Raw genomic sequence first — 47,351 nt, 5'->3', positions numbered from 1 at the left:
CCGGCAGCCTGATCGGTTCCGCAGCTGGCGGCGGCGCTGGCGGCGCGCTGGGCAACTACATGGGTAATAAAAGCGACGCTGACGATGATCGCCGCTCCCATCGTGGGGGCGATCGTCGCTACTACCGAGATGGCCATCCCGGCCGCGGTCATGCTTATGGGCATCGCAAGCATAAGAAACACTACCGTCATCATTGAGTCTTGATCACCCGTTGACGGGTAGATAAAAAATCGCAGCCCCCGGGCTGCGATTTTTTTTGCCTATCAAACCACCAAGCGCTCAAGTGCCGTACGCAGTCCAGCAGGAATCGCCACCGGCTGATTTGATGCACGGTCCACAAACACATGCACGAAGCGACCCGCTGCGCAGGCTTCAGCATCACCGGCCTTGAACACTGCCAACTCGTACTGGACCGAACTGTTGCCCAGCTTGCCGACCCGCATGCCTATCTCTATCCGATCCGGAAAGGCAATTGAGGCGAAGTAATCACAGGCTGAACTCACCACAAAGCCGACTACTTCGCCGTCATGGATATCAAGGCCCCCGACTTCGATCAGGTAGGTATTAACAGCGGTGTCGAAAAAACTGTAATAGGTGACGTTGTTGATATGGCCGTAGACATCATTGTCGTGCCAGCGCGTGGTGACCGGCTGATAATGCGGGTAATCGGACCGTTGGGGCATGGGGTTGGACATCAATATCTGTTCCTGGAGTGGTAAGGCAATCCAAGGCAGGCCGCGGGGTATCTTGCGCAAGCCTGCCGGCGAAGGCGGTGTTACATTTACATCACCTTGAAATCTGCGAATTGTTTGCCTGCAGAAGCCAACTCGCCAATCAGTCGCGCCGGTTTCCACTGATCACCCTGCCGGGTCTCGAGCGCCAACAACCGCTGGTGAATATCTGCCAGACCTTGCTGATCCGCCCACGCCATTGGCCCACCTTTCTGCGCCGGGAACCCATAACCATTGAGGTAAACCAGATCAATGTCGTGTGCCGAGTCAGCGATACCTTCCTGAAGAATTTTCGCACCTTCGTTGACCAATGCCAGCAAGCAGCGCTCCAGAATCTCCTCAGAGGCGATCTCGCGGCGCTGGAAGCCTGATTCCTCACTGACTTCGAGCACCAGCGCATCGACTTCCACATCGTGTTCAGCCTGACGGCTACCCGCCTCGTAATGGTAATAGCCATTGCCGCTCTTCTGCCCAAAACGACCCAGCTCGCACAGCCGGTTATCTACCTGGACTTCGGGAGCATCCTGACCCTTGCCGGATAATTCACGGGCGCGCCACTCCAGGTCTATCCCGACCACGTCGTACATGCGGAAAGGCCCCATCGCAAACCCGAATTCCTGCAGCGCAGCGTCGACCTGGTGTGGAAAGCCACCCTCGAGCAGCATCTTGCGTGCTTCAAGTACGTACGGGTGCAGCATGCGATTGCCAATGAAACCGTGACAGTTGCCGGATACCACGCTGACCTTGCCCATGCGCTGGCCCAACGCCAGAGCCGCCTCAAGTGCTGCTGGCGATGTCTGGGCGCCGCGGACGATTTCCAGCAGCTTCATGATGTGCGCGGGACTGAAGAAGTGCAGACCCAGCACTTGAGCGGGACGACGAGTAACAGCCGCAATCGCATCGATATCCAGTGCTGAAGTGTTGCTCGCCAGAATGGCCTCGGGTTCAAGCAAGTCATCCAGTTCGCGGAAGATTTTCTGTTTCAGCTCAAGGTTTTCGTAGACCGCTTCAATTACCAGATCGACATCGCGAATCGCTGCGTAATCCGCCGCCGCCGTCACTCGCGCAATCCGCGCCTGCGCTTCAGCCTGGTCGATCCGACCCTGGCGCACGTTATGGGAGTAGGTCTCGGTCACGCTGGCGATCGCCTGCTCCAGCATCTGCGGATTGTTGTCGACCCATTGCACCGCAACCCCGGCATTGGCCAGGCACATGACAATGCCACGGCCCATGGTGCCCGCGCCAATCACGGCGGCGCGCTGAATATCGAACGGTGTCTGGCTCATGTTTGTTCTCTTGTTGGCGATCCAAAGACAGCCCTCACCATAATCAGACGCCGTCCATTTTTGAAATTTATTCCTGTGATGCGAGACATTCAGCGGATGGATGCATTTTGTAAGCTTCGCTCCTACAGACCCGCTCTAGCTCGAAAGATGTTGCTCAGCCCACCTGCGTACATCGCCATACGGATAGGCCTCCAGCGCCGCGAAACCTGGAATAGAGCGCGCCTTGAGCTTGGTAAACAACGGTACGCTGACGCCGCACAGAAACCTGGTAACGCGCTCAGCCGAGGGAACATTCCCGGTGTGCTGCTCATGCCTCTGGATAAATTCGCTGGAGATCGCTTCGAATTTTTTATCCACAAGTGCTGGAAGCTCGGGGGGCGATGGAAGTTGCGCCACTTTTCCGTGACACACCGAACAATGGCCGCATTGCTGCGGCGCGTTTACATCGCCAAAGTAGTCGGCCAGGCGATAACCCAGGCAGCGATCGGTGGCAAAGAGTGCCAGCATGGCGTGAATACGCGCGACTTCAGTGTGCTCATGTCGGGAAAAATAGCGGTGCAGTTCGGCGCTCAGCTCCTGACTGTCGAAGTCCGCTTGCAAAAGATTGTAGACCTCGGTCATTTGCTTGCTTTCCAGCTCGACCCAACCCTTTTCCTGGAAGTAATCCAGCGCCTTGACCACTCGGTTTCGCTCGGCGGAGTGCTGCTCGTATAACGCGTCGAAATTCACTGTCGCCCAAGTCCGCGCACGCGCAGATGTCTGGATGATTGCCGCCACAAAATCCTTGCGTTCGCCCTCGAAGCGCGCGAGCAATTCTTCAGGCTCCTGCAAATATTTGAAGCGATACTCGGCGTAGTACGCGTAACGTGGCGAGATGACTCTGCGCAGCTCCAGTTGCACCAGCAACGTCTTGAGCGGTAACTGACGAATGTTGCTTTGATCCGCCAGCGGCCCCAGCAGGAATTCCCACTGACCGTGCGGCGCCGCTGCCTGCAGTTCTTCAAGGACGTGGCGGATGCCATCAAGTTCCGGCGTGTCCCCATAGACGAAGTTTTCCAGGACGTTGAGGCTGTCGCGGTTAGCCAGTACCAGGCAGTCCGAAGGCTGCCCGTCACGCCCGGCCCGGCCGATTTCCTGACTGTAGTTTTCGATGGATTTGGGCAAGTCGAAATGCACCACGTTCCTGATGTCGCTTTTGTCGATGCCCATCCCGAACGCAATTGTGGCAACGATGCAACTGGACTGGCCGCCCATGAAGCGTTTCTGGATTGCCTCCCGTTGCTCGTGGGGCAAGCCGGCGTGGTAGGCCTCAGCCTGAATGCCATTGCGTTCGAGATGCTCGGCAATGAGTTCTGCGGTTTTTTGCAGGGTGACGTAGACAATGCTCGGCTGGGCAGGGCGCTCACTCATCCACTCGACGAGGCGTTGGCGCTTGTCTTGCCCGCGTACCGGCTCGACCAAAAGGTTGAGGTTTGGCCGATAGAAACCCGTGGTCACCACGTCATCGGTTGCAATCGCGAATTTCGCCTGCATGTCGGCGATCACTTTCGGTGTGGCAGTGGCCGTCAGCAGAAGCGCCTGAGGGATATTGAACTGACGCTGATAGTCCGGAAGCTTGAGGTAATCAGGACGGAAATTATGCCCCCACTCCGAGATGCAGTGCGCCTCATCCACGACTAACAGTGAGATCTGAACTTGCTGTAGGAAATTACGGAAACGCTCGTTTTTCAGACGCTCGACAGAAATCATCAGAATCTTCAGCTCGCCGGACCTGGCGCGAGCCATCACATCACTCGCGTCATCACGATTTTGCGCGGAATCGATGCTGCCCGCGCTGATGCCATGACGTTGCAGAAACGCCAACTGGTCCTGCATCAATGCCAACAACGGCGAGACCACCAGCGTCAGGTGCGGCAGCAGCAAGGCCGATAGCTGATAACAAAGCGACTTGCCCGAGCCGGTGGGGAAAATCGCCGCCGCCGAGCGCCCTGCCAGCACAGCGCTGATCGCCGCTTCCTGGCCGGGCCGAAACTGTGGATAACCGAAAACCTGTTCCAGGGTGTTATGCATAAGCTGTCACTCCGTTGACCGCCGCGAAGCCCAAAGCCTAGCCGGTAATCGCAGCGCGTCGAGAAAAGGTCGGGGGTAAAAAAGATACCGGATGATACCGCGTCCACCAGAACAGACCTCGCCACAGGTAGAAACAAACGGGGCACTTTGCCTCCCTGCCGCCCGACCTTTTCCACCGGTAAGGTTCACTTTCTAAAATCTTTCTGCGCATGCTCAACACGGCAGGGAAACCTTTTCCACGCGCAGACCCAGGAAGGAACGACCATGCTACACCGCCCCTTTTTTCCACTCGCCTGCGTGCTTGCATTGCCTTTTGTAATAAGCGGCTGCGTGACGAACTCCACGCAGCCGTCCATCGACCCGACCCCGTTTGAAACGCCGGAATACCACGCCCAGAAAGGACTGGCAGTGATTAATGCCTCTTCCCTTTATGCCCGCGGTGGGACCGGTCAGAACGTGGCCGTAGCGCTTATCGATTCGGGTTTGAATAGCAACTTGCCGGAATTCCAGGGAAGACTCAGCGATCCTGGCTTCGACCATGTCGAAAACAAGCCGGGCACCGTTGATCGAGTTGGTCACGGCACCCAGATGGCCGGGATACTCGCGGCCAACAAAAATGACCGGGGCATGCATGGCGTTGCGTTCAACGCCCGGATGATCCCCTTCCGTTTCGGCGACGACAACGAGCCGTTTTTTTTTGACGCAGAGATTGCAAAATCCTGGCAGACCGGCTTTGACAAAGGTGCGCGCATCCTCAATAACTCATGGGCCAACGCCATTCCAGCTACGGAGATAAACGAGGCTCGCTATAACCAGGTCATGCCCGAATCCTTGGTGGCCGCCCGCAAACTGGTCAACGACGGTGCGGTGTTCGTATTCCCGACAGGTAACGAACTGAAACGTGAGCCCTTGGCCGAGCCCGGCTTGCCGCTCGCATTGCCCGAACTGGAAAAGGGCTGGATCGCTGTGGTCGCTCTGAAAAACGACGGTAGCGCAATCAATGCCAAATCCAACTATTGCGGTGTCGCGGCGGCTTGGTGCATCGCGGTTCCTGGTGGTGACGCCGGCGTGGAGCATGGACTGCTGACCACCAGCAAGGATGGCAAGTATGTGCAAACCGCAGGCACTTCGCCGGCTGCCGCCATGGTTAGCGGCGCGCTGGCAGCATTGCAAAGCCGTTATCCGGAACTCAGCACGCAGCAAGTACGCGAACGACTGCTGGCAACGGCAAACCGGTCAGGCATTTACGCCAACAGTGAGGCTTACGGTCGAGGGTTGATGGATCTCGACGCAGCCTCGCGGCCGGCTCCGGAATCCACGATTAACTGAGCTTCATTGAAAAGACAGCTTCAGCGGGTTTCACGCTCGCTGATCTAACTGGCGCTGAAGTCGATGAATCACCTTCAAGTGCCAACCTGACATTCTCGAAATGCCCTACTGACTCTGATGTGCACCCGCTTAGGCCCTGCGCGAAATGCCTGAGGACAATGTAGGAAATGTCACCTGTAAGGATGCTCACTAAAAAGTCCGCGGAAACACGTAGGACGGATACCCGAAGGTCGTTAAAACGCCTACACACCCTGTCCACTGCGGCGGTATTGCCGCAGCGCGTCGCGCGCCTCATAGTTTCCGGCGCAGCTGAAACAGCGTGTCGGCCTGCCCGACTTCTTACAGGACTGACTTAGATGCATGACCGTTATCGCCCACTCAAAAGCAGCTACAGCGACACTCCCGTCCTGGTGATTGACACCGAGGCCGACCCACACGAAATTCTCGACGCCGCCCGGCAACGCATTCGCGCCGCCAGCGATCTGCTCGAAACGCTTTATTGCCTGTGCTTCAAACAAGCCGATTCAAGCGACATCCCCAACATAGTCAGCGCGCTTTACTTGCTCACTCAGGATGGCCGCGACCTGCTGGAAATCGCCCACCAGCGCCTGCCGAAAATCACTGCGTGCAGCACGATCACGGTTGCACAATGAGAGTGAGCCGGCACAAAAAACCGCCCCGTAGGGCGGCTTTTTTTTTACATCTAACCAGTCTTACAACTTCGGCCCGGCAGCCTTGATCGCGTCGCTCACTTCGAACTTCTTGAAGTTCTCGACGAACAGACCGGCGAGTGCTTTCGCAGCTTCGTCATAAGCTGCTTTGTCAGCCCAGGTGTTACGTGGGTTCAACAAACCTGTCTCAACGCCCGGCACCGCCAAAGGCACGTCCAGGTTGATGGTGTCGAGGTGCTCGGTTTCTGCGCCGATCAATGCGCCGCTCTGGATCGCTGCGATCACGCCGCGAGTCGTCGGAATGTTGAAGCGTTTGCCGACGCCGTAGCCACCACCGGTCCAGCCAGTGTTAACCAGGTAAACCTTGGAGCCAAAGCCACGGATGCGCTTGATCAGCAGCTCGGCGTATTCGCCCGCCGGACGCGGGAAGAACGGAGCACCGAAGCAGGTGGAGAAAGTCGACTTGATGCCGCTGCCGGAACCCATTTCGGTCGAGCCCACCAGAGCGGTATAACCGGACAGGAAGTGGTAGGCCGCTTGTTCTTCACTGAGGATCGACACAGGCGGCAATACGCCGGTCAGGTCGCAGGTCAGGAAGATCACCGCGTTTGGCTCTCCACCGAGGTTCTTCTCGGAACGCTTGGCAACGTGCTCCAGCGGGTAAGCAGCGCGGCTGTTCTGCGTCAGGCTGACATCAGCATAGTCGGCGTGCTTGGCGTCATCGATGACGACGTTTTCAAGGACTGCGCCGTGCTTGATGGCTTTCCAGATGACCGGCTCGTTCTTCTCGGAGAGGTCGATGCATTTGGCATAGCAACCGCCTTCGATGTTGAACACAACGCCTTCGCCCCAGCCGTGCTCGTCGTCACCGATCAGGTAACGGCTTTCATCGGCGGACAGAGTGGTTTTACCGGTGCCGGACAGGCCGAAGAACAGGGTTACATCGCCAGCTTCGCCGATGTTGGCAGCGCAGTGCATTGGCAGCACGTCAGCGGCCGGCAGCAGGAAGTTCTGCACCGAGAACATGGCTTTCTTCATTTCACCGGCGTAACGCATGCCGGCAATCAGCACTTTCTTCTGTGCGAAGTTGAGAATCACACAACCATCGGAGTTGGTGCCATCACGCTCCGGTACACATTCGAAGTTGGCAACGTTGAGCACTTGCCACTCTTCACGCCCAGCCGGATTGTACTGGCCCGGATTGATGAACAGGCAACGACCGAAGAGGTTCTGCCAGGCAGTCTGCGTAGTCATCTTGACGGCCAGGTAGTGTTCTTCCGAAGCGCCTACATGCACGTGGGAAACGAAATGCTCTTGCGCGTTGTTGAAAGCCTCGACGCGAGCCCACAAGGCATCGAACTTGTCGGCCGGGAACTTGCGATTGATCGGGCCCCAGGCAATGGCTGCCTGAGTGCTCGGCTCTTCAACGATGAAACGATCGACTGGCGAGCGCCCGGTACGGTGACCGGTACGAACAACCAGCGCGCCGGTATCGGCAAGCTCGCCTTCACCGCGATTCAGAGCTTCTTTTACCAGATCATCAACACTCAGATCGGTGTACACGGCGTTATTGGCTTGCGTCATGAGATTCCCCGTCGGCCAGTGGCCGAGTGTGCTCCAAACGTTTTGTAGTAGAAAGCTGCGCACTACTACCGCGACAAAAAGTGGGCCGGATTATGCCAGAAAAGCCCAAAAAGAGTAGGGCCCTCCCGTCGTAACGGCGTTATTCCGGCGCTTACCAGTGAATTTACCTACGCTGAACCGTTTTAGTGACGGGTATCTGACGGCGTGTCGACACCGGCACCCGCGAACAATTGAGCGATATCCGCAGCGTCGAACAGGTAGCGCTGATTGCAGAACTGGCAGTCGATCTCGATGTTGCCACCGTGTTCAACGACCAGGTTCTGCGCATCTTCCAGTCCCAGACTGACCAGAGCATTGGCCGAACGTTCGCGCGAGCAGCTGCAGCGGAAGCGCAGTTTCTGTACGTCAAACAAGCGAACCTGCTCTTCGTGGTAAAGACGATGCAGCACGGTTTCGTTGTCCAGGCTGAGCAATTCATCGGCAGTCAGGGTGCCGCCTAATGCCGTGATGTGCTGCCAGCTTGCGGCGCGATCTTCTTCATCCTTCAAGCGATCAGCCGGCAGTTGCTGCAATAGCAGGCCACGCGAGCGACGACCGTCGGCATACAGCCAGAAACGCGTGCCTACTTGCTGCGACATGACGAAATAATTGGTGAAGCACTCGGATAGCGTTTCGCCGTCCAGATCCACGATGCCCTGATAACGCTGGCCTTGAGTGGGATCGATGGTGAGCGCCAGAACGCCATTGGGCATCAGGTCGGCCAGAGTTGCATCGGCGGCGATTTGATCTGCCTCATAGCGCGCGAGGCCACGAATTTCGCGCTCACTGCTGCACTCGATCATCAACAATGGAATCGGGCCGTCTGAACGAGCCTGCAAAATAAGCAACCCGTCGAACTTCAACGTACCGACCAGCAAGGATGCTGCGGCCATGAGTTCGCCCAGCAATTGCGCGACCGGCTCGGGGTACGGGTGCTTGGCGAGGACTTCGGCGTAACTGCGCTCCAACGAAACCAGCTCGCCGCGGGTGTCGCTGTCATCGAAGATGAAGCGTTGGGTGTAGTCGGAATCCGTTAGATCGGTCATAGGTCTGGGTATCTGAAGTAATGACAAGATGATTTCAAACAGTAGAAATTGCGCCAATTTGGCACCATCGGGTGCGCACTGTTCAGCCATGGGAGGCATTTTATGAACAATCCCGGTTTGTTCCAAGCAAGGTGGAACGTGCACCGGTGGCGCAATGCAATGCCGTGGCATTGGCAATGCGGGCAGTCTGTTTATGGTTCACGGGCCAGATGTTGTGTGTGATTTTCGACGAGTGGCTGTTCAACCAAGCCTTGTTGCCACGCGCCATTACCCGATATGGCTGCACATGCTGGCAATTACAAGTCCGCGTCCCCTTGAGATTCGCAGCCTTTGGAGCCATTTACACCGTGCGCATCCTATGTAGGAGCTGCCGCAGGCTGCGATCTTTTGCTGCCTGTCTTATATCCATGAGTATCGGCAAGCCTCACTCGTCGCTGCTGTTCCCACGAAATTTAAACAGATCTCTACGTTGCTTCTTGCTCGGTTTGCCGTCCGTGCTCACTCCCAGCGATCCAGCCTTGCGCATGGCGGCGGCAGCTTCGCGCTTGGCGACACTGGCTTCGGTCTCGGCATACAGCGTCTGAGCCTCCGGCGCGCCACGGCGCACGATAGACAAGGCCTGGACGACCACCGTACGTTCCTCGAAACCCATCCGGATCTGAAACTCATCGCCGACCCTCGGCTCCTTGCCCGGTTTGCAGCGATCACCCCGGCAATGCACCTTGCCACTTTCAATAGCTGCCTTGGCCAAGGCACGTGTTTTGTAAAAACGCGCCGCCCATAACCACTTGTCGAGACGGACCTTGTCGTCCTCTTCCTGTTTTTGTGTCACTGGAATTCCTCTTTTAGCCCATAGTCGGAACTGTACTACCGTTTCTGTCGGGCGCAACAATCGCGCCCTCAAGATAGAATGTGATCAAGGCCGACTCACCGGCATGGAGTGATCAAATGACTGTATTTCCGTCTTCATTGACCTCGCCTAAAGCAGGTTGCCAGGGCTGCCAGCAAAGCGAACCACTGGGCTTTGATTTTGCTTTCGCTTATCAACCGATCGTGGACATTCGCGACCGTTCAATATTTGCCAATGAAGCACTAGTGCGCGGGACTGCCGGAGAAGGTGCATTCTCAGTGCTCGATCAGGTCACGGACGAAAACCGCTACCGCTTCGACCAGCTCTGCCGAATCCGCGCCATTGAAGGCGCGGCGACGTTAAATATGCAGACACACTTGTCGATCAACTTCATGCCCAGTGCCGTGTACCGTCCAGAACTGTGTATTCGCAGCACGCTGGAAGCGGCGAAAAAATACGATTTCCCGGTTGAACGACTGATTTTCGAAACCCTCGAAAGTGATCACGTAGATAACTATCGCCATTTGACTAATATTCTGCGTGAATACCGCGAATTCGGCTTCAAGACCGCCATCGATGACTTCGGGGCGGGCTATTCGGGGCTCAATCTGCTGGCAGATTTCCAACCGGACCTGATCAAGATCGACATGGCGCTCATACGCGATATCGACCGCGATCGTGTTCGTCAGGCCATCGTCCGGGGGATTGTCACAATGTGTGCGGAACTGAACGTTACAGTGATCGCCGAAGGTATCGAAAGCGCTGGTGAACGGGATTTCCTGGCGGACTGTGGAATTTTTCTGATGCAAGGTTACTGGTTTGCCAAACCTGCATTCAAAGCGCTGGCCCAGGTACAACCTGAAGCCTGGGCGCGTTAACCGCCGGTTCTATCCTATTGAAGACATTTGACCATTTGACCGTTGTCGGTCTGCGCGAGTGGGTGGCGCTTCCTGATCTGGGAGTCGCGGGCCTGCGAGCCAAGATCGACACGGGTGCCAGTACGTCCAGTTTGCACGCCACCGACATTGAACCGTTCGAGCGCGACGGTGAGCGGTGGGTTCGTTTTACGGCACACCTGGGCACCGTTGTGCAGCTGCGTCATCGCCGCTGCGAAGCACCGCTGGTGACGCGCAAAACCATTAAAAGCTCCAACGGCCATGCGCAGATGCGTTACGTGGTCAGCACCACCCTGGCCCTCGGTGATCGGGTCTGGCGGGTCGAGTTCACCCTTGCCTGCCGCAAATCCATGCGATATCGCCTGCTACTAGGCTCCAAAGCCCTGATCGACGGCCAGTTGGTGGTCAATCCGGGTATCAAATACGTACAAGACAAGCCGGTGTTCCCGGTATCTACCCTCTCCACAGGTGTTGCATGAAGATCGCTGTGCTGTCGCGGAATCCGCGTCTGTATTCCACCCGTCGTCTGGTCGAAGCCGGTACCGAGCGTGGACATGAAATGGTGGTGATCGACACCTTGCGCGCCTATATGAACATCGCCAGCCACAAGCCGCAGATCCACTATCGCGGCAAACCGCTGGAAGGTTTCGACGCGGTGATCCCGCGGATCGGTGCGTCGGTGACGTTTTACGGCTGCGCGGTGCTGCGCCAGTTTGAAATGATGGGGGTGTTTCCACTGAACGAATCGGTGGCCATCGCCCGCTCCCGGGACAAACTGCGCTCGCTGCAATTGCTCTCGCGTCGCGGAATCGGTTTACCGGTGACAGGTTTTGCGCACTCCCCTGACGACATTCCGGATTTGATTGCCATGGTCAACGGCGCGCCGTTGGTAATCAAAGTACTCGAAGGGACGCAGGGGATTGGTGTAGTGCTATGTGAAACTGCGACTGCGGCGGAGTCAGTGATCGAGGCGTTCATGGGCCTCAAGCAAAACATCATGGTTCAGGAATACATCAAGGAGGCGGGTGGCGCTGACATTCGCTGTTTTGTGGTCGGCGACAAGGTCATCGCTGCGATGAAACGTCAGGCCAAGCCTGGGGAGTTTCGCTCCAATCTGCATCGCGGCGGGAGTGCTAGCCTGATCAAAATCACCCCCGAAGAACGCATGACTGCATTACGCGCGGCGAAGGTGATGGGGTTGGCCGTGGCGGGTGTGGATATCTTGCGCTCCAATCACGGACCGTTGGTGATGGAAGTGAATTCTTCACCGGGACTGGAGGGGATCGAGACCACCACCGGCAAGAATGTGGCGGGGATCATTATCGAGCATCTCGAGAAGAATGGCGGGCCGAACATGACCCGGACCAAGGGCAAGGGATAAAGGCAGCTAAAAGCGGCAAGCTTCAAGCGACAAGTTAAAAGCAGTCCGGAGCGTTCATCGGATTGGCTTTTCTCTGAAGCTTGAAGCTCGCAGCTGCTTCTATACCGCATCCCGTGGCAACATCAACCCAAGCGGCAAGCGCACCCGCGCTTCCAGACCACCGCCGGCGCGGTTGCGCAGTTCAACGTTGCCACCGTGCATCGAAGCAATTCGCTTCACGATCGCCAGGCCCAGCCCGGTCCCCTTGCCACCACGGGCACGATCGCCCCGGGTAAAGGGGTTGAAAATCGCCTCAAGTTCCGATGGATCAATCCCCGCCCCGCGGTCCATGACGCTCAACACCACGTACGGCGCGTTAACATCGCCGGACACATACGCCGCCACTTCAACCCCGGTACCGGCATGATTCAAGGCATTGCCGATCAAGTTGTTGAGCAGCCGCTTCATCGACACCCGGCGCAGCGGAAATGGCTGAATCGGCTCCAGGCGTAACTGCACTTTTTGTTCATTCTGGTTATACGGCGCAGCCACTTCGCGCACCAGCTCGGTCAGATCGACCTCTTCCACGGACTCATCGCGCCCATCGCGAATAAACGCCAGAAACTGATCGAGAATCGCGTCCATGTCTTCGATGTCGCGAACCATGTCGTCCGACAGGTCACTGTGGTCACCCATAAGCTCCAGTGACAGGCGCAACCGCGTGAGCGGCGTGCGCAGATCGTGAGACACCCCGGCCAGCATAAGCTCGCGCTCCCGGCCAGCCTGCTCGACGTCTTCGGCCATCTGGTTGAAAGCGCGATAAACCTCGGTCATTTCGCTGGGCGTATCGCTGATTGGCAGTCGCACGCTACGGCCCTGGCCAAGCTGTCTGGCCGCGTAAACCAGCCGCTTCAAAGGCTGATTGAGCTGACTGACGAAGATCCAGGCCGATGCGGTAGAGAGCAAGCCGATGGCGAGAAACCAGCCAAGCACGTTCCATATTTTCTGGCCACGCAGAGGATGCGGATACAGCGGCACCTTCAGCCAGCCATCGCCCAGGCTTGGAGCCCGCACCCACAGCGCCGGCGGCGAATGCATGCGCAAGCGCACTTCGGTGTCGGCGCCCAACTCAGCCTGCATCTGTCGCTGGTAAATTTCACTGTAGGGCCAATGTTGTTCGCCCGCCGGCACACCTGTGCCAACCACCCTGATCAGGGTCGCAGCTTCGGCAATCTTGTCGCGATTGTTTTCATCCGCGGCCCAATAGGCGCGCAGCGTCAGTGCGACGCCGTGGCTGTACTGGCGGTCCACCAGCACATCTTCGTTCATCAACAGATAAACCAGGGTCAACGCCTTGGAGAACAAGACGACGATAAGCACCAGCCACAAGGTGCGGGAGAAAAAACTCTGGGGGAACCAAACGGGGGTTTTCATGAATAATCGCTACACACTTGCAGGAGCGAGCGATGCTCGCACATTGCGGATCGCGAGTCTGCGGACATGGAAGCCCGCAAGCCCGCTCCTACAAATCGCCGATCACTTGCTGGGGGCGCCATCCGGGACGAACACGTAACCCACGCCCCAGACAGTCTGGATGTAGCGCGGTTTGGATGGATCAGGTTCGATCATCCGACGCAGGCGGGAAATCTGCACGTCGATGGAGCGCTCCAGGGCGTCCCACTCGCGACCACGGGCCAGGTTCATCAGTTTGTCGCGAGTCAACGGCTGACGCGCGTTCATCACCAATGCCTTGAGCACGGCGAACTCGCCGGTGGTGAGCATGTGCACTTCATCGCCGCGCTTGAGTTCGCGGGTTGCCAGCGACAGCTCGTAATCACCGAAGGTCACGCTTTCATCTTCGCTGCCCGGCGCGCCCGGCACCGGTGCCGACTGACGACGCAGGACCGCCTTGACGCGCGCCATCAGCTCGTCCGGGTTGAACGGCTTGGCCAGGTAATCGTCGGCGCCCAGTTCCAGGCCCTTGATACGGCTCAGCTCATCACCCTTGGCGGTGAGCATGATGATCGGAATCTGGTTGTTCGCACCGCGCAGGCGGCGGCAGGCGGTCAGACCGTCTTCACCGGGCAGCATCAGGTCGAGGACGACCAGGTTGAACACTTCACGCGCGAGCAGGCGGTCCATTTGTTCCGTGTTCGGGACGGCGCGGGCGCGATAGCCCTTGCTGACGAAAAAGCGTTCCAGCAGGCTGCTGAGCCCTGGATCGTCGTCAACGATGAGAATTTTTTCGCCTTCAGCAGTGTTTGCAGTGCTGCTCATTAGATGCTCCTTTGATCTCGGCGCGCATTATGGCGTAGCTGCCGTTATACGCACCGTGTGCATTGTTAGCAGATTTTTCCTCAATCGCCAGGAAACTCGGCATTGTGCCTACAGCCCGTGATGCCCCCGAAGGAACATAACGCTGGTTATAATGCGCGGCCTTTTGTGTCAGGCAACGTCTGATTTCTGCTGCGACCGCCGCTTCTTATTTTTACGGCGCCGGCAGTAAATGTTCGATTTCACGGGTCAACGGGATGCCTGTTGATCCAGGTAGCGGCGCCGGCCAGGCCGCTCAACCAGACTCGCCGGGCCGTTATCCCTGTGCCCGCGAGCCTGCTTTCACAATTTGTCAGGTGGTTTTATGGACAGCATCAACAGCCGCATCGCCGAGGAACTCGGCGTACGCCCACAACAGGTCGAAGCGGCCGTCGCGCTACTCGATGAAGGCTCTACCGTTCCCTTCATCGCCCGTTACCGGAAGGAAGTGACCGGCAGTCTCGATGACATCCAGTTGCGACATCTGGAAGAGCGCCTGCGCTACCTGCGAGAACTCGACGAACGGCGCATCAGCATCCTTGCCAGCATTCAAGAGCAAGGCAAGCTGACCCCGCAACTCGAACGCGATATCAAACTCGCCGACACCAAGACCCGCCTCGAAGACTTGTACCTGCCGTACAAACAGAAGCGCCGCACCAAGGGCCAGATCGCCCTGGAAGCCGGCCTCGGTGACTTGGCCGACGGCCTGTTCAACGACCCGACCTTGTCTCCGGAAAGCGAAGCCGCGCGCTTCATCAATGCTGAAAAAGGCGTCGCCGATGTGAAGGCCGCCCTCGAAGGCGCCAAGTACATCCTGATGGAACGCTTCGCCGAAGACGCCGGCCTGCTGGACAAACTGCGCAGCTACCTCAAGCAGGAAGCCACCCTCAGTGCCCGTGTAATCGCCGGCAAGGAAGAGGAAGGCGCCAAATTCCGCGACTATTTCGAACACGACGAGCCGCTGAAAAGCATGCCGTCGCACCGCGCGCTGGCGATTTTCCGTGGCCGTAACGAAGGCATTCTCAGCTCTGCGCTGAAAGTCGGCGACGAACTGCCGGGCACCATGCACCCGTGCGAAGGCATGATCGGCCAGCAATTCGGCATCCAGAACCAGAACCGCGCCGCCGACAAATGGCTGGGCGAAGTGGTGCGCTGGACCTGGAAGGTGAAGCTCTATACGCATTTGGAAACCGATCTGCTGGGCGAACTGCGCGATGGTGCGGAAACCGAAGCAATCAACGTATTCGCGCACAACCTGCACGACTTGCTGCTGTCGGCCCCGGCCGGCCCGCGCGCAACGTTGGGTCTCGACCCGGGCCTGCGTACTGGCTGCAAGGTCGCGGTGGTCGATTCCACCGGCAAGCTGCTGGATCACGCCACGGTTTACCCGCACGTGCCGCACAACAAATGGGACCAGACCATCGCGATCCTCGCAGCCCTGTGTGCCAAGCACGCGGTGGACCTGATCGCCATCGGCAACGGCACCGCCAGCCGCGAAACCGACAAACTGGCCGCTGAGCTGATCAAAAAATACCCAGCCATGAAGATGACCAAAGTCATGGTCTCCGAGGCTGGGGCATCGGTTTACTCGGCGTCGGAACTGGCTTCCAAGGAATTCCCGGACCTCGACGTGTCGATCCGTGGCGCGGTGTCGATTGCCCGTCGCTTGCAGGATCCGCTGGCCGAACTGGTGAAGATCGATCCGAAATCCATCGGTGTCGGCCAGTACCAGCATGACGTGTCGCAGCTGAAACTGGCCCGTGGCCTGGACGCCGTGGTCGAGGACTGCGTAAACGCCGTGGGCGTGGACGTGAACACCGCGTCCGTGGCGCTGCTGGCCCGCATTTCCGGCCTCAACGCGACACTGGCGCAGAACATCGTCAGCCATCGCGATGAACATGGCGCATTCAAAACCCGCGCTGCATTGAAAAAAGTCGCGCGTCTGGGCGAAAAAACCTTCGAACAGGCCGCTGGTTTCCTGCGCGTCATGAACGGCGACAATCCGCTGGACTCGTCGGCGGTTCACCCGGAAGCCTATCCGCTGGTGCAGCGTATTGCGGCTGAAACCGACCGTGATATCCGCTCGCTGATCGGCGACGCGGCGTTTCTCAAGCGCCTCGATCCGAAGAAGTACACCGACGAAACTTTCGGCCTGCCGACGGTTACCGACATCCTTCAAGAGCTGGAAAAGCCCGGTCGAGATCCGCGTCCGGAGTTCAAGACTGCCGAGTTCCAGGAGGGCGTCGAAGAGCTCAAGGACTTGCAGCCGGGGATGATTCTTGAAGGCGTGGTGACCAACGTGACCAACTTCGGCGCTTTCGTCGACATCGGCGTGCATCAGGACGGTTTAGTGCATATCTCTGCGCTTTCGGAGAAGTTCATCAAGGACCCTCGCGAAGCGGTGAAAGCGGGCGACGTGGTAAAAGTGAAGGTGATGGAAGTCGACATCCCGCGTAAACGCGTAGGCCTGTCGATGCGCATGAGCGATACGCCGGGCGAAAAAATCGATGGCGCCCGTGGTGCACGTCCGGGGTCGGCGCCACGCCAGTCGCAGAACACCGCGCCGCGCAAGGAAACCGCAACGGCGGCGCCGGCCAACAACGCCATGGCTTCGCTGTTCGCCAACGCCAAACAGTTGAAGAAACGCTGATGAACATTCCTGCCGGTCTGACTGAAAGCGCCTATTTCAAGCTGCTGGGCTGTCGCTTGCACAGCCTGGAAACCGGGGTGGCGCAAGTCGCTCTGGAGTTGACGCCTGAACTGCGCAATCGTGGTGGCAAGTTGCATGGCGGGGCATTGTTCAGTCTGGTGGACATCGCCATGGGGCTGGCCTGTTCCAGCTCCCACGGCTTTGACCAGCAAAGCGCGACCATCGAATGCAAGATCAACTACATTCGCGCCGTTTCAGACGGTGAAGTGATCTGCACGGCGCGGGTGATTCACCCGGGTCGGCGCACGCTGGTGGTGGAAGCCGAGGTGATGCAGGGCGAAAAACTTGTCGCAAAAGCACAAGGCACGTTCGCGGTCCTGTAGCGAGATGCCATGGATTTGGGTTAATTTCGACGCTGTGACCGCAGTGCCGAGATTGCCTGTGTGAAGTGACTGTGGTGAGGGGGCTCGCCCCCGTTCGAGTGCGTAGCACTTGCAAAATTTACCAGAGATTTTGGGGCTGCTTCGCGGCCCAACGGGGGCAAGCCCCCTCGCCACAGGTCGCTCCTGCCGGGCTGGCGGTGGTCAGTGCAAAAACCAGGCGAAAACGCCAGTTTTAACTTCACCCTTGTAGACCGTCTTGCCCACCCCCATATTGGGGCGACTGACGCGTGAAGGAATCCAACTTGAGCGAACTTCTCAACCGCCGCCTGGCTCTGCTCGGCGAGCGCGCTAACCTCTCTCTGCTCGAGCAGTGTCTTCACGGTATAGAACGTGAATGCCTGCGCGTAACCGGCGAAGGTCGCCTGGCGCAAACGCCGCACCCGGAAGAACTGGGTTCCGCGCTGACCAACGAACAAATCACCACCGACTATTCCGAGTCGCTGCTGGAGTTCATCACGCCCGCCCTGCCCGACCCGGCAGACACGCTGGCGAGCCTGGACAAGATTCACCGCTTTGCCTACAGCAAACTCGGCAGCGAGTACCTGTGGAGTCCATCGATGCCATGTCCCTTGCCGGCCGAGGCAGACATCCCGATCGCCTATTACGGCACCTCCAACATCGGTCAGCTCAAGTATGTGTATCGCAAGGGCCTGGCCCTGCGCTACGGCAAGACCATGCAGTGCATCGCCGGCATTCACTACAACTTTTCCCTGCCGGAAAAGCTCTGGCCGCTGCTCAAGGAATCCGAAGGGTTTGTCGGTACCGACCGCGATTATCAGTCGTCGGCCTACATCGCCCTGATCCGTAATTTCCGTCGCTACAGCTGGCTGCTGATGTATCTGTTCGGTGCATCACCGGCGCTCGATGCCGGATTCCTGCGCGGACGTTCGCACCAGCTGGAGCAACTCGACCCGGACACCTTGTACCTGCCATACGCAACTAGCCTGCGCATGAGCGATCTGGGTTACCAAGGCAACGCCCAGGCCGGCTTGACTCCGTGCTACAACGATCTGACCAGTTACACCGACAGCCTGCGCAAAGCGGTGGCGACGCCGTATGCGCCGTACGTTGAAATCGGTACGCATCAGGACGGTGAGTGGGTTCAGCTCAACACCAACATCCTGCAGATCGAAAACGAGTACTACTCCAACATTCGTCCCAAGCGCGTCACTTACACCGGCGAGCGGCCGATTCAGGCGTTGTCGTCCCGTGGCATTCAATACGTCGAAGTGCGATGCCTGGACATCAACCCGTTTCTGCCGATGGGCATCGATCTCACCGAATCGCGATTCCTCGATGCGTTTCTGCTGTATTGCGCGCTGAACGACAGCCCGCTGTTGACCAATGACTCCTGTGGCAATGCGACTTCGAACTTCCTCAACGTGGTCAAGGAAGGCCGTCGTCCGGGCTTGCAGTTGCAACGCGACGGCCAACCGGTCGACTTGAAAGACTGGGCCGCTGAACTGTTAGAGCAAATCGCCCCGCTCGCTGCCCTGCTGGATCAAAGCCATGGCGGCGAGGACCACAGCAAGGCCTTGGATGCGCAGCTGGCCAAGGTCAGAGACCCTTCACTGACGCCGTCGGCTTTAGTGCTCGCGGCCATGGCGGAACACAAGGAGAGCTTCAGCCAGTTCTCCCTGCGCCAGAGCCAGGCGCATGCGGAGTTTTTCCGCAGCGAGCCTTTGGGTGCTGCAGATCAGGCGAAATTTGAAGAGCGAGCGCGTTCGTCACTGGCTGAGCAAGTGGAGCTTGAGCGCAACGAAGTAGGCGATTTCGATGTGTTTGTCGGGTCTTACCAGGCGAGCATTTTAGCAATCAGTAACTAGCGTTGGCGGTCTTGCCGGCCTCAATCGCCAGCAAGCCGGCTCCTACGGATTCCGAGATGACGCAACTCCCCCATCTTGTACAAAACTGTAGGAGCTGGCTTGCCAGCGCTGGCGACTCAACCTGCGCCAAACCAGAACCTGGGCAGGTCTGAACAATTCTTACCCGTGGCACCACACAATTATTTTCCCCACTAAGCTAATGCTAAAAAGTTATTTATTTTAGTATTCTTAGATCATTTAGTCTCCTCTCACGCCGACTCTCGGCCGCCTGATGAGGAGCTTCCCGATGAAACTGCACTTCCCCCTTCGCGCCCAGTTCATTACTCACTGATCGGAAGCACATCGCGATGGCTTTGCTACAGCTGGAGCGCATCAGCGCACAGTACCCCGGCAGCCCGGAGCCGGTGCTGGCGGATATTTCCCTGAGCCTGGGGCCCCGGCAGTTGCTGGTCGCCCCTCGGTCCGTCCGGCAGTGGCAAGACTTCGCTGTTGAACCTGATCGCCGGTTTTGTCCCGCCCAGCGCCGGGCGCATCAGCCTTGACGGCGGCGCTGGCGCAGTGGGAACAAGCGCGGCGGAAAAACCCACCGTTGTCGCACCCGGTGATTCGCACGCATCCGGTGAGCGGGCGGCGGTCGCTGTTTGTCAGCGAAGGGTTTACCTCGAAGATCAATGAGCTGTCGGAAACCGAAAGCGAAGCGCTGCTGAAGTTTTTGTTCGCCCATGCAACACGACCGGAATTCACTGTCCGATGGCGCTGGCAGAAGGATGACGTGGCGTTCTGGGATAACCGCGTCACCCAGCATTACGCGGTTGATGACTACCGGCCAGCGCGACGGGTGATGCAGCGGGCGACGGTATTGGGGGATGTGCCTTTCTTTCGGTAATCCAGAGATTTCATGCTGAATGATAGTGCCGCTTCGCGAGCAGGCTCGCTCCCACATTCGACCGAGTTTCTATTTGAAAACGCGACTAATGTGGGAGCGAGCCTGCTCGCGAAGCGGTGTGATTTGGCGCCGGCTTATTCCGCTGTTGAAGGCTTCTCCCACAAATTGATCCCGCCCTCTTGGGCGAACCGATCAATTTCCGCCAGTTCCTCAGCGCTAAAGCTCAAATTCTTCAACGCCCCGACATTCTCGATAATCTGCTCCGGCCGGCTCGCCCCGATCAGCGCTGACGTCACACGTGGGTCGCGCAGGGTCCAAGCCAACGCCAGTTGCGCCAGGCTCTGCCCACGGCGCTTGGCGATTTCATTGAGCCCGCGCACATGCGCGATGTTAGCTTGCGACAAGTGCGATTCCTGCAACGAACCACCGCCGGGACGGTTGACCCGCGCATCCTTCGGAATGCCATTGAGGTATTTGTCGGTCAACAAACCCTGCGCCAGCGGCGTGAACGCGATCACCCCGGTGCCCAGTTCTTCGGTCGTGTCCAGCAGGTCTTTTTCTACCCATCGGTTGAGCAGGTTGTACGCCGGTTGATGGATCAGCAACGGCACTTTCCACTCCTTCAACAACGCCGCCATCTCGCGGGTTTTAACCCCTGAATACGATGAGATGCCGATGTACAACGCCTTGCCCTGCTGCACCGCAGTGGCCAATGCGCTGGCGGTCTCTTCCAGCGGCGTGTCCGGGTCGAAGCGGTGCGAGTAAAAGATGTCCACGTAGTCCAGACCCAGACGCTGGAGGCTCTGGTCGAGGCTGGCCAAGACATATTTGCGCGACCCGCCGCCCTGGCCGTAAGGACCTGGCCACATGTCCCAACCGGCCTTGCTGGAGATGATCAATTCGTCGCGGTATTGCTTGAAGTCTTCACGCAGCAACCGGCCGAAATTGATCTCGGCACTGCCGTACGGGGGGCCATAATTGTTGGCAAGATCGAAGTGATTGATACCCAGGTCGAACGCCGTGCGTAGCAGCGCACGCTGGGTGTCGATCGGCGTGCTGTCGCCAAAGTTGTGCCACAGACCCAGTGACAGTGCCGGGAGCACCAGGCCACTGCGTCCAACGCGGCGGTAGGGGATGGAATCGTAGCGATTTTCGGCAGCGGTGTAGGTCATCGAATCCTCTCTTGTCTGTCTCGGATCTGGTATCGATTGCTTCGCAAGTTGCCCAGCATACGCCCAGACAAAGGCCAGAAAACCCCCGGGTCGATTATTTGCTGAAACGTTTCACAATTCTCTCGTCGTCAACTCACACAACGCTGCAGCCGCCAAAAAGCCGGACGATGAGCTGTAGCGCCGGACCGATGGCTCTCTCCTGCATTCATTGGATCGAGTAAACATGCGAATCTGCACCTCGCCCCGATACAGCAGAGGATGAACGCAATGACTCAGCACACTCCTAAGGTCGCGATCGTGACTGGCGGGGTCGGATTCGGCGTGGGTCAACGGGCAGATTCTGCGGGTGAATGGCGGGCTGGTTTGACTATGCTCAGTTGAAACTGCGGTGCCGCTTTCGCGAGCAGGCTCGCTCCCACAAAGGCCGGTTCGCTGCCGCCCTGGGAGCGTGCCTGTCACGATAGCGGCCTCGAAGGAAATACATTTTCAAACAGGGCGAAAAGCACCATGCACACCACCATCATCATCTTCTTCGGCCTGATCCTGCTCGCCCTGATGCTGTTCATCGGCGAGAAAATCGGCTTCAGCCGCCAGACGCTGACCTACAGCTTCATCATCCTGTGGCTGGCCCTGACGATGATCAATGGTGCCATCGGCGTGGTCACGGCCGGCCAGTCCGTGACCAGGGAAATGGTGGTCGGCAGCATCGTGTTTGGCCTGCCGGTAGCGGCCCTGGTGCTGTTCATGGTGGTGAGCAGCACCACCTGAGCGCCACCGGCACGGCGTCAACGCACCAAATGCAGGAACTGCATGTGCCGCTCGTACTGATCGAGGATGTCGTTGATCACCTGCTCCTTGGTATATCCCACCAGATCGTAGTCCTGGCTGCCCTCGCTCAAATGCACTTCGGCGCGGTAATAACGGCGGTTGTTGAGCTGCTTGGAACCCATGCCGCCGCGGGCGAAGGACGGCGTGAAGTAGCCGCGCATCTGCACTTGGTAGATGAACGGATGCTGCTCGCCGTGACCGATTTCCAGGCTGACGCTGTCGTTCGCCGGATCAGGCTGCGCGACCACGTTCAGACCCTTCTCGACGAACACCGCCGTGACCTCTTCAATCGCCGGGCGCACCGTCGTTTCAAGGAAGCGGTAAACCTCATCCCTCGATGGGAAATGCACCGCCTGACTCAAACGCTGACGCCAGCCGCCGCGACGTGATCCGGAGACCGGCGCCAGGGAATGCATCTGGGCGATCTGCTTTTGCGACTCCAGGTAGAACGCCTTGTGCAGCCCCCACATCATCAACAGCAAGATCATCGAGAACGGCAGCGACGTCAGGACCACGGCAGACTTCAGCGCATCGATACTGCCGGAAAACAGCAGTGCGCTGGTCACCAGTGCGGTCATCGCGCCCCAGAACACCCGCAGCCATTTAGGCCCGTCTTCATCCGGATTACCGCCCTTGGCTGACAGCGTCGACAACACCACGGTGCCGGAGTCGGCCGAGGTGACGAAGAACACGAAGCTGATGAACACCGTGACCGCAATCACGGTTTTGCTCCACGGGTAGGTTTCCAGTAACAGGTAGAGCGTCATTGACGGGTTGTCGATGGCCGACATGCCCAGCGCGCTCATGCCGTGGTTGAGCACCTGGTCGATGGCGCTGTTACCGAAGATCGACATCCACGCCAAGGTGAAGCCGAGCGGGATCAACAACACGCCGAAGACAAATTCGCGGATGGTGCGGCCGCGGGAAATCCGCGCGATGAACAGGCCCACGAATGGCGACCATGCGATCCACCAGGCCCAGTAGAACACGGTCCAACCACCCAGCCAGTCGCTCGGTTTATCGTAGGCGTAAAGGTCGAAACTCTTCATCGGCAAAGCGCCGAGGTAGTCGCCGATGTTCTGGATAAGGGTGTTGAGCAAGTGCTGCGTGGGGCCGGCGAACAGCACGAACAGCAGAAGCGCACAGGCCAGCAGCATGTTGATGTCGGACATCACCCGCACGCCTTTATCGACGCCGGAGACCGCGACGATAATTGCCGCGCCCATCATCAACGTGATCAGGCCGACCTGAATCCACTGGGTGTGAGCGATGCCAAACAGGTAATCGAGACCGGAATTGAGGTGCAACACGCCAAAACCCATGTCCGCGCCGAGGCCGAACACCGTGGCGATGATGCCGAAGCCGTCCACTGCGTAACCGATCGGGCCGTTGATGCGCTTGCCGATCAGCGGATACAGCGCCGAACGCAGGGCCAGCGGGAGGTTGTGACGATAAGCGAAATACGCCAGCGCCATGCCGACAAACGCGAAGACGCCCCAACCGTGCAGGCCCCAGTGCAGAAACAGGATCTGCATCGCCTGGCGCGCTGCATCCGCAGTGCCGGCTTCACCTTGCGGCGGTTGCGACAGGTGCGTCAGTGGCTCGGACACGCAAAAGAAGAACAGCGTGATGCTGATCCCGGCGGCGAACAGCATGCCGGCCCAGGACAGATAGCTGAATTCGGGTTCGTCGTGGTCGGCACCGAGCTTGATCTTGCCGTAGCCGGACAAGGCGGTGACCACCACGAAGACCAGATAAAGCGTCATCGCGAGCATGTAATACCAGCCGACCGTGTTGGCCGCCCAGTTCTGCGCTTCCAGTAACCAGGCGCCGGCTTGTTCAGGCATGGCGATAACAACAATGCCGAACAGCAGAATGAAGGTCGCCGCAAAATAGAACACCGGCGGATTCATGCGGACCTGACCGCTCGGCGGGAGAGACGAAGTACTCATGAAACAGGCACCTCGAGGGGATGAAACAGGGCAATCGGTAACGGACTCGGCAAGGGCAAGCCTCCTGTTGTGAACGGGCAGCAAACCAATGGTTTAACTTGAATGAGCGTTCAATTTAAACATGGATAGGGGGCTAAGGACTAATGCCAGGGCTCGGCGGTAGCTTTACTACGCTAGCTCAAGGAAGGGTATGACGCGGGATTTGCGGGATTCGTTCAGATCTGTAGGAGCTGTCGAGTGAAACGAGGCTGCGATCTTTTGATCTTGCGTGTTGTATGAAGGTCAAAAGATCGCAGCCTCGTTTCACTCGACAGCTCCTACCAGTTCCATCCGGTTCCATCCGGTTCCATCCGGTTCTATCCGGTTCCTACGAGACCGAGGCCTTACTTCTGCGTCCCATCATCATGCTGCAGATTCGCCTGGGTCAGGTTGCAGCCCGCCGGCACACTGCGCGTGAGCCAGACGTTGCCGCCAATGGTCGAACCTTTGCCAATCGTGATACGCCCGAGAATCGTCGCGCCAGCGTAGATCACCACATCATCCTCGACAATCGGATGCCGCGGATGACCCTTCTGCAATTGCCCGTCTTCATCCGCCGGAAAGCGCTTGGCGCCCAGCGTCACGGCCTGATAAATCCGCACTCGCTCACCGATGATCGCCGTTTCGCCGATGACCACGCCCGTGCCGTGATCGATGAAGAAACTGCGGCCGATCTGCGCGCCGGGGTGAATGTCGATGCCGGTCGCCGAGTGGGCGATTTCGGCGCTGATCCGCGCCAGCAGCGGCAACCCGGCGCGATACAGATGGTGCGCCAGCCGGTGATGAATCACCGCCAGAATCCCTGGATAGCACAGCAACACTTCATCCACGCTGCGTGCCGCCGGGTCGCCGTGATAGGCCGCCAGCACATCGGTGTCCAGCAAACTACGCAACCCCGGCAAGGCCAGGGCGAAATTCTGAATGATCTGGATCGTTCTGGCCTCGACTTCGGTGTCCGCCTCGGCGCTGTGTCGGGCGGCGTAACGCAACTCGAGTCGCGCCTGGGCGAGCAATGCGTTCAAGGCGACGTCCAGCGTATGTCCTACGTAAAAATCTTCACTTTCTTCGCGCAAATCCACCGGCCCTAATCGCATCGGGAACAGCGCTCCGCAAAGGGCTTCAAGGATGTCCGCCATCGCCGCCCGCGACGGCAACTCGCGACCACCCTGCTCGCCGCTGACCCGACCGTTCTGCGCGCGCCACTGATCGCGCGCCGTGCGCAGCTGGCTGACGATGGTCTGCAATTGCCAATGGCTGGAACGTTCGCTCACGGTGGAAACTCCTCTCGGGCGGCCGGACTGTCTGACCGCGCTGACGGCGTTACTTTACGGCAAGCGCCGGAACGCGAATTAAGAACCGATTGTGCTGTGCTCAGTACTTTTGGCTATAAAGGCAGCACAGTTGCTCCGACGGATTGCCGTGCCTATAGTCCTTTCATCTTTCCCCGCCAGTACGGACCCATGATCAAACAACAGCTCGCCCGTTTCGACCGCCTCGATCTGCTTTCTCATCCCACTGCACTGGAAAAACTCGAACGTTTGTCAACGTGGCTGGGCCGTGATGTGTACATCAAACGCGATGATCTGACGCCGCTGGCCATGGGTGGCAACAAGCTGCGCAAACTCGAATACCTGGCCGCCGATGCGCTGGCACAAGGTGCAGACACGCTGATCACCGCCGGCGCGTTGCAATCCAACCACGTTCGCCAGACCGCCGCTTTGGCTGCCCGGCTCGGCCTTGCTTGTGTGGCGCTGCTGGAAAATCCGTTGGGTACCGATGACGTCAACTACGTCAGCAACGGCAATCGCCTGTTGCTGGATCTGTTCGATGCCAAGGTCGAATTGGTGGAAAACCTCGATAACGCCGATGAGCAACTGGAAGCATTGGCCGCGCGCCTGCGCAATAACGGCAAGAAGCCCTATCTGGTGCCGATCGGTGGCTCCAATGCGCTGGGCGCGCTGGGTTACGTGCGAGCCGGACTGGAATTGGCCGAGCAGATCAAAGACACCGGCCTGACATTTGCCGCCGTGGTGCTCGCCTCCGGTAGCGCCGGCACTCACAGCGGACTTGCCCTGGCCTTGAATGAAGCGCTGCCGGAGTTGCCGGTCATTGGTATCACCGTTTCCCGAAACGACGAAGACCAGCGGCCGAAGGTTCAGGGGCTGGCGGAACGCACCGCGCAATTACTCGGCGTGAGCCTGCCGGCCAACTTCAAAGTCGAACTGTGGGACGAGTATTTCGCCCCGCGCTATGGCGAGCCGAACGCCGGAACCCTCGCGGCGGTCAAACTGCTGGCGACGCAGGAAGGTCTTTTGCTGGACCCGGTGTACACCGGCAAAGCCATGGCCGGGATGCTCGACGGCATCGGACGCGGACGCTTTGATGACGGCCCGATCATCTTCCTGCACACCGGTGGGGCGCCGGCGTTGTTTGCCTATAAAAACTTTCTGTAGGCAATAGGCTGTGCCATGGGAATTAAATATTCGATTAGAGAATAACAAACAAGATATTCATTATTTTAGAATCTAACGGCAAACACCTTATAGTCGCGCCGCAGGCGAATTTGCAGCGAGACGCATACGCTGCTTTTAGGGCAGGATATCGCAGTCGTCCAAATCCCGTTTTTGCCAACTTTCCTAAAAGCGTCTTCATAAGAAAACACAGGGGCTTGTCATGAATTTTTCCGCACTACGTCGAAATCTGCTGGTGGGTTCGCTGGGTCTGGCACTCAGCGCAGGCCTGCTTGGGCAAGCGGTTGCCGGTGAGCAGCTGCAGAAAATCAAAGATGCTGGCGTGATCAGCGTTGGCCTGGAAGGTACCTACCCACCGTTCAGCTTCGTCGATGCCGACGGCAAGCTGTCCGGCTTCGAGGTCGAGTTCTCCGAGGCGCTGGCCAAAGAACTGGGTGTGAAGGTCAAACTGCAACCAACCAAATGGGACGGCATCCTCGCGGCGCTGGAATCCAAACGTCTGGACGCGGTGATCAACCAGGTGACCATCTCCGAAGAGCGCAAGAAGAAGTATGACTTCTCCGAGCCCTACACCGTCTCCGGGATTCAGGCGCTGGTTCTGACCAAGAACAAAGACACGATCAAGACTTCCGCCGATCTGGCTGGCAAGAAAGTCGGTGTGGGCCTGGGCACCAACTACGAGCAGTGGGTCAAAGCCAACGTGCCGACCGCTGACGTCCGTACCTATGAAGATGATCCGACCAAGTTCCAGGACCTTCGCGTTGGTCGCATCGACGCCATCCTGATCGATCGTCTCGCTGCACTGGAATATGCCAAGAAGGCCAAGGACACCACCGCTGCCGGCGAAGCGTTCTCCCGTCAGGAAGCCGGTGTGACACTGCGCAAAGGCGAGCCTGAGTTGCTGGCGGAAGTGAACAAGGCAATCGAGAAGCTGCGTGCCGACGGGACGTTGAAGAAGCTTTCGGAAAAATACTTCAGCGCTGACGTCACTCAATAATGGAAGAGGCTTTCCAACTCGCACTGGACTCCGCGCCCTTCCTTTTGAAGGGCGCGTATTACACAGTGGTCCTCAGCCTGGGCGGTATGTTCTTCGGGCTGTTGATGGGTTTCGGCCTGGCGTTGATGCGCCTGTCGCGCTTCAAACTGGTGAGCTGGATTGCGCGCATCTACGTGTCGTTCTTCCGCGGCACGCCGTTGCTGGTGCAACTGTTCGTGATCTATTACGGCTTGCCGCAACTGGGCATGGAACTTGATCCATTGCCCGCCGCCCTGATTGGCTTCTCGCTGAACATGGCAGCCTACGCCTGCGAAATCCTGCGGGCCGCGATCAGCTCCATCGAGCGTGGCCAGTGGGAAGCAGCGGCCAGCATCGGCATGACCCGAGCACAAACCTTGCGCCGGGCGATTCTGCCGCAAGCGATGCGCACGGCACTGCCGCCGTTGGGCAACAGCTTTATTTCGCTGGTCAAGGACACGGCGCTGGCCGCCACTATCCAGGTGCCGGAACTGTTCCGTCAGGCGCAACTGATCACCGCTCGCACTTTCGAAATTTTCACCATGTACCTTGCCGCCGCGCTGATCTACTGGATTCTGGCTACGGTGCTCTCGCACCTGCAGAACAAGTTGGAAGAGCGGGTCAACCGGCACGATCAGGAGTCCTGACCCAATGATTGTCGTGGAAAAACTGACAAAGCAGTTCAAGGGTCAAGTCGTGCTCAACGGCATCGATCTGGAGGTAAAGGAAGGCGAGGTGGTCGCAATCATTGGCCCTAGCGGTTCGGGCAAAACCACCTTCCTGCGCTGTCTGAATTTTCTTGAGGAGCCTACCAGCGGCCGGATCAAGGTCGGCGACATCGAGATCGATGGCAGCCGTCCGCTGAACCAGCAGCAAACCCTGGTGCGGCGCCTGCGCCAGCATGTGGGTTTCGTCTTCCAGAACTTCAATCTGTTCCCTCACCGCACCGCGCTGGAAAACGTCATCGAAGGCCCGATCGTGGTGAAAAAAATGGCCCCTGCGGACGCCATTGCCCTCGGCAAAAAGCTCTTGGCCCGGGTGGGTCTGGCGGGCAAGGAAGATGCCTACCCGCGACGCCTTTCAGGTGGTCAGCAACAGCGCGTGGCGATTGCCCGGGCGCTGGCGATGGAGCCTGAAGTGATCCTGTTCGATGAACCGACTTCCGCGCTTGATCCGGAGCTGGTGGGCGAGGTGCTGGCGACCATTCGCAGTCTGGCCGAGGAACGACGCACCATGGTCATCGTCACCCACGAAATGGGTTTTGCACGTGACGTGGCCAATCGGGTGGTGTTTTTTGATAAGGGCGTGATTGTTGAACAGGGTGAGGCGAAGGAGTTGTTTGCCAATCCGCAACAAGAACGGACCCAGCAATTCCTCAGTAAGTTTCTGGACAAATCTCATTACTGAGTTCATTCCCGGGCATTAACTTCCACGGATGGAAGCGTCTGTTGTTTTCTCTTCAATAATCCCTTCTTTGCAATACACTTCGCTCAAACACAACGAACTGACTCTGTAGACTCGCGCGGTACATATATATGTCCTGCGACAGTTTTGCTCGTATAAAATCAGACTGGTCCATAGCCCCCAAGCCGAAGAGCGCATTGCCTCATAAGCACGCATAGCCCGCGTTTTGCGGGCATGTTCGCCAGAACGATGGGGCGATTTAACCGCAGCATGTAGGAATTTTCTGATTAACACCGGATATCCTGCGCAACTTAATCCAACCATTGACAACTAATAAGCCGACCTTCTATCTATTCAACTTCACATGCCACTCGCAGTACTCAGCCGTTATTTAAAGAGTTACAAACCGTTCGTTACGTTGCAGTTCTTACTGATCTTCAGAAACGGACTTCGCCGCAAGACTTCAAGGACAGACACCATGAAAAACAATTCGAACACTACCGTACTTTCGGCACCGATCGTGGCGCAATCGCATAAAAGCGGTATCAACATCAACTCAGCGGCGTTCCTGCTGATTGATGTGCCGCCTTACGCCGGCATGGATGCAGGCGACCTGATCGAATTGTTCTGGGATGACTGCTACGTAGCCTCAAAAGTGATCGAAGCAGTTGAGATCGGCAACACCATCGCACTGCGGGTACCGGAAAGCTTCATCACCAATGGCGCTTCACGGATTCATTACCGGCTGATGCAGGTCGGCCAGGGAGCCGCGCAGTCGCCGACCACGCGGGTCGAGGTCAAACTCGATTGCCCCGGTGGCCAGGCCACAACTATATACGGCGACGAAAACCAGAGTCTGGCGCCCGTGCATATCCCCGAGACCATTCGCCGCAAAGGCGTCAATCCCAACCAGATCAAGCGTGGCGTACCCCTGACCATCGAGCCCTACCTGAACATGGCCGTCGACGACGAGATCACCTTGCGCTGGGGCGACGTGCGCATGGACTTGCCCAAGCTCACCGCCGGTGAGGTGGGCCAGCCCATACAAGTCTGGGTGCCGCCCGCGATCATCCTTGAGGCAGGCGAAGACCTGCGCCTCGAAGTAACCTATTGCATCCTCGACCGGGTGGGGAACAATTCCCGCTGGGCACCGGCACGCACGCTGAAAACTGGCTGTGCCAACCCTTACCTCAAGGTTCGGCCAACGGAACTGCTCATGGCTGCAGAACCGCGCGATCGGTGAACGTGCCGAGACCCCTCTTCTATCCATATTCCTAAAAGTTAGTTTATTAATTTTTTATACACGCTTACGGTATATGCACCGGACCACCGGACATTCGTGTTTATTCGTCGCCGCAACAATCGCGGCGATCCCATGAGATGTGAGGTAGGTATGGTCCGGAAGACAATCACCCCATTGCAGATCGCCAGGGCATTGCGTGCAGCCAGGGAGCGGCAATGATGTCCAGTCTGGCAGACGCCGTCATCCAAAGTGAACGGGATGTCGCCCCCCTGTTGTTGCCCGCGCAAATCCTGCGCAATGACGCACAAGCCATCAAGGCCGCCCGGGAACTGGCGCACGTTGCCCGCTTGCAGGCGTCCAGACGTGACCGTCAGCGCAAGCTGCCGTGGTCGGAAATCGAACAGTTCACCGGCAGTGGTCTGGGCAGTATCACGGTACCGCGCGAGTACGGCGGCCCGCAGGTTTCGTTCGTCACCCTGGCCGAGGTGTTCGCGATCATTTCCGCGGCGGACCCGGCATTGGGGCAGATCCCGCAGAACCAGTTCGGGCTGCTCAACCTGGTATTGGGCTGCGCCACCGAAGCGCAGAAGAAACAGCTGTTCAAGAGCGTCCTCGACGGTTGGCGCATCGGCAACGCCGGGCCGGAGCGCGGCACCAAAAATACCCTCGAACTCAAAGCCCGAATCACCACTGACGGTGATGACGTGGTCATCAGCGGGCAGAAGTTCTACTCCACCGGAGCACTGTTCGCGCACTGGGTCGCTGTGAAGGCGCTGAACGACGATGGCAAGCAAGTCCTGGCCTTCGTTCGCCGTGGCACGCCTGGCCTGCGTATCGTCGATGACTGGTCCGGTTTCGGCCAGCGAACCACCGCCAGCGGAACCCTTTTGCTGAACAACGTGCGGGTCGACCCCGAGCTGGTCGTGGACAACTGGAAGATCAACGACACGCCCAATATTCAAGGCGCCGTGTCGCAGCTGATCCAGGCAGCCATTGACGCCGGCATCGCCCGTGGCGCCATCGATGACGCCATTCACTTCGTAAAGACCCTGGCACGGCCATGGATCGACGCCAAGGTCGATCGCGCCAGTGATGACCTCTATGTGATCGCCGACATCGGCAAGCTGAAAATTGAATTGCACGCGGCTGAAGCGCTGCTGCGCAAAGCCGGACATGTCCTCGACCAGGTCAATGCCGCACCGATCAGCGCCGAATCCGCCGCGCGCGCCTCGATTGCGGTGGCGGAAGCCAAAGTGCTCACCACCGAGGTCTCTCTGCAGGCCAGCGAAAAGCTTTTCGAGCTGGCCGGCAGCCGCGCCACCCTCGCCGAATTCAACCTCGACCGCCATTGGCGCAACGCCCGGGTGCACACGCTGCACGACCCGGTGCGCTGGAAATATCACGCGGTTGGCAGCTACCACCTGAACGGCACGTTGCCCCGTCGGCATTCCTGGATCTAACGACCAGAACACTTTTTACCAGAGCTCTGGAGAAACACATGACTCTTTCTCACTCCGTCGCGTTCGTTACCAGCGATGAGCAAGCAATGATCGTCGCCAGCGATCTGGCCGACGATTTCAGACGCGACAGCGCCCTGCGCGACCGCGAGCGCCGTTTGCCTTATCCGGAGCTGGAAGTATTCTCGCGCTCCGGCCTGTGGGGCATCAGCGTGCCGAAGGAATACGGTGGTGCCGGCGTTTCCAACGTCACGCTGGCCAAGGTGATCGCCCTGATTGCCCAGGCCGACGGTTCGCTTGGGCAGATTCCGCAGAACCATTTTTACGCCCTGGAAGTATTGCGCGTGAACGGCAGCACCGAGCAGAAAAAACGCCTCTACGCCGAGGTCCTGGCCGGGCAGCGCTTCGGCAACGCGCTGGCTGAACTCGGCACCAAAACCGCCCACGATCGCGTCACCCGCCTGAGCCGTGACGGCGAAGGTTATCGCATCAACGGGCGCAAGTTTTACGCCACGGGCGCGATCTACGCTCAACGCATTCCGACTTCAGTGGTGGACGAACAGGGTGTTCAGCAATTGGCGTTCGTGCCCCGCGACAGTCAAGGCCTGACCGTCATCGACGATTGGAGCGGTTTCGGCCAGCGCACCACCGGCAGCGGTTCTGTGGTGTTCGAAGACGTGTACATCGCGGCACAAGACGTGGTCCCTTTCCAAAGCGCCTTCGAACGTCCGACCCCGGTCGGCCCGCTGGCGCAAATTCTTCACGCGGCCATCGACACCGGCATCGCCCGCGCCGCGTACGAAGACGCACTGCATTTCGTGCGCAGCAAAACCCGCCCCTGGATCGATGCCACTCACGAACAAGCCGTCAATGATCCGCTGACGTTGAAGGGTTTTGGTCATTTGAGCATTCGCCTGCATGCGGCTGAAGCACTGCTGGAACGCTCTGGTGAATTTCTCGACAAGGCCCAGGCCGACACCAACGCCGAGACGGTCGCCGCCGCATCGATTGCCGTCGCCGAAGCGCGCGCAATCAGCACCGAGATTTCCCTCGCCGCCGGCAGCACGCTGTTCGAGCTGGCCGGCAGTCAGGCCACGCTGGCTGAACACGGGCTGGATCGGCACTGGCGCAATGCCCGGGTGCACACGCTGCATGACCCGGTGCGCTGGAAATATCACGCTGTCGGCAACTACTACCTCAACGATGAAAACCCGCCGCTGCGGGGGACTATCTGATGGCCGACGTGAAGAAGAAAATCCTCCTCAACGCATTCAACATGAACTGCATCGGGCACATCAATCATGGCCTGTGGACGCATCCACGGGACACCTCGACGCAATACAAAACCATCGAATACTGGACTGAACTGGCGCAACTGCTGGAGCGCGGCCTTTTTGACGGCCTGTTCATTGCCGACATCGTCGGCGTTTACGACGTCTACCAGAACTCGGTAGACGTGCCGCTGAAGGAATCAATCCAGTTGCCGGTCAACGATCCATTGTTGCTGGTTTCAGCCATGGCGGCGGTCACGAAAAACCTCGGTTTCGGTCTCACCGCCAACCTCACCTACGAACCGCCCTATCTGTTCGCGCGACGCCTCTCGACGCTCGATCATCTGAGCCGTGGCCGGGTCGGCTGGAACATTGTCACCGGCTACCTCGACAGTGCCGCCAAGGCCATGGGGCTGAACGGCCAGGTCGAACACGACCGCCGTTACGACCAGGCCGACGAGTATCTCGAAGTGCTCTACAAACTCTGGGAAGGCAGCTGGGAAAACGATGCCGTGCTGAACGATCCGCAGCAGCGAATCTACGCCCAGCCGGAGAAGGTGCACAAGGTCGAGCACAAGGGCGAGTTCTATCAGGTTGAGGGTTATCACCTCTGCGAGCCGTCGCCGCAGCGCACCCCGGTGCTGTTTCAGGCGGGCAGTTCGGAGCGCGGTTTGCAGTTCGCCGGGCGCCATGCGGAATGTGTGTTCATCAGCGGCCAGAACAAACCATCGACCCGGGTTCAGGTGGACAAGGTGCGCGCAAGTGCGGTCGAGGCCGGACGCAATCCCGAGGATATCAAAGTGTTCATGGGCCTGAACGTGATTGTCGGCGCCACTGAAGCCCTGGCCTGGGAGAAACGCGCGCAATACCTGAGCTACGCCAGTGCCGAAGCCGGCGTTGCGCATTTCTCGGCATCGACGGGGATCGATTTTTCCGAGTACGCCATTGACGAACCGATCCAGTACGTGAAGAGCAACGCGATCCAGTCAGCAACCAAACACCTGCAAAACAACGACTGGACCCGCCGCAAACTGCTCGAGCAACACGCCCTCGGCGGCCGTTACATCACGGTGGTCGGTTCACCGGAACAAGTGGCCGACGAACTCGAATCGTGGATGGCTGAAACCGGCCTGGATGGCTTCAACCTGACCCGGATTGTCACGCCGGAAAGCTATGTGGATTTCATTGAACTGGTGATTCCGGAACTGCAGCGGCGCGGGTCATACAAGACCGCCTACGACAACGGCAGCTTGCGGGAAAAGCTGTTTCACGGTGAGGCGCATCTGCCTGAGCAACATACCGGATCTCACTACCGACACTAATCCCTGTGGCGAGGGGGGCCGCCGTGACGCCGCATCGCCCCGTCCGACTGCGCAGCGGTCGCAAAACCTGCGGACCGCTTTACCGATGCACCTCATTGGATGGTTTGGGGCCGCTTCGCGACCCAACGGGGGCAAGCCCCCTCGCCACAGAGGTGTGCAACACATGACTGTTTTACCCGATGCACCTCATTGGATGGTTTGGGGGCCGCTTCGCGACCCGACGGGGGCAAGCCCCCTCGCCACAGAGGTGTGCACCACATGACTGTATTAACCGATGCACCTCATTGGATGGTTTGGGGGCCGCTTCGCGACCCAACGGGGGCAAGCCCCCTCGCCACAGAGGTGTGCAACACATTCAACTATTGACTGGAAAACTCATGATGAAAAAGACCTACCTCTCTCACCCAGTCAAAGCACTGGCCCTGGCCTTCGGCCTCTTCAGCTCCCTCACCTTCGCCGCCGACACGCCGCTTAAGGTCGGCACTACCGCCGCTTTCGCCATTCCGCTGGAGGCCGCCGTCGAAGAAGCCAGCAAACAAGGACTGAAGGTCGAGCTCGTGGAATTCAGCGACTGGATCGCCCCCAACGTCAGCCTCGCCTCCGGCGACATCGACGTGAATTACTTCCAGCACATCCCGTTCCTGGAGAACGCCAAAGCCGCCGCCGGTTTTGATCTGGTGCCGTTCGCTCCCGGCATCATCAACAACGTCGGGCTCTATTCGAAAAAATACAAAAGCTTCGACGCATTGCCGGACGGCGCCAGCGTCGCCATCGCCAACGACCCGATCAACAGCGGTCGCGGCCTGCAACTGCTGGCCAAAGCCGGCCTGATCACGCTTAAACCCGGAGTGGGCTACAAGGCCACCGAAGAAGACATCATCGCCAACCCGAAGAAGATCAAAATTCTCCAGGTGGAAGCCGTACAACTGGTGCGCGCGTACGACGACGCCGATCTGGTCCAGGGCTACCCCGCCTACATCCGTCTGTCGAAGACCTTCGATGCCGGCTCGGCACTGCTGTTCGATGGTCTTGATCATAAGGAATACGTGATCCAGTTCGTCATCCAGCCGAACAGCAAAACCGACCCGCGCCTGATCAAGTTCGTCGACATCTATCAGCATTCGCCCGCCGTTCGCGCCGCCCTGGATAAAGCTCACGGCAAGCTCTATCAAGCCGGTTGGGAAAGCTGAGCATGACGGCCGCGATCCAACGGCGACTGGAAATTCCAGAGTCACCAAAAGCTGAACAGACCGAACTGCACCCCGACTTCAATCGTGCGCACGTGCGTTTCATCGGCCTGGGCAAAACCTATAACAGCCAGCAAGGGCCGATCGCCGCACTCCACGGCATTGATCTGGCCATCCAGCACGGTGAGATATTCGGCATCATCGGCCGCAGCGGCGCCGGCAAATCGTCGCTGATCCGCACCATCAACCGCCTCGAACAACCAAGCACCGGACGGGTGCTGATTGATCAGGTGGACATCGGCGAGTTCGATGAAGACACTCTGGTCAAGCTGCGTCGAAGGATCGGCATGATTTTCCAGCACTTCAATCTGATGTCCGCCAAGACGGTGTGGGAGAACGTCGAACTGCCGCTGAAAGTCGCAGGCGTCCCGAAAGAACAACGCGCGCAAAGGGTGCGCGCGTTGCTGGAACTGGTGGGCCTGCAGGACAAACACAACGCCTATCCTGCGCAACTCTCCGGTGGTCAGAAGCAGCGTGTCGGCATCGCACGTGCGCTGGTGCATGACCCGGAGATTCTGCTGTGCGACGAAGCCACTTCCGCGCTCGATCCGGAGACCACGCAATCGATTCTCGACCTGCTGCGCGAAATCAATCAGCGCCTGGGTTTGACCATCGTACTGATCACCCATGAGATGGCGGTCATCCGCGACATCTGTGACCGGGTGGTGGTCCTGGAACATGGGCGCATCGTCGAGCAAGGGGCGGTCTGGGAAGTCTTCGGCAACCCGCAGCATGAGGTCAGCAAAACCTTGCTCGCGCCGCTGCAACATGGCTTGCCCGAGGAGCTGCAAAGCCGTTTGCAGGCCCAGCCCGTGTCATCCGAAGCCGCCCTGGTGCTGCGCCTGCGCTTCACCGGCAGCGCCACCGACGAACCGGATCTCGCCGCATTGTTCGCCGCACTGGATGGGCGTGTGCGCTTGCTGCACGGCGGCGTCGAAAGGATTCAGGGGCACGCGCTCGGCCAATTGTTGTTAGCGGTGACGGCGTCATCCCTGAGTGTCGAAGCATTGCGTCAGCGCGCCAGCCATTGGGCGCAACAAGTAGAGGTGTTGGGTTATGTGGTTTGATCGCTTGCTGCAGGGATTCATCGATACCTTTTTGATGGTCGGCGTGTCGTCGCTGATTGCGCTGCTGGCGGGTATTCCGCTGGCGGTGATCCTGGTCACCAGCACCAAGGGCGGGATCTACGAAGCACCCGCGCTGAACCGCGCATTGGGCGCATTTGTGAACCTGTTTCGCTCGATTCCGTTCTTGATTCTGATGGTGGCGTTGATTCCGTTCACCCGGCTGATCGTCGGCACCACCTACGGCGTGTGGGCTGCTGTCGTACCGCTGACCATCGCCGCCACGCCGTTTTTTGCGCGGATTGCCGAAGTCAGTTTGCGCGAAGTGGATCATGGCTTGATCGAAGCGGCGCAGTCGATGGGCTGCCGACGTTGGCACATCGTATGGCACGTGCTGTTGCCTGAGGCGCTACCTGGGATTGTCGGTGCTTTCACGATCACCTTGGTGACCATGATCAACTCGTCGGCGATGGCCGGGGCGATTGGTGCCGGTGGGCTTGGGGACATCGCCTATCGGTACGGGTATCAGCGCTTTGACAGTCAAATCATGTTGACGGTGATTGTGTTGCTGGTGGTGTTGGTCGCAGTGATTCAGTTGGGCGGGGATCGGTTGGCTCGGGGGCTGAACAAGCGCTGAGTCAGGCTTTGATCATCGCCGTCAGGGACACCGCCATCGCGAGCAGGCTCGCTCCCACAGGGGATCGTCGCGCACAAATCCAGTGTGCGCTGGAAATCAACTGTGGGAGCGAGCCTGCTCGCGATTGGCTGCGCAGCAGCGTAGGCCTTGAAAGCGTATATTCGGCAAACCTCAATTCCTGACGCAGCCATCCCATGAAACAGACCCCCGACGACCTCCAGCAGATCACCGCTACCACCCTCGGCCATTACAACTCGGTAGCCGAGGGTTTTCGCGATGGGACGCGCGATCACGACGTCAGTCAAAACATTGATGCGCTGATACGGCATATTCACGGGGCGGCACCGTTCGACATCCTCGACTTTGGCTGCGGGCCCGGGCGGGATCTGCAAACCTTCACGCGCCTGGGCCACACCGCTGTAGGGCTGGATGGCTCGGAGAAGTTTGCGCAGATGGCCCGTGAAGACAGCGGATGCGAGGTCTGGCAGCAGGATTTTCTGAAGCTGGATTTACCTGCCGAACGTTTCGACGGGGTTTTTGCCAATGCGGTGCTGTTTCATATCCCGCGTCAGGAATTGCCGCGGGTGTTGAAGGAGCTGCGCGCAACGTTGAAACCGGACGGTGTGTTATTCAGCTCCAATCCACGTGGCGACAATCAGGAGGGCTGGAATGGGCCACGCTACGGCGCGTATCACGACCTGCAGGCATGGCAGGCATTGTTGACTGAAGCAGGTTTCGTCGAACTGGAGCACTACTACCGGCCAGCGGGGCTGCCACTGGCGCAGCAGCCTTGGTTGGCCAGTGTCTGGCGTAAGGTGTGAAGCCTTTGGACTTCCATCGCTTGAGCTGACGCCTTCGCGGGCAAGCCACGCCCCCACAGGGTTTACGTCGTTCACAAACTCCGACGTCGACTTAACAACTGTGGGAGCGTGGCTTGCCCGCGATATGCGCTCGCTTATTACGCCGCTTTCTGCGGCTCGCGAATCTTGTACCAGGCCACATACAGCGCCGGCAAAAAAAGCAGCGTCAGCAATGTAGCGATAATAATCCCGCCAATCATCGCGTAGGCCATCGGCCCCCAGAACACTTCCCGGGCGATCGGAATCATCCCCAGGCTCGCGGCGGCCGCAGTCAGCAGGATCGGTCGACGGCGATGTTCGGTGGCTTGCAGCACGGCGTCCCACGGTGCGTAGCCGTCTTTCTCGTAGGCATCGATCTGCGTCACCAGAATCACCGAGTTGCGGATGATGATGCCGATCAATGCGAGAATCCCCAGAATGGCCACGAAGCCCATCGGCGTCCCGGTCGGAATCAGCGCCAACACTACGCCGATCAAGCCAAGCGGCGCGACGCTGGCCACCAGGAACATCTTCTGCACGCTGTGCAACTGGATCATCAGGAAGGTCGCCATCAGAAACAGCATCAACGGCACGACCTTGGCGATCGGCCCTTGGGCCTTGCCGCTTTCCTCGACCGTACCACCGGTGGCGACTTTGTAACCGACTGGCAAACCTTCCGCGAACTTGTCGATAGCAGGCTTCAGTTGCTTGACCAGATCGGTCGGTTGAATCTCGTCGCGCACTGCCGCTTTGATGGTGATGGTCGGCTTGCGGTCGCGGCGCCACACCAGCGGTTGCTCGAGTTCATAGCGCACAGTGGCGAACGCCAGCAGTGGAATCGAGGTGCCACTCGGCGTGACAATCTGCAGGTTTTGCAAGGTTTCCGGCGTGCCACGTTCTGCGTCGACCGCCCGCCCGACCACATTGATCAGGTAGATATCGTCGTTGACCTGAGTCACCGGGGCGCCGACCACAATGCTGTTCATCAGGTTGGCCACGTCTTCCGATGACAGCCCCAATTGCCGCGCCCGGTCCTGTGCGATGTCGATGCGCAGGACTTTGCCGGGCTCGTTCCAGTCGTAGATGATCTCGCCGATGTGCGAGTTCTTGTCCAGTTCGGTGGCCAGCTCGATCGCGTGTTTGCGCACCTGATCGATGTCCTTGCCGCTGACCCGATACTGAATCGGCCGCCCCACGGGCGGGCCCATTTCCAGCGCTTGCACGTAGCTGCCGATACCGACGAACTCTTTACGCAACCGTTCGTTCAGGCGCGCGCTCAGGGCCGCTCGCGATTCCAGGCCTTTGCTGACGATGACCAGTTGCGCGTAGTACGGGTTCTGCAATTGCTGATCGAGCGGCAGGTAGAAACGGATCGCCCCTTCGCCGATGTAAGTGCTCCAGCGCACAATATCCGGGTCACCCTTGAGCGATTCTTCCAGCTTGTCGACAGCCTTGCGGGTTTCGGCGATCGAGGCGTTTTGCGGCAGGTTCAGATCGACCAGAATTTCCGGGCGATCGGAAGACGGGAAGAACTGGTTCTGCACGAACTGCATGGAGAACACCGATGCGGCGAACAACGCAATGGTGATGCCGATCGCCCACCAGCGATTACGCATAGCCCAGAGCATGCCGCCGTTGAAGGCGCGGCCGATGCGGCCAGGCTCTTCGTTGTGCGGCTTTACCTTGGCGCTGAGAATGTGCACGCCGATTACCGGTGCGAACAGCACCGCGACAACCCACGACACCAGCATTGCGACGGCAATCACCGCGAACAGCGTGAAGGTGTATTCGCCGGCCGAACTGGCGTTGAGACCAATCGGCACGAAACCGGCCACCGTCACCAGCGTACCGGTGAGCATAGGGAACGCGGTCGAGGTGTAGGCAAACGTCGCCGCTTGCTCTTTGGTCTCGCCCATTTCCAGGCGCGTGACCATCATCTCGACAGTGATCATCGCGTCGTCCACCAACAGGCCGAGGGCGATGATCAGAGCACCGAGGGAAATTCGCTGCATGGTGATGCCGCTGTATTCCATGAACACAAACACCATCGCCAGCACCAGCGGAATCGAGCACGCCACCACCAGCCCGGCACGCACGCCGAGGCTGATGAAGCTGACAATCAGCACAATCACCACCGCTTCGAACAACGCGCTGGTGAAACCGCCGACGGCTTCTTCGACCACTTCAGCCTGGTCCGACACTTTGTGCACGCCGACGCCGACGGGCAAGTCGGCGGTCAGTTCATCCATGCGCTGGTGCAGTGCCTTGCCAAACTCCTGAATGTTGCCGCCCTTCTTCATCGCAATCGCCAGGCCTATGCCGGGCTGGCCATTGAAACGAAATTCCGGGGTCGACGGGTCGACGTAACCGCGACTGATTTCGGCGATGTCAGCGAGGCGATAGAAGCGGTCGTTGAGCCGCAGGTTGACGTTGGCCAGGTCTTTCTCGGATTTGAACTGGCCGGTGGTGCGTACGGAAATTCGCTCCGGACCGGCCTCGATCACGCCCGCCGGGGTCACGGCGTTTTGCGATTGCAGGCTCTGCACCACCTGGCCCTGATCAATACCCAGCGCGGCCAGTTTGCGCGTGGAGAAATTCAGGTAGAGAACTTCATCCTGTTCGCCGACCATTTCGACCTTGCCGAGCCCCGGCACTTCGCGGATCTCGGCGCGCACCTGCTCGACGTAATCGCGCAACTGACGCATCGACAAACCATCGGCGGTGAAGGCGTAGACCGAGCCGAACACATCACCGAATTCATCGTTGAATCCCGGCCCTTGCAGGCCTTGCGGGAAGTCACCGCGAATGTCGTTGATCTTCTTGCGTACCTGATACCAGATGTCCGGGATGTCCTTGGCGCTGGTAGTGTCGCGCAGGTACACGAACACCGTCGATTCGCCCGGGCGGGTGTAGCTCTTGACGTAGTCGAGGGAATCGAGCTCCTCGAGTTTTTTCTCGATGCGGTCAGTCACCTGCTTGAGGGTTTCTTCCTGGGTCGCACCGGGCCAGCGGGTCTGGATCACCATGGTTTTGATGGTGAAGGACGGGTCTTCCTCGCGACCGAGGTTCATGTACGAAAACACGCCCATCAGCAGTGCAACGAACATCAAATACCAGACAAACGACTGATGCTTGAGGGCCCACTCGGATAAATTGAAACTCCCTTTCATTGCGGGCTTTCCTCGTCGATTTTCACTTTCTGGCCAGGTTTGAGGCTGTTCACGCCCGCACTGACAATGCGCTCGCCGGCCTTCACGCTGTTGGTCAGGATCACGCTGCTGTCAGTGCGACTGACAAGGCTGACGTCCCGGGGAGAAACGGTTTGCGTTTGCGGATCGACCACCCAGATGCGCGTCTTGCCCTCGACCTCCTGCAAGACGCTGATCGGTAGTTCGATCCGCGGTTCGATCGTCGAGCTAAGCGTGACGCTGATCGCCGTGCCCAGACGAAAACCGGGCGGCGTATCGGTCAGTGTCAGGCGCGCGCGTCGGGTACGGGTGGCGCTTTGTGCCTGGGGTTCAATTTCGCGAACGATGGCCGTCGTGGTGATACTCGGGTCAAGTTGCGCAGCCACCTGGAAGACCACGTCGGTGGGCAACTGCTCAACCAGAGTGTCGGGCAGGTCGATCACCGCTTCCTTGATGTCCGGTTGCGCCAGGGTCACGACCTGCTGGCCGGCCGTGACCACTTGCCCGGCTTCGGCACTCCACGCGGTGACGATGGCTTTATGATCGGTGCGCAATTGGACGTAATCGAGCTGGTCTTTGGCCTGGTCAACGGCCGCTTTCGCTTGATCAAGCGACGCCTGAGTGGTTTTCAGATCCGTTTGGGCGATATCCAGTTGCGCCTGCGCGCCGACGCCGCGATTGAACAATTCCTGCTGACGTCGGGCATTGGCCTGGGCATTGATCAGCTGTGCCTGGATGCGGGCAAGATCACCCTGGGCCGAACGCAACTGGTTCTGCTGATCGGTGGGGTCGAGGGTCGCGAGCAAGGCGCCCTTCTCGACTTCAGCGCCAACGTCGACGTTACGACTGGCGATGCGCCCCGGCACACGAAAGCCCAGGTTGCTTTCATAACGCGCCTGGATGCTGCCGGCGAAACGGCCAAGGGTCTCTTCGTTCAACGCCTCAACCTTGATCGACAATACCGGGCGCACCGGCTCCGGCGGCGCTTCCTCTTTCGAGCAGGCCGCGAGCATGACAGCGGCGACCGCCAGCCACAGACGCTTCATGGCTGGTCTCCTTCGACAAGATCCTTGTAGGTGTTTTCGGCGATTTCCACTTTTACGCCCGGATGCAGCAACTGGCCGCCGGCGATCACAACTTTCTCGCCGCCCTTGAGGCCTTCACTGATGACTACGTGGCCAGTGAGATAACGGCCGACGGTGACGGTGTGCAACTGCGCCTTGCCTTCGGCATCCACCAGCCACACGGCCGGATCGCTGAGATTTTTGGTCAGCGCCGACCATGGCAGTTGAACCGCCGATTTACCCGGTGTCTTGGCCGTGGCGCTGACCACCGAACCGAGTTGCATGCCTTGCGGCAGATGATCGAGGGTGACTTTGACTTGCACTGTGCCGGTCTGGGCCGACACCGCCGGGGTGATTTCCCGAACGGTGCCGGTGGTTTTGATCGAGGGGTTGTCCAGCAGGCTGACCTCCACCGTCTTGTCAGAAGGGGCTTCGCTCAACAGCGATTCGTAGACGTTGAACACAGCGTCGCGCTCACCGTCCCGGGCCAGACTGAAAATCGGCACCGTGGCCTGCACCACTTGGCCAACCTCAGCCTGACGCGCCGTGATCACGCCCGGCGCGTCGGCAATCAGCGCGGTGTAGCTCAGCTGATCGCGGGCGTTGGCCAGTTGCGCCTGGGCCGCCGCGAGCGCACTTTGACTGCTGCGCAACGCGGCCTGAGCGGAGTCGTATTCGCTTTTGCTGGTGTAGCCCTTGGGCAGGAGTTTTTCCTGGCGGACAAAAGCAGCGGCGGTCTGCTTGACCCGCGCCTGTTCGGCGGCAACCTGTGCTTGCGCCGAGTTGACGTTAGTCTGCAGGTCCTTGGGATCAAGTTTTGCCAGCACCTGTCTGGCGGTCACACGATCACCCACATCGACCATTCGCTGAATGATCTTGCCACCCACGCGAAATGACAGCTCAGTCTGGACCCGCGCCTGGACATCGCCGGTGAGGGTCACGGACGCGGCATAATCAGTTGATTTGACGGCTTGCACGAACACCCGTGGACGGTCCTTTTCGACCTGCGGTTTGTCGCCACACGCGGTAAGCAACGTCAGCAGACTCAGGCCAACCACTGTTTTCATACGGGGACCAGCCATGCAGACTCCTTTGCGTTGTACGGACGTGCCAGTGACGATACGACTGTGAGCTTAGAACAGGGTTCAACAGACGCACAGGTTTGCTTCACTCTCTCTGGGGAGGAGATTTGAGCGGTGCAGGAGGACCCGAAATGCGCTTGCATCGTGCTCGAAAAAAGCGGGGCCAGGCAGGCCTGGTGGCCAACGGCTGTTGGACGAGCCAGCCTGGCATTAACAGGATTATAAAGTGGTCCGCCGGATTCGGTTGGCCGAGAGTGTGGGTTGTAAAGAAGAATGATGAGGCGTTAGCCCAGCAGGGCTATAAATTTCACGAAATGTACGCTCGATCCCTCGGCCGCCGTCGGAAGTGACAGGAGGCGTTGGGGGCGGTGCTGAAGCAGGAAAGGCTTCCGGAGTTTGTAGCGGTGCAGAAGGTGTAGGTGGAGCTGCACGCGTCGGACTGCTCGTCACTAGCTGCCCACGGTTTTCGCTAAAACTTTTCAAAGTGGGAATTGTCTTGGGGTCGCCGGCCGCCCATCGGGAGCCGAACCGGCCCGCAAGCGTAACCAAGCCCAACCCAAGCGCGATGAATGCCAACCCTGCAGCTGCCTCCGTATCTTTGTTGATGGTCGCGACCGCGCTGCCTACGCCAGTGATCGCCGCGAGCATCGTCGAGACACCCGCAACGACCGAGCCCGCAGCGCCCGCCGTCATCTTGAGAGGCAATTGCCCTGCCGCTCCCCACTGCAAGGCAGACTTGGCCACTTTGTAAGGAATTGCCGGCCCCATGACTATACGGGCATTCACAGTACTAAAGGCACTTGTGATAAGCCTGGCGATCTCGGCAAATCGCCCGGTGGGATCCCTGAAGTTCACCGGATCACCCAGACAATATGCGTATGAGTTCAATCCACCTCGGCCAAACGGACTCAGGCCATCAGGGCTATTGAAGCGCATCAGCACCGGGTTGAATGCACGGTGGCCGTTGCCCAGCAAGTAATGGCCGGTGACCTGATCAAACGCTTCGCCATTGAATCCTGGGAGACTAGCGGGGCCGCCTTCGACCTGCCGATGCCCATAAGCCGTGTAAACCTGTCGCACCGTTCCCTCGGAGTCGGTAAGACGCAAAACGGAACGCTGCTGATCGGTGGTCAATAGCTGGCTTTTGACGTTATCGCCTTTGTGCGATTGCAGCGCCAGCAAGTGGTTGCCCTGCTGAAATACGCTTTGGCTGTCATCCTTTCCTCGATATGCAGTCACCAGATAATCGCCAGCGTACAACCTCTGCGTTAGCTGGCCATCGCGCTGGATGGCGGTGAGCAGATCAAGGGCGTTATAACGGTAACGACACAGGACCTTGGTTGATGTACTCATGATTACCTCCAAAGCTCAGAGTTTGCACCGGCATCGGAGTCGAGACACCTATCAGGTCTGCCAGGTATATCCAGCAAACCAGCTGACGCAATGGTTGGGGCAGAGGAGGACGACTATTTTTCCTTCGCGCGTAGGAAGACTCTTTTTTTCCTCCGCCCCCTCCTGGAATGCGCATTAAGTGGCCAGACTTACCCGGTCAAATCCTCACGAGGAAGGGAAAATGACTGACGTAAAAGTGCCTCCACGGCTGGATCCGCAGGATATTGTGAAGTGGTTGGTGGCGTTGCGCAGGGCGTTGCAAGACAAGATGGCCTGAACCTTCAAACAAAACGCCGACGCTATCGCTAGCCGTCGGCGTTTCATCCGTTGGAGCGTCACATCGCGAATCAGAACGCCGGCAATACCGCGCCGCTGTACTTCTTCTCGATGAAAGCTTTCACTTCAGGGCTGGTCAATGCTTTGGCCAGCTTTTGAATCGCAGCGCTGTCCTTGTTGTCCGGACGCGCCACCAGGAAGTTCACGTAAGGCGAATCAGCGCCTTCGATGACCAGCGCGTCTTTGGCCGGGTTCAGGCCGGCTTCCAGCGCGTAGTTGGTGTTGATCATGTCCAGGTCGACCTGATCCAGCACACGCGGGAGCATGGCCGATTCCAATTCCTTGAACTTGAAGTTGTGCGGGTTTTTGGCGATGTCTTTCGGGGTGGCCAAGGCGTTTTTGGGGTCTTTCAGTTCGATCAGACCAGCCTTCTGCAGCAGGATCAGGGCACGGCCGCTGTTGCTGCCTTCATTCGGAATGGCGATGGTCGCGCCGTCTTTCAGTTCAGCCAGGGACTTGACCTTCTTCGAGTAGCCGCCGAAAGGCTCCACGTGGACGCCGATCACGGTTACCAGGTTGGTGCCCTTGCCTTCGTTGAAGCTTTTCAGGTACGGCAGGGTCTGGAAGTAGTTGGCGTCCAGACGTTTCTGATCAACCTGCACGTTCGGCTGCACGTAGTCAGTGAAAACTTTGATTTCCAGGTCCACGCCTTCTTTGGCGAGGGCTGGTTTGATCAGCTCGAGAATCTCGGCATGCGGAACCGGGGTCGCCGCCACTACCAGTTTCTCGCCGGCATTCGCCAGACCTGCGGTCAAGGCAGCCGCCAATGCGGTGAACAACAGAACTTTTTTCATGCAGTGTCCTTATCGAAAATCACGGTCGTCATTGACGACGGCTTGTTTAGTACGAGTGCCAGTGAAGTGCTATCGCTGGCATGACGCGGACAATACCGGTATTTTTTATTCCGGAACAATATCTTTTATTCACTTTCATATTCCATTTTATTCATACAACGAGCGCTGCTGTTATAGCAGCTGCCGAAGGCTGCGTTCGAGTGCGCTACAGTCGCAATAAAAGACATCAGGGTTCTACGCAAACCGCAGTGTTCAGGTGACGAGCGCTTCGCACTCGAACGCAGCCTTCGGCAGCTGCTACAGATCTAACGTCAGTTTTTCCAGCAGACGTTTCAACTCGGATCGCTCGGTTGGCGTGCCATTTTTGATTACTTGGGCAACCTGCTGTTCCATTTGCAGCCGCGAGGCCTGAGGCTCAGGCAAATTCAAATGCGTCGGCAGGATCTCGTCCCCGGTACTCACCAGCAACGCAAAATGAATCACGTTTTCCAGCTCTCGGGTATTGCCCGGCCAGCTGTGCCGTTCCAGCACTTGCTGCGCTGCATCGCTGATTATCGGCATTGGCAGAGCGAGGCGTTGGCTGTAGATGCCGAGAAAATATTCGGACAGCGACAAGATGTCGCCGACACGCTCGCGCAATGCCGGCAATTCAAGCTGGCCTTCGCTAAGGTAGTGATAAAGGCGCTCATGAAATTTCCCGGCAGCCACTGCTTGCGCCAGATCGATGCTGGTGGCTGCGACCAGACGCACGTCCACCGGGCTCGGTTGATGAGCGCCGACGCGGGTGACTTCGTGATTCTCCAGTGCTGCGAGCAATTTGATCTGAATCGGCAACGGTAAATCACCGATCTCATCCAGGTACAACGTGCCGCCGTTGGCTGAACCAAACCAGCCGGCGCGACTACTGGCCGATCCGCTGTAACTGCCAGCCGCGTAGCCGAACAATTCAGCATCGGCATACGTCGGGCTGATCGCGCCGCAATTGACTGGAACGAAAAGCCCGCTGCGCTCACTCTCACGATGAACATGGCGCGCCAGCAACTCTTTACCGGTGCCGGTTTCGCCGCGGATTATCACCGAGATAGAGCGCGGCGCCAGTTGCTCGAGCTCCTGACGCAATTGCCGCGAGCGCGGATCGACAAATACCAGTGCTTTGGCGCGAATGCTCAGCGGGCTTTTTTCTGCATCGGGAAAGGTCAACAGTGGCTGACCGAAGGCTTCAAAACTCATGACAGTCTCCCGCCCTAAGCCGTGTGCAAACGGGGGCGTCTGGTAATAAATGGGGCTCAGGCGCGACGCAGGGCGTGTTGTTCCATGCGGTTTTGCAGGCGATAGAGATACGCGAAACCTTGCTCCCATCGCTGATGCCCGGACTTCACATTGATGTGTCCCGAGCCCGCGAGAATCCCCACTTCGGCGCCCCAGTTGCGTGCCAGCTCAAGCGCACGTGGAGCACTGACCGCACTGTCGTTGTCGGAGCTGACCACCTGACTGGGGAAAGGCAGAAGATCGCCCGGAATTGGCGCGAAGTTGCGCAAGGCCGGGGCGCAGGCC

The 47,351-nt window shown here is 58.7% G+C and carries 39 protein-coding genes and 3 pseudogenes; 24 read left to right on the top strand and 18 right to left on the bottom strand.

Annotation, left to right across the window (positions count from 1 at the left end):
* A pseudogene (locus F8N12_RS27960) lies at positions 1 to 197 on the top strand (hypothetical protein); the annotation flags it as partial.
* 66 nt (positions 198 to 263) lie between these two features.
* On the opposite strand, the gene F8N12_RS22225 reads toward F8N12_RS27960, so the two are convergent.
* From F8N12_RS22225 to F8N12_RS22215, 3 genes are all read right to left on the bottom strand, one after another.
* Positions 264 to 695, bottom strand: coding sequence for an acyl-CoA thioesterase (locus F8N12_RS22225; protein WP_150582304.1), 432 nt, complete (start codon positions 693 to 695; stop codon positions 264 to 266).
* Positions 696 to 781: 86 nt separating this feature from the next.
* Positions 782 to 2,017, bottom strand: coding sequence for a 3-hydroxyacyl-CoA dehydrogenase (locus F8N12_RS22220; protein WP_150582303.1), 1,236 nt, complete (start codon positions 2,015 to 2,017; stop codon positions 782 to 784).
* A gap of 135 nt (positions 2,018 to 2,152) precedes the next feature.
* Positions 2,153 to 4,087 carry an ATP-dependent DNA helicase RecQ gene (locus F8N12_RS22215; protein ID WP_150582302.1) on the bottom strand — a complete coding sequence of 645 codons (1,935 nt, stop codon included), beginning with the start codon at positions 4,085 to 4,087 and terminating at the stop codon, positions 2,153 to 2,155.
* Positions 4,088 to 4,351: 264 nt separating this feature from the next.
* Here F8N12_RS22215 and F8N12_RS22210 point away from each other — a divergent pair, with 264 nt between their 5' ends.
* Positions 4,352 to 5,416: a S8 family peptidase gene (locus F8N12_RS22210; RefSeq protein ID WP_150582308.1), complete on the top strand. Its 1,065-nt coding sequence runs from the start codon at positions 4,352 to 4,354 to the stop codon at positions 5,414 to 5,416.
* A gap of 356 nt (positions 5,417 to 5,772) precedes the next feature.
* Positions 5,773 to 6,069: a hypothetical protein gene (locus F8N12_RS22205; protein ID WP_150582301.1), complete on the top strand. Its 297-nt coding sequence runs from the start codon at positions 5,773 to 5,775 to the stop codon at positions 6,067 to 6,069.
* Between the two features lie 60 nt (positions 6,070 to 6,129).
* Here the strand turns inward: F8N12_RS22205 and F8N12_RS22200 are convergent, their stop codons facing one another.
* The 3 genes from F8N12_RS22200 to F8N12_RS22185 form a co-directional block, all read right to left on the bottom strand.
* Complete coding sequence (locus tag F8N12_RS22200; RefSeq protein WP_150582300.1) at positions 6,130 to 7,671, bottom strand: phosphoenolpyruvate carboxykinase; 1,542 nt, start codon at positions 7,669 to 7,671, stop codon at positions 6,130 to 6,132.
* 182 nt (positions 7,672 to 7,853) lie between these two features.
* Complete coding sequence (gene hslO / locus F8N12_RS22195) at positions 7,854 to 8,756, bottom strand: Hsp33 family molecular chaperone HslO (protein ID WP_150582299.1); 903 nt, start codon at positions 8,754 to 8,756, stop codon at positions 7,854 to 7,856.
* A gap of 424 nt (positions 8,757 to 9,180) precedes the next feature.
* Entirely contained in the window at positions 9,181 to 9,588 is a 408-nt protein-coding gene (locus F8N12_RS22185; RefSeq protein ID WP_150582298.1) for an RNA-binding S4 domain-containing protein, read from the bottom strand.
* 116 nt (positions 9,589 to 9,704) lie between these two features.
* On the opposite strand from F8N12_RS22185, the gene F8N12_RS22180 reads away from it, so the two are divergent.
* From F8N12_RS22180 to rimK, 3 genes are read left to right on the top strand one after another with little or no spacing between them, the layout of a single operon-like run.
* A complete protein-coding gene (locus tag F8N12_RS22180; RefSeq protein ID WP_150582297.1) occupies positions 9,705 to 10,484 on the top strand; it encodes an EAL domain-containing protein in 780 nt (259 codons plus the stop codon).
* Positions 10,485 to 10,519: 35 nt separating this feature from the next.
* Positions 10,520 to 10,981 (top strand): ATP-dependent zinc protease, encoded by a 462-nt coding sequence (locus F8N12_RS22175; RefSeq protein WP_191623208.1) that lies wholly within the window; start codon positions 10,520 to 10,522, stop codon positions 10,979 to 10,981.
* Positions 10,978 to 11,883 carry a 30S ribosomal protein S6--L-glutamate ligase gene (gene rimK, locus F8N12_RS22170; RefSeq protein WP_121731683.1) on the top strand — a complete coding sequence of 302 codons (906 nt, stop codon included), beginning with the start codon at positions 10,978 to 10,980 and terminating at the stop codon, positions 11,881 to 11,883. The genes F8N12_RS22175 and rimK overlap by 4 nt, the downstream gene beginning before the upstream one ends.
* 99 nt (positions 11,884 to 11,982) lie before the next feature.
* On the opposite strand, the gene F8N12_RS22165 is transcribed toward rimK, so the two are convergent.
* Positions 11,983 to 13,296, bottom strand: a complete 1,314-nt coding sequence (locus F8N12_RS22165; RefSeq protein ID WP_150582295.1) for an ATP-binding protein — start codon at positions 13,294 to 13,296, stop codon at positions 11,983 to 11,985.
* A 102-nt stretch (positions 13,297 to 13,398) separates the two neighbouring features.
* Positions 13,399 to 14,139, bottom strand: coding sequence for a two-component system response regulator OmpR (gene ompR, locus F8N12_RS22160; RefSeq protein ID WP_150582294.1), 741 nt, complete (start codon positions 14,137 to 14,139; stop codon positions 13,399 to 13,401).
* A 361-nt stretch (positions 14,140 to 14,500) separates the two neighbouring features.
* On the opposite strand from ompR, the gene F8N12_RS22155 reads away from it, so the two are divergent.
* From F8N12_RS22155 to F8N12_RS22130, 5 genes and pseudogenes are all read left to right on the top strand, one after another.
* Positions 14,501 to 16,825 carry a Tex family protein gene (locus F8N12_RS22155; protein WP_150582293.1) on the top strand — a complete coding sequence of 775 codons (2,325 nt, stop codon included), beginning with the start codon at positions 14,501 to 14,503 and terminating at the stop codon, positions 16,823 to 16,825.
* Entirely contained in the window at positions 16,825 to 17,208 is a 384-nt protein-coding gene (locus F8N12_RS22150) for a PaaI family thioesterase (RefSeq protein ID WP_150582292.1), read from the top strand. Before F8N12_RS22155 ends, F8N12_RS22150 begins: the two co-directional genes overlap by 1 nt.
* 302 nt (positions 17,209 to 17,510) lie before the next feature.
* Positions 17,511 to 19,094 carry a glutamate--cysteine ligase gene (gene gshA / locus F8N12_RS22140; protein WP_150582291.1) on the top strand — a complete coding sequence of 528 codons (1,584 nt, stop codon included), beginning with the start codon at positions 17,511 to 17,513 and terminating at the stop codon, positions 19,092 to 19,094.
* Between the two features lie 347 nt (positions 19,095 to 19,441).
* A pseudogene (locus F8N12_RS22135) lies at positions 19,442 to 19,640 on the top strand (ATP-binding cassette domain-containing protein); the annotation flags it as partial.
* Positions 19,639 to 19,980: pseudogene (locus F8N12_RS22130) on the top strand (TauD/TfdA family dioxygenase); the annotation flags it as partial. The pseudogenes F8N12_RS22135 and F8N12_RS22130, both read left to right, overlap by 2 nt.
* A gap of 134 nt (positions 19,981 to 20,114) precedes the next feature.
* Here F8N12_RS22130 and mgrA read toward each other — a convergent pair.
* Positions 20,115 to 21,152, bottom strand: coding sequence for an L-glyceraldehyde 3-phosphate reductase (gene mgrA / locus F8N12_RS22125; RefSeq protein WP_150582290.1), 1,038 nt, complete (start codon positions 21,150 to 21,152; stop codon positions 20,115 to 20,117).
* 507 nt (positions 21,153 to 21,659) lie between these two features.
* Between mgrA and F8N12_RS22115 the strand changes: the two genes are divergently transcribed.
* Positions 21,660 to 21,920, top strand: coding sequence for a hypothetical protein (locus F8N12_RS22115; RefSeq protein WP_150582289.1), 261 nt, complete (start codon positions 21,660 to 21,662; stop codon positions 21,918 to 21,920).
* Between the two features lie 17 nt (positions 21,921 to 21,937).
* Here the strand turns inward: F8N12_RS22115 and betT are convergent, their stop codons facing one another.
* Both betT and epsC read right to left on the bottom strand, forming a co-directional pair.
* Complete coding sequence (betT, locus tag F8N12_RS22110) at positions 21,938 to 23,893, bottom strand: choline transporter BetT (RefSeq protein WP_191623207.1); 1,956 nt, start codon at positions 23,891 to 23,893, stop codon at positions 21,938 to 21,940.
* A gap of 422 nt (positions 23,894 to 24,315) precedes the next feature.
* Positions 24,316 to 25,242, bottom strand: a complete 927-nt coding sequence (gene epsC / locus F8N12_RS22105; RefSeq protein ID WP_150582287.1) for a serine O-acetyltransferase EpsC — start codon at positions 25,240 to 25,242, stop codon at positions 24,316 to 24,318.
* A gap of 189 nt (positions 25,243 to 25,431) precedes the next feature.
* On the opposite strand from epsC, the gene F8N12_RS22100 reads away from it, so the two are divergent.
* From F8N12_RS22100 to F8N12_RS22045, 12 genes are all read left to right on the top strand, one after another.
* Positions 25,432 to 26,424, top strand: coding sequence for a D-cysteine desulfhydrase (locus tag F8N12_RS22100; protein ID WP_150582286.1), 993 nt, complete (start codon positions 25,432 to 25,434; stop codon positions 26,422 to 26,424).
* 220 nt (positions 26,425 to 26,644) lie between these two features.
* Positions 26,645 to 27,439, top strand: a complete 795-nt coding sequence (gene tcyJ, locus F8N12_RS22095) for a cystine ABC transporter substrate-binding protein (protein ID WP_150582285.1) — start codon at positions 26,645 to 26,647, stop codon at positions 27,437 to 27,439.
* Entirely contained in the window at positions 27,439 to 28,104 is a 666-nt protein-coding gene (gene tcyL / locus F8N12_RS22090; protein ID WP_150582284.1) for a cystine ABC transporter permease, read from the top strand. Before tcyJ ends, tcyL begins: the two co-directional genes overlap by 1 nt.
* A gap of 4 nt (positions 28,105 to 28,108) precedes the next feature.
* Positions 28,109 to 28,864 (top strand): L-cystine ABC transporter ATP-binding protein TcyN, encoded by a 756-nt coding sequence (gene tcyN / locus F8N12_RS22085; RefSeq protein WP_150582283.1) that lies wholly within the window; start codon positions 28,109 to 28,111, stop codon positions 28,862 to 28,864.
* Between the two features lie 475 nt (positions 28,865 to 29,339).
* Positions 29,340 to 30,104, top strand: a complete 765-nt coding sequence (locus tag F8N12_RS22080) for a hypothetical protein (protein ID WP_150582282.1) — start codon at positions 29,340 to 29,342, stop codon at positions 30,102 to 30,104.
* Between the two features lie 218 nt (positions 30,105 to 30,322).
* Entirely contained in the window at positions 30,323 to 31,564 is a 1,242-nt protein-coding gene (locus F8N12_RS22075; protein ID WP_150582306.1) for an SfnB family sulfur acquisition oxidoreductase, read from the top strand.
* A gap of 38 nt (positions 31,565 to 31,602) precedes the next feature.
* On the top strand, positions 31,603 to 32,796 hold the full coding sequence (locus tag F8N12_RS22070) for an SfnB family sulfur acquisition oxidoreductase (protein ID WP_150582281.1): 1,194 nt from the start codon (positions 31,603 to 31,605) through the stop codon (positions 32,794 to 32,796).
* Positions 32,796 to 34,154, top strand: coding sequence for an LLM class flavin-dependent oxidoreductase (locus F8N12_RS22065; protein WP_150582280.1), 1,359 nt, complete (start codon positions 32,796 to 32,798; stop codon positions 34,152 to 34,154). Before F8N12_RS22070 ends, F8N12_RS22065 begins: the two co-directional genes overlap by 1 nt.
* A gap of 380 nt (positions 34,155 to 34,534) precedes the next feature.
* Positions 34,535 to 35,344 (top strand): MetQ/NlpA family ABC transporter substrate-binding protein, encoded by an 810-nt coding sequence (locus F8N12_RS22060; RefSeq protein ID WP_150582305.1) that lies wholly within the window; start codon positions 34,535 to 34,537, stop codon positions 35,342 to 35,344.
* Positions 35,345 to 35,346: 2 nt separating this feature from the next.
* Positions 35,347 to 36,468: a methionine ABC transporter ATP-binding protein gene (locus tag F8N12_RS22055; RefSeq protein WP_150582279.1), complete on the top strand. Its 1,122-nt coding sequence runs from the start codon at positions 35,347 to 35,349 to the stop codon at positions 36,466 to 36,468.
* Positions 36,458 to 37,102: a methionine ABC transporter permease gene (locus tag F8N12_RS22050; protein ID WP_150582278.1), complete on the top strand. Its 645-nt coding sequence runs from the start codon at positions 36,458 to 36,460 to the stop codon at positions 37,100 to 37,102. Before F8N12_RS22055 ends, F8N12_RS22050 begins: the two co-directional genes overlap by 11 nt.
* A gap of 194 nt (positions 37,103 to 37,296) precedes the next feature.
* On the top strand, positions 37,297 to 37,923 hold the full coding sequence (locus F8N12_RS22045; protein ID WP_150582277.1) for a class I SAM-dependent methyltransferase: 627 nt from the start codon (positions 37,297 to 37,299) through the stop codon (positions 37,921 to 37,923).
* A 137-nt stretch (positions 37,924 to 38,060) separates the two neighbouring features.
* Here F8N12_RS22045 and F8N12_RS22040 read toward each other — a convergent pair whose 3' ends face one another.
* The 7 genes from F8N12_RS22040 to F8N12_RS22010 all read right to left on the bottom strand — a co-directional run.
* Positions 38,061 to 41,111 (bottom strand): efflux RND transporter permease subunit, encoded by a 3,051-nt coding sequence (locus tag F8N12_RS22040; RefSeq protein WP_150582276.1) that lies wholly within the window; start codon positions 41,109 to 41,111, stop codon positions 38,061 to 38,063.
* On the bottom strand, positions 41,108 to 42,175 hold the full coding sequence (locus tag F8N12_RS22035) for an efflux RND transporter periplasmic adaptor subunit (RefSeq protein ID WP_150582275.1): 1,068 nt from the start codon (positions 42,173 to 42,175) through the stop codon (positions 41,108 to 41,110). The genes F8N12_RS22040 and F8N12_RS22035 overlap by 4 nt, the downstream gene beginning before the upstream one ends.
* Positions 42,172 to 43,275, bottom strand: coding sequence for an efflux RND transporter periplasmic adaptor subunit (locus tag F8N12_RS22030; RefSeq protein WP_150582274.1), 1,104 nt, complete (start codon positions 43,273 to 43,275; stop codon positions 42,172 to 42,174). The genes F8N12_RS22035 and F8N12_RS22030 overlap by 4 nt, the downstream gene beginning before the upstream one ends.
* A gap of 219 nt (positions 43,276 to 43,494) precedes the next feature.
* Entirely contained in the window at positions 43,495 to 44,628 is a 1,134-nt protein-coding gene (locus F8N12_RS22025) for an RHS repeat-associated core domain-containing protein (protein ID WP_150582273.1), read from the bottom strand.
* Positions 44,629 to 45,014: 386 nt separating this feature from the next.
* Positions 45,015 to 45,797 (bottom strand): MetQ/NlpA family ABC transporter substrate-binding protein, encoded by a 783-nt coding sequence (locus F8N12_RS22020; RefSeq protein WP_150582272.1) that lies wholly within the window; start codon positions 45,795 to 45,797, stop codon positions 45,015 to 45,017.
* 297 nt (positions 45,798 to 46,094) lie between these two features.
* Positions 46,095 to 47,027, bottom strand: a complete 933-nt coding sequence (locus F8N12_RS22015; protein WP_150582271.1) for a sigma 54-interacting transcriptional regulator — start codon at positions 47,025 to 47,027, stop codon at positions 46,095 to 46,097.
* Positions 47,028 to 47,083: 56 nt separating this feature from the next.
* Positions 47,084 to 47,351, bottom strand: a 268-nt coding sequence (locus F8N12_RS22010; protein WP_191623206.1) for an alpha/beta hydrolase, incomplete at its 5' end; no start/stop codon positions are given.

Origin of the sequence: Pseudomonas fluorescens, assembly GCF_902497625.1 — a bacterium.
Lineage (GTDB): Bacteria > Pseudomonadota > Gammaproteobacteria > Pseudomonadales > Pseudomonadaceae > Aquipseudomonas > Aquipseudomonas fluorescens_BQ.
The sequence above is the reverse complement of the archived record's forward strand: the minus strand, read 5'-3'. Positions and strand labels throughout refer to the sequence as shown.

Excerpts from the sequence above, each read along its gene's own strand:
- tcyJ (WP_150582285.1), top strand. The coding sequence starts at position 26,645 with ATGAATTTTTCCGCACTACGTCGAAATCTGCTGGTGGGTTCGCTGGGT.
- F8N12_RS22155 (WP_150582293.1), top strand. The coding sequence starts at position 14,501 with ATGGACAGCATCAACAGCCGCATCGCCGAGGAACTCGGCGTACGCCCA.
- F8N12_RS22065 (WP_150582280.1), top strand. The coding sequence starts at position 32,796 with ATGGCCGACGTGAAGAAGAAAATCCTCCTCAACGCATTCAACATGAAC.
- hslO (WP_150582299.1), bottom strand. The coding sequence starts at position 8,756 with ATGACCGATCTAACGGATTCCGACTACACCCAACGCTTCATCTTCGAT.
- F8N12_RS22080 (WP_150582282.1), top strand. The coding sequence starts at position 29,340 with ATGAAAAACAATTCGAACACTACCGTACTTTCGGCACCGATCGTGGCG.
- F8N12_RS22075 (WP_150582306.1), top strand. The coding sequence starts at position 30,323 with ATGTCCAGTCTGGCAGACGCCGTCATCCAAAGTGAACGGGATGTCGCC.
- F8N12_RS22030 (WP_150582274.1), bottom strand. The coding sequence starts at position 43,275 with ATGGCTGGTCCCCGTATGAAAACAGTGGTTGGCCTGAGTCTGCTGACG.
- F8N12_RS22100 (WP_150582286.1), top strand. The coding sequence starts at position 25,432 with ATGATCAAACAACAGCTCGCCCGTTTCGACCGCCTCGATCTGCTTTCT.
- F8N12_RS22040 (WP_150582276.1), bottom strand. The coding sequence starts at position 41,111 with ATGAAAGGGAGTTTCAATTTATCCGAGTGGGCCCTCAAGCATCAGTCG.
- F8N12_RS22070 (WP_150582281.1), top strand. The coding sequence starts at position 31,603 with ATGACTCTTTCTCACTCCGTCGCGTTCGTTACCAGCGATGAGCAAGCA.
- F8N12_RS22020 (WP_150582272.1), bottom strand. The coding sequence starts at position 45,797 with ATGAAAAAAGTTCTGTTGTTCACCGCATTGGCGGCTGCCTTGACCGCA.
- F8N12_RS22115 (WP_150582289.1), top strand. The coding sequence starts at position 21,660 with ATGCACACCACCATCATCATCTTCTTCGGCCTGATCCTGCTCGCCCTG.
- F8N12_RS22220 (WP_150582303.1), bottom strand. The coding sequence starts at position 2,017 with ATGAGCCAGACACCGTTCGATATTCAGCGCGCCGCCGTGATTGGCGCG.
- ompR (WP_150582294.1), bottom strand. The coding sequence starts at position 14,139 with ATGAGCAGCACTGCAAACACTGCTGAAGGCGAAAAAATTCTCATCGTT.
- F8N12_RS22025 (WP_150582273.1), bottom strand. The coding sequence starts at position 44,628 with ATGAGTACATCAACCAAGGTCCTGTGTCGTTACCGTTATAACGCCCTT.
- F8N12_RS22055 (WP_150582279.1), top strand. The coding sequence starts at position 35,347 with ATGACGGCCGCGATCCAACGGCGACTGGAAATTCCAGAGTCACCAAAA.
- F8N12_RS22200 (WP_150582300.1), bottom strand. The coding sequence starts at position 7,671 with ATGACGCAAGCCAATAACGCCGTGTACACCGATCTGAGTGTTGATGAT.
- F8N12_RS22015 (WP_150582271.1), bottom strand. The coding sequence starts at position 47,027 with ATGAGTTTTGAAGCCTTCGGTCAGCCACTGTTGACCTTTCCCGATGCA.
- F8N12_RS22060 (WP_150582305.1), top strand. The coding sequence starts at position 34,535 with ATGAAAAAGACCTACCTCTCTCACCCAGTCAAAGCACTGGCCCTGGCC.
- F8N12_RS22045 (WP_150582277.1), top strand. The coding sequence starts at position 37,297 with ATGAAACAGACCCCCGACGACCTCCAGCAGATCACCGCTACCACCCTC.
- betT (WP_191623207.1), bottom strand. The coding sequence starts at position 23,893 with ATGAATCCGCCGGTGTTCTATTTTGCGGCGACCTTCATTCTGCTGTTC.
- F8N12_RS22165 (WP_150582295.1), bottom strand. The coding sequence starts at position 13,296 with ATGAAAACCCCCGTTTGGTTCCCCCAGAGTTTTTTCTCCCGCACCTTG.
- F8N12_RS22035 (WP_150582275.1), bottom strand. The coding sequence starts at position 42,175 with ATGAAGCGTCTGTGGCTGGCGGTCGCCGCTGTCATGCTCGCGGCCTGC.
- F8N12_RS22205 (WP_150582301.1), top strand. The coding sequence starts at position 5,773 with ATGCATGACCGTTATCGCCCACTCAAAAGCAGCTACAGCGACACTCCC.
- F8N12_RS22150 (WP_150582292.1), top strand. The coding sequence starts at position 16,825 with ATGAACATTCCTGCCGGTCTGACTGAAAGCGCCTATTTCAAGCTGCTG.
- tcyL (WP_150582284.1), top strand. The coding sequence starts at position 27,439 with ATGGAAGAGGCTTTCCAACTCGCACTGGACTCCGCGCCCTTCCTTTTG.
- tcyN (WP_150582283.1), top strand. The coding sequence starts at position 28,109 with ATGATTGTCGTGGAAAAACTGACAAAGCAGTTCAAGGGTCAAGTCGTG.
- F8N12_RS22215 (WP_150582302.1), bottom strand. The coding sequence starts at position 4,087 with ATGCATAACACCCTGGAACAGGTTTTCGGTTATCCACAGTTTCGGCCC.
- F8N12_RS22210 (WP_150582308.1), top strand. The coding sequence starts at position 4,352 with ATGCTACACCGCCCCTTTTTTCCACTCGCCTGCGTGCTTGCATTGCCT.
- F8N12_RS22225 (WP_150582304.1), bottom strand. The coding sequence starts at position 695 with ATGTCCAACCCCATGCCCCAACGGTCCGATTACCCGCATTATCAGCCG.
- F8N12_RS22180 (WP_150582297.1), top strand. The coding sequence starts at position 9,705 with ATGACTGTATTTCCGTCTTCATTGACCTCGCCTAAAGCAGGTTGCCAG.
- F8N12_RS22050 (WP_150582278.1), top strand. The coding sequence starts at position 36,458 with ATGTGGTTTGATCGCTTGCTGCAGGGATTCATCGATACCTTTTTGATG.
- mgrA (WP_150582290.1), bottom strand. The coding sequence starts at position 21,152 with ATGACCTACACCGCTGCCGAAAATCGCTACGATTCCATCCCCTACCGC.
- rimK (WP_121731683.1), top strand. The coding sequence starts at position 10,978 with ATGAAGATCGCTGTGCTGTCGCGGAATCCGCGTCTGTATTCCACCCGT.